At 59.9% G+C, this 53,754-nt stretch carries 57 protein-coding genes and 1 pseudogene; 8 read left to right on the top strand and 50 right to left on the bottom strand.

Annotated features, from left to right (window positions below; genetic code table 11):
• Nucleotides 1-186: 186 nt before the first annotated feature.
• The 3 genes from ACP7CJ_RS27335 to zwf are packed head-to-tail and all read right to left on the bottom strand — an operon-like array spanning nucleotide 187 to nucleotide 3,036.
• Nucleotides 187-852, bottom strand: coding sequence for a bifunctional 4-hydroxy-2-oxoglutarate aldolase/2-dehydro-3-deoxy-phosphogluconate aldolase (locus ACP7CJ_RS27335; RefSeq protein WP_253398378.1), 666 nt, complete (start codon nucleotides 850-852; stop codon nucleotides 187-189).
• Between the two features lie 17 nt (nucleotides 853-869).
• The gene (gene pgl, locus ACP7CJ_RS27330; RefSeq protein ID WP_426102859.1) at nucleotides 870-1,583 is read right to left on the bottom strand and encodes a 6-phosphogluconolactonase; all 714 of its coding nucleotides are present in this window, start codon (nucleotides 1,581-1,583) and stop codon (nucleotides 870-872) included.
• Nucleotides 1,570-3,036, bottom strand: coding sequence for a glucose-6-phosphate dehydrogenase (gene zwf, locus ACP7CJ_RS27325; protein WP_247403276.1), 1,467 nt, complete (start codon nucleotides 3,034-3,036; stop codon nucleotides 1,570-1,572). Before zwf ends, pgl begins: the two co-directional genes overlap by 14 nt.
• Before the next feature lie 219 nt (nucleotides 3,037-3,255).
• Here zwf and ACP7CJ_RS27320 point away from each other — a divergent pair, with 219 nt between their 5' ends.
• Entirely contained in the window at nucleotides 3,256-4,116 is an 861-nt protein-coding gene (locus ACP7CJ_RS27320) for a MurR/RpiR family transcriptional regulator (RefSeq protein ID WP_253400433.1), read from the top strand.
• A 69-nt stretch (nucleotides 4,117-4,185) separates the two neighbouring features.
• On the opposite strand, the gene ACP7CJ_RS27315 is transcribed toward ACP7CJ_RS27320, so the two are convergent.
• The 10 genes from ACP7CJ_RS27315 to ACP7CJ_RS27270 form a co-directional block, all read right to left on the bottom strand.
• Nucleotides 4,186-5,031 carry a D-hexose-6-phosphate mutarotase gene (locus tag ACP7CJ_RS27315; protein WP_426102861.1) on the bottom strand — a complete coding sequence of 282 codons (846 nt, stop codon included), beginning with the start codon at nucleotides 5,029-5,031 and terminating at the stop codon, nucleotides 4,186-4,188.
• Nucleotides 5,032-5,134: 103 nt separating this feature from the next.
• A complete protein-coding gene (locus ACP7CJ_RS27310) occupies nucleotides 5,135-6,481 on the bottom strand; it encodes a carbohydrate porin (RefSeq protein WP_276194570.1) in 1,347 nt (448 codons plus the stop codon).
• A gap of 84 nt (nucleotides 6,482-6,565) precedes the next feature.
• Nucleotides 6,566-7,726, bottom strand: coding sequence for an ABC transporter ATP-binding protein (locus ACP7CJ_RS27305; protein WP_426102863.1), 1,161 nt, complete (start codon nucleotides 7,724-7,726; stop codon nucleotides 6,566-6,568).
• 2 nt (nucleotides 7,727-7,728) lie between these two features.
• Complete coding sequence (locus tag ACP7CJ_RS27300; protein ID WP_046382285.1) at nucleotides 7,729-8,574, bottom strand: carbohydrate ABC transporter permease; 846 nt, start codon at nucleotides 8,572-8,574, stop codon at nucleotides 7,729-7,731.
• Complete coding sequence (locus ACP7CJ_RS27295) at nucleotides 8,567-9,475, bottom strand: carbohydrate ABC transporter permease (protein WP_003175732.1); 909 nt, start codon at nucleotides 9,473-9,475, stop codon at nucleotides 8,567-8,569. The genes ACP7CJ_RS27300 and ACP7CJ_RS27295 overlap by 8 nt, the downstream gene beginning before the upstream one ends.
• 77 nt (nucleotides 9,476-9,552) lie before the next feature.
• A complete protein-coding gene (locus ACP7CJ_RS27290; RefSeq protein ID WP_276194573.1) occupies nucleotides 9,553-10,839 on the bottom strand; it encodes an ABC transporter substrate-binding protein in 1,287 nt (428 codons plus the stop codon).
• A gap of 104 nt (nucleotides 10,840-10,943) precedes the next feature.
• The gene (locus ACP7CJ_RS27285; protein ID WP_276194574.1) at nucleotides 10,944-12,203 is read right to left on the bottom strand and encodes an AGE family epimerase/isomerase; all 1,260 of its coding nucleotides are present in this window, start codon (nucleotides 12,201-12,203) and stop codon (nucleotides 10,944-10,946) included.
• A gap of 113 nt (nucleotides 12,204-12,316) precedes the next feature.
• Nucleotides 12,317-13,162, bottom strand: coding sequence for an ATPase (locus ACP7CJ_RS27280; RefSeq protein ID WP_276194575.1), 846 nt, complete (start codon nucleotides 13,160-13,162; stop codon nucleotides 12,317-12,319).
• A 126-nt stretch (nucleotides 13,163-13,288) separates the two neighbouring features.
• The gene (locus ACP7CJ_RS27275) at nucleotides 13,289-14,287 is read right to left on the bottom strand and encodes an NAD-dependent epimerase/dehydratase family protein (RefSeq protein ID WP_276194577.1); all 999 of its coding nucleotides are present in this window, start codon (nucleotides 14,285-14,287) and stop codon (nucleotides 13,289-13,291) included.
• Nucleotides 14,288-14,339: 52 nt separating this feature from the next.
• Nucleotides 14,340-15,233: a LysR family transcriptional regulator ArgP gene (locus tag ACP7CJ_RS27270; protein ID WP_426102865.1), complete on the bottom strand. Its 894-nt coding sequence runs from the start codon at nucleotides 15,231-15,233 to the stop codon at nucleotides 14,340-14,342.
• A gap of 100 nt (nucleotides 15,234-15,333) precedes the next feature.
• On the opposite strand from ACP7CJ_RS27270, the gene ACP7CJ_RS27265 reads away from it, so the two are divergent.
• The 4 genes from ACP7CJ_RS27265 to ACP7CJ_RS27250 all read left to right on the top strand — a co-directional run bounded on the left by ACP7CJ_RS27265 (nucleotide 15,334) and on the right by ACP7CJ_RS27250 (nucleotide 20,788).
• A complete protein-coding gene (locus ACP7CJ_RS27265; RefSeq protein ID WP_276194579.1) occupies nucleotides 15,334-15,933 on the top strand; it encodes a LysE/ArgO family amino acid transporter in 600 nt (199 codons plus the stop codon).
• 178 nt (nucleotides 15,934-16,111) lie between these two features.
• Nucleotides 16,112-16,708, top strand: a complete 597-nt coding sequence (locus tag ACP7CJ_RS27260; RefSeq protein WP_003212997.1) for a superoxide dismutase — start codon at nucleotides 16,112-16,114, stop codon at nucleotides 16,706-16,708.
• A gap of 557 nt (nucleotides 16,709-17,265) precedes the next feature.
• On the top strand, nucleotides 17,266-19,317 hold the full coding sequence (locus ACP7CJ_RS27255) for a putative bifunctional diguanylate cyclase/phosphodiesterase (RefSeq protein WP_276194582.1): 2,052 nt from the start codon (nucleotides 17,266-17,268) through the stop codon (nucleotides 19,315-19,317).
• Nucleotides 19,318-19,444: 127 nt separating this feature from the next.
• Nucleotides 19,445-20,788 carry an imelysin family protein gene (locus tag ACP7CJ_RS27250; RefSeq protein WP_276194583.1) on the top strand — a complete coding sequence of 448 codons (1,344 nt, stop codon included), beginning with the start codon at nucleotides 19,445-19,447 and terminating at the stop codon, nucleotides 20,786-20,788.
• A gap of 77 nt (nucleotides 20,789-20,865) precedes the next feature.
• Here ACP7CJ_RS27250 and ACP7CJ_RS27245 read toward each other — a convergent pair whose 3' ends face one another.
• Nucleotides 20,866-21,162, bottom strand: a complete 297-nt coding sequence (locus ACP7CJ_RS27245) for a hypothetical protein (protein WP_426102867.1) — start codon at nucleotides 21,160-21,162, stop codon at nucleotides 20,866-20,868.
• Nucleotides 21,155-25,087, bottom strand: coding sequence for a dermonecrotic toxin domain-containing protein (locus ACP7CJ_RS27240; RefSeq protein ID WP_426102869.1), 3,933 nt, complete (start codon nucleotides 25,085-25,087; stop codon nucleotides 21,155-21,157). The genes ACP7CJ_RS27245 and ACP7CJ_RS27240 overlap by 8 nt, the downstream gene beginning before the upstream one ends.
• 169 nt (nucleotides 25,088-25,256) lie before the next feature.
• Between ACP7CJ_RS27240 and ACP7CJ_RS27235 the strand changes: the two genes are divergently transcribed.
• Nucleotides 25,257-26,711 carry a TrkH family potassium uptake protein gene (locus ACP7CJ_RS27235; RefSeq protein WP_276194586.1) on the top strand — a complete coding sequence of 485 codons (1,455 nt, stop codon included), beginning with the start codon at nucleotides 25,257-25,259 and terminating at the stop codon, nucleotides 26,709-26,711.
• On the opposite strand, the gene ACP7CJ_RS27230 is transcribed toward ACP7CJ_RS27235, so the two are convergent.
• The 14 genes from ACP7CJ_RS27230 to ACP7CJ_RS27165 form a co-directional block, all read right to left on the bottom strand.
• The gene (locus tag ACP7CJ_RS27230) at nucleotides 26,668-27,726 is read right to left on the bottom strand and encodes an AraC family transcriptional regulator (protein ID WP_253398413.1); all 1,059 of its coding nucleotides are present in this window, start codon (nucleotides 27,724-27,726) and stop codon (nucleotides 26,668-26,670) included. The genes ACP7CJ_RS27235 and ACP7CJ_RS27230 overlap by 44 nt on opposite strands.
• Before the next feature lie 208 nt (nucleotides 27,727-27,934).
• Nucleotides 27,935-28,450, bottom strand: coding sequence for a DUF2514 family protein (locus ACP7CJ_RS27225; RefSeq protein WP_426102871.1), 516 nt, complete (start codon nucleotides 28,448-28,450; stop codon nucleotides 27,935-27,937).
• Nucleotides 28,447-28,980 (bottom strand): glycoside hydrolase family 19 protein, encoded by a 534-nt coding sequence (locus ACP7CJ_RS27220; RefSeq protein ID WP_426102873.1) that lies wholly within the window; start codon nucleotides 28,978-28,980, stop codon nucleotides 28,447-28,449. The genes ACP7CJ_RS27225 and ACP7CJ_RS27220 overlap by 4 nt, the downstream gene beginning before the upstream one ends.
• Nucleotides 28,981-29,037: 57 nt before the next feature.
• Complete coding sequence (locus ACP7CJ_RS27215; protein ID WP_426102875.1) at nucleotides 29,038-29,778, bottom strand: SGNH/GDSL hydrolase family protein; 741 nt, start codon at nucleotides 29,776-29,778, stop codon at nucleotides 29,038-29,040.
• 50 nt (nucleotides 29,779-29,828) lie between these two features.
• On the bottom strand, nucleotides 29,829-31,073 hold the full coding sequence (locus ACP7CJ_RS27210; protein WP_426102877.1) for a hypothetical protein: 1,245 nt from the start codon (nucleotides 31,071-31,073) through the stop codon (nucleotides 29,829-29,831).
• Nucleotides 31,074-31,090: 17 nt separating this feature from the next.
• Nucleotides 31,091-31,249 (bottom strand): hypothetical protein, encoded by a 159-nt coding sequence (locus ACP7CJ_RS27205; RefSeq protein WP_426102879.1) that lies wholly within the window; start codon nucleotides 31,247-31,249, stop codon nucleotides 31,091-31,093.
• An 8-nt stretch (nucleotides 31,250-31,257) separates the two neighbouring features.
• Entirely contained in the window at nucleotides 31,258-32,973 is a 1,716-nt protein-coding gene (locus ACP7CJ_RS27200) for a hypothetical protein (protein WP_426102881.1), read from the bottom strand.
• 53 nt (nucleotides 32,974-33,026) lie between these two features.
• Nucleotides 33,027-33,683: a hypothetical protein gene (locus ACP7CJ_RS27195; RefSeq protein WP_426102883.1), complete on the bottom strand. Its 657-nt coding sequence runs from the start codon at nucleotides 33,681-33,683 to the stop codon at nucleotides 33,027-33,029.
• The gene (locus ACP7CJ_RS27190; protein WP_426102885.1) at nucleotides 33,684-34,811 is read right to left on the bottom strand and encodes a baseplate J/gp47 family protein; all 1,128 of its coding nucleotides are present in this window, start codon (nucleotides 34,809-34,811) and stop codon (nucleotides 33,684-33,686) included.
• A 1-nt stretch (nucleotide 34,812) separates the two neighbouring features.
• Nucleotides 34,813-35,178, bottom strand: a complete 366-nt coding sequence (locus ACP7CJ_RS27185) for a phage tail protein (protein WP_426102887.1) — start codon at nucleotides 35,176-35,178, stop codon at nucleotides 34,813-34,815.
• Complete coding sequence (locus tag ACP7CJ_RS27180) at nucleotides 35,175-35,756, bottom strand: phage baseplate assembly protein V (protein WP_426102889.1); 582 nt, start codon at nucleotides 35,754-35,756, stop codon at nucleotides 35,175-35,177. The genes ACP7CJ_RS27185 and ACP7CJ_RS27180 overlap by 4 nt, the downstream gene beginning before the upstream one ends.
• Nucleotides 35,753-36,859, bottom strand: coding sequence for a rhs element Vgr protein (locus tag ACP7CJ_RS27175; protein ID WP_426102891.1), 1,107 nt, complete (start codon nucleotides 36,857-36,859; stop codon nucleotides 35,753-35,755). The genes ACP7CJ_RS27180 and ACP7CJ_RS27175 overlap by 4 nt, the downstream gene beginning before the upstream one ends.
• Nucleotides 36,860-37,846: a hypothetical protein gene (locus ACP7CJ_RS27170; protein WP_426102893.1), complete on the bottom strand. Its 987-nt coding sequence runs from the start codon at nucleotides 37,844-37,846 to the stop codon at nucleotides 36,860-36,862.
• Nucleotides 37,847-37,849: 3 nt separating this feature from the next.
• Nucleotides 37,850-39,865: a hypothetical protein gene (locus tag ACP7CJ_RS27165; RefSeq protein ID WP_426102895.1), complete on the bottom strand. Its 2,016-nt coding sequence runs from the start codon at nucleotides 39,863-39,865 to the stop codon at nucleotides 37,850-37,852.
• A 139-nt stretch (nucleotides 39,866-40,004) separates the two neighbouring features.
• On the opposite strand from ACP7CJ_RS27165, the gene ACP7CJ_RS27160 reads away from it, so the two are divergent.
• Nucleotides 40,005-40,142: a hypothetical protein gene (locus tag ACP7CJ_RS27160; RefSeq protein WP_426102897.1), complete on the top strand. Its 138-nt coding sequence runs from the start codon at nucleotides 40,005-40,007 to the stop codon at nucleotides 40,140-40,142.
• A gap of 4 nt (nucleotides 40,143-40,146) precedes the next feature.
• Complete coding sequence (locus tag ACP7CJ_RS27155) at nucleotides 40,147-40,563, top strand: hypothetical protein (RefSeq protein WP_426102899.1); 417 nt, start codon at nucleotides 40,147-40,149, stop codon at nucleotides 40,561-40,563.
• Nucleotides 40,564-40,569: 6 nt separating this feature from the next.
• Here the strand turns inward: ACP7CJ_RS27155 and ACP7CJ_RS27150 are convergent, their stop codons facing one another.
• From ACP7CJ_RS27150 to ACP7CJ_RS27050, 21 genes and pseudogenes are all read right to left on the bottom strand, one after another.
• Nucleotides 40,570-41,055 (bottom strand): hypothetical protein, encoded by a 486-nt coding sequence (locus ACP7CJ_RS27150; protein ID WP_426102901.1) that lies wholly within the window; start codon nucleotides 41,053-41,055, stop codon nucleotides 40,570-40,572.
• Between the two features lie 3 nt (nucleotides 41,056-41,058).
• Nucleotides 41,059-41,205, bottom strand: coding sequence for a hypothetical protein (locus ACP7CJ_RS27145; RefSeq protein ID WP_156791915.1), 147 nt, complete (start codon nucleotides 41,203-41,205; stop codon nucleotides 41,059-41,061).
• A gap of 35 nt (nucleotides 41,206-41,240) precedes the next feature.
• Nucleotides 41,241-41,648, bottom strand: coding sequence for a hypothetical protein (locus tag ACP7CJ_RS27140; protein ID WP_426102903.1), 408 nt, complete (start codon nucleotides 41,646-41,648; stop codon nucleotides 41,241-41,243).
• Nucleotides 41,649-41,741: 93 nt separating this feature from the next.
• A complete protein-coding gene (locus ACP7CJ_RS27135; protein WP_426102905.1) occupies nucleotides 41,742-42,173 on the bottom strand; it encodes a hypothetical protein in 432 nt (143 codons plus the stop codon).
• A gap of 53 nt (nucleotides 42,174-42,226) precedes the next feature.
• Nucleotides 42,227-43,780: a phage tail protein gene (locus ACP7CJ_RS27130; protein WP_426102907.1), complete on the bottom strand. Its 1,554-nt coding sequence runs from the start codon at nucleotides 43,778-43,780 to the stop codon at nucleotides 42,227-42,229.
• Between the two features lie 60 nt (nucleotides 43,781-43,840).
• Nucleotides 43,841-44,047, bottom strand: a complete 207-nt coding sequence (locus ACP7CJ_RS27125; RefSeq protein ID WP_426102909.1) for a hypothetical protein — start codon at nucleotides 44,045-44,047, stop codon at nucleotides 43,841-43,843.
• A 9-nt stretch (nucleotides 44,048-44,056) separates the two neighbouring features.
• On the bottom strand, nucleotides 44,057-44,878 hold the full coding sequence (locus ACP7CJ_RS27120; protein WP_426102911.1) for a hypothetical protein: 822 nt from the start codon (nucleotides 44,876-44,878) through the stop codon (nucleotides 44,057-44,059).
• Complete coding sequence (locus tag ACP7CJ_RS27115) at nucleotides 44,878-45,075, bottom strand: hypothetical protein (RefSeq protein ID WP_126589698.1); 198 nt, start codon at nucleotides 45,073-45,075, stop codon at nucleotides 44,878-44,880. The genes ACP7CJ_RS27120 and ACP7CJ_RS27115 overlap by 1 nt, the downstream gene beginning before the upstream one ends.
• Nucleotides 45,076-45,077: 2 nt before the next feature.
• On the bottom strand, nucleotides 45,078-45,716 hold the full coding sequence (locus ACP7CJ_RS27110; protein WP_426102913.1) for a hypothetical protein: 639 nt from the start codon (nucleotides 45,714-45,716) through the stop codon (nucleotides 45,078-45,080).
• 1 nt (nucleotide 45,717) lies between these two features.
• On the bottom strand, nucleotides 45,718-46,098 hold the full coding sequence (locus ACP7CJ_RS27105; RefSeq protein WP_426102915.1) for a hypothetical protein: 381 nt from the start codon (nucleotides 46,096-46,098) through the stop codon (nucleotides 45,718-45,720).
• A gap of 3 nt (nucleotides 46,099-46,101) precedes the next feature.
• On the bottom strand, nucleotides 46,102-46,287 hold the full coding sequence (locus ACP7CJ_RS27100; protein WP_426102917.1) for a hypothetical protein: 186 nt from the start codon (nucleotides 46,285-46,287) through the stop codon (nucleotides 46,102-46,104).
• Nucleotides 46,288-46,329: 42 nt separating this feature from the next.
• Nucleotides 46,330-47,679, bottom strand: a complete 1,350-nt coding sequence (locus ACP7CJ_RS27095) for a DUF4043 domain-containing protein (RefSeq protein WP_426102919.1) — start codon at nucleotides 47,677-47,679, stop codon at nucleotides 46,330-46,332.
• Between the two features lie 68 nt (nucleotides 47,680-47,747).
• Nucleotides 47,748-48,263, bottom strand: coding sequence for a hypothetical protein (locus tag ACP7CJ_RS27090; RefSeq protein WP_426102921.1), 516 nt, complete (start codon nucleotides 48,261-48,263; stop codon nucleotides 47,748-47,750).
• Between the two features lie 79 nt (nucleotides 48,264-48,342).
• The gene (locus ACP7CJ_RS27085; protein WP_426102923.1) at nucleotides 48,343-49,815 is read right to left on the bottom strand and encodes a phage portal protein; all 1,473 of its coding nucleotides are present in this window, start codon (nucleotides 49,813-49,815) and stop codon (nucleotides 48,343-48,345) included.
• Nucleotide 49,816: 1 nt separating this feature from the next.
• Complete coding sequence (locus ACP7CJ_RS27080; RefSeq protein WP_426102925.1) at nucleotides 49,817-51,100, bottom strand: terminase large subunit domain-containing protein; 1,284 nt, start codon at nucleotides 51,098-51,100, stop codon at nucleotides 49,817-49,819.
• Nucleotides 51,090-51,371, bottom strand: a complete 282-nt coding sequence (locus ACP7CJ_RS27075) for a hypothetical protein (RefSeq protein ID WP_426102932.1) — start codon at nucleotides 51,369-51,371, stop codon at nucleotides 51,090-51,092. The genes ACP7CJ_RS27080 and ACP7CJ_RS27075 overlap by 11 nt, the downstream gene beginning before the upstream one ends.
• A 147-nt stretch (nucleotides 51,372-51,518) precedes the next feature.
• Nucleotides 51,519-51,611: pseudogene (locus ACP7CJ_RS27070) on the bottom strand (HGGxSTG domain-containing protein); the annotation flags it as partial.
• A 78-nt stretch (nucleotides 51,612-51,689) separates the two neighbouring features.
• Complete coding sequence (locus ACP7CJ_RS27065) at nucleotides 51,690-51,977, bottom strand: hypothetical protein (RefSeq protein ID WP_426102927.1); 288 nt, start codon at nucleotides 51,975-51,977, stop codon at nucleotides 51,690-51,692.
• Nucleotides 51,964-52,188 carry a hypothetical protein gene (locus ACP7CJ_RS27060; RefSeq protein ID WP_426102929.1) on the bottom strand — a complete coding sequence of 75 codons (225 nt, stop codon included), beginning with the start codon at nucleotides 52,186-52,188 and terminating at the stop codon, nucleotides 51,964-51,966. Before ACP7CJ_RS27060 ends, ACP7CJ_RS27065 begins: the two co-directional genes overlap by 14 nt.
• A complete protein-coding gene (locus tag ACP7CJ_RS27055) occupies nucleotides 52,185-52,499 on the bottom strand; it encodes a phage holin, lambda family (RefSeq protein WP_046486925.1) in 315 nt (104 codons plus the stop codon). The genes ACP7CJ_RS27060 and ACP7CJ_RS27055 overlap by 4 nt, the downstream gene beginning before the upstream one ends.
• 491 nt (nucleotides 52,500-52,990) lie before the next feature.
• The gene (locus ACP7CJ_RS27050; protein ID WP_426102931.1) at nucleotides 52,991-53,572 is read right to left on the bottom strand and encodes a hypothetical protein; all 582 of its coding nucleotides are present in this window, start codon (nucleotides 53,570-53,572) and stop codon (nucleotides 52,991-52,993) included.
• Nucleotides 53,573-53,754 lie beyond the last annotated feature (182 nt).

Genomic DNA, 53,754 nt, shown 5'->3' with positions numbered 1-53,754 from the left:
TAATATCTCGCATAAGAACGCCGGTTTGTTAGATGTGTTTGCTCGCACGAACATCATCAACCAAATCGGCGTTCTTGTTTCTGTGTTTCCCGAGATTCCGTGAAGAACCAAAAAAAAGCGGCACACCGACCAAGCGCACCGCAAAAAATGCCGTTAAGCACAGCAACAACGATTCGATAAATCAGTTCAGTCCAGCAGTGCCAGCGCCTCAGCGGTGACTTCCTGGATACGTGCCCAGTCGCCGTTCTTGACCCACTCGGGGTCGAGCATCCAGCTACCGCCCACGCACATCACGTTTTTCAACGCCATGTAGCTCTTGATATTAGCCGGGCTAACGCCGCCGGTCGGGCAGAATTTCACTTCGCCAAACGGGCCGCCCAGGGCTTTGATGGCTGCGACGCCACCGCTGACTTCCGCCGGGAACAGCTTGAAGCGGCGATAACCCAGGCCATAGCCTTCCATGATGCCGGAGGCGTTGCTGATACCCGGCAGCAGCGGGATCGGGCTGTGTACCGAGGCTTCAAGCAGGTCGCGGGTAATGCCGGGGGTGACAATAAATTGCGAGCCGGCAACGGTGGCCGCTTCGAGCATATGGCGATCGAGCACGGTGCCAGCGCCGGTACACAACTCCGGACGCTGCTCGCGCAGGACCTGAATGGCCTTGAGGCCGAACTCGGAACGCAGGGTCACTTCCAACGCGGTCAAACCACCGGCTGCCAGGGCGTCGGCCAGCGGCAAGATGTCCTGTTCGCGGGCGATGGTGATCACTGGCAGTATCCGCGCCTTGGCGCAGAGACTGTCGATCAGGGCAACTTTATCCGCCATGGACACGGTCGATTGAGGGCTTTTCATCGCGGCTGATCCTTGGCTCATGGGCACCAGTAAATCTCTAATGTAGGTTGCAAAAACGCGCGAATCGGCATGGCAGCAACGTCGTCACTGGCCAGCGCGGCGCTCAAGGTGGTCAATTTCGAACTGCCGGAGATCGACAGTACGGTGTAATTCGCCGTGGCCAGCAGCGCGCGACTCATGGTCAGGCGCTGGCGCGGCACGGTCGGCGCCAGCATCGGCCAGCAACGGCGGGTACCGTCGGCCTGCAGGGCCTCGCTCAGGTTCGGGCTGTTGGGAAACAGCGACGCGGTGTGGCCGTCGTCGCCCATCCCCAGTACCAGCACATCAATAGCCGGCAGTTCGGCCAGCAGGCGATCGGCCTGCTCGGCGGCGTCTTCAAGATTGGCAGCGGCGCTGTACAGGCTGAGGAATTTGGCCTTGGCTGCCGGACCTTGCAACAGGTATTTCTTCAACAGGCCGGCATTGCTGTCGGCGTGTTCCACCGGCACCCAGCGCTCGTCGGCCAGGCTGATGGTGACCTTGGACCAGTCCAGGCCCTGCTTGGCCAGGTTCTGGAAAAACGCCACGGGGCTGCGGCCACCGGACACCACCAGGGTCGCTTCGCCACGAGCACTGATGGCCGCGCGCAGTTGCTCGGCCACGTCATTGGCCAGGCCATCCGCCAGCAACGCAGGCGAACGGTACTCATGGGCAGTGACGCCCTGAGGCAGTTTCAATTCAGATATCGCCATACCACGACCTCCCATCCCGCGTGATCAGTGCAATGGAGCTCATCGGCCCCCAGGAACCCGCCGCATACGGCTTGGGCGCATCACCGGATTTTTTCCACCCGGCGATCAACTGGTCACACCACTTCCACGCGGCTTCGATTTCATCTTTGCGAACAAACAGGTTCTGATTGCCGCGCATCACTTCCAGCAACAACCGCTCGTAGGCATCGGGAATCCGTGCGCTGCGATAAGTGTCGGAAAAATTCAGTTGCAGTGGCCCGCTGCGCAGTTGCATGCCCTTGTCCAGGCCCTGCTCCTTGGTCATCACGCGCAAGGAAATACCTTCGTCCGGTTGCAGGCGGATGATCAGTTTGTTGCTGATCTGCAGGCGCTGCTCGGGGGCGAAGATGTAGTGGGACGGTTCCTTGAAGTGGATGACGATCTGCGACAATTTTTGCGGCATGCGCTTGCCGGTGCGCAGGTAGAACGGCACGCCGGCCCAGCGCCAGTTGCGGATATCGGCACGCAGGGCGACGAAGGTTTCGGTATCGCTCTGAGTGTTGGAATTCTCTTCTTCCAGGTAACCCGGCACCGGCTTGCCGGCGCTGTAGCCGGCGATGTACTGGCCGCGTACCACTTGGGTGGTCAGGCCATCCGGGCTGATCGGCGCCAGGGCCTTGAGCACCTTGACCTTCTCGTCACGGATGCTGTCGGCGGACAGGTCGGCCGGCGGGTCCATGGCGATCAGGCAAAGCAGTTGCAGCAGGTGATTCTGGATCATGTCCCGCAGTTGCCCGGCCTTGTCGAAGTAACCCCAGCGGCCTTCGATGCCGACCTGCTCGGCCACGGTGATTTCCACGTGGGAAATGTAGTTCTGGTTCCACTGGGTCTCGAACAGGCTGTTGGCGAAACGCAGGGCGATCAGGTTCTGGACGGTTTCTTTGCCCAGGTAATGGTCGATGCGGTACGTGCGGTTTTCCGGAAAAAACTGCGCGACGGCGTCGTTGACCTTGCGCGAAGATTCCAGGTCCGAGCCGATGGGTTTTTCCAGCACCACGCGGGTATTGTCCGCCAGGCCGACCTTGGACAGGTTTTCGCAGATCGCCCCGTACACCGCCGCAGGCGTGGCGAAGTAGGCAATCAGGCGTTGCGCGGTGCCGGCTTTTTCAGCCAGGACCACGTAGTCATCCGCATTCATGAAATCGACGTGAACATACGTCAGGCGCGCCAGGAAACGCTGGGCGATAGCCTCGTCCAGTTCCTTGCCGACGTAGTTGCGCAGTTCTGTTTCAATATGCGCCAGGTGCTGTTGCTCGGAACCGGCTTCACGGGCCAGGGCCAGGATGCGCGTGTCGTCGTGCAAGAGCCCGGCGCCATCGAGTTGATAGAGGGCAGGAAATAACTTGCGCAGCGCCAGATCACCCAACGCGCCAAACAGGGCAAAGGTGCAGGGTTCTACGGTTATCGAAGGCATGATGTTTGTTCTTTTATCAAGTTAAGCTACAAATACCTTTTTTCAAGGCATCACTCAAGGAAAAATGTAGTAATAACCACAACATTTTCCCGAAATACGCATTCCGAGTGGTGGTGTTCAGCTACCCTCAGTAGGATAGGCCACCGCAAAGAGCCACTCGTCGATTGATGACCGCCCTTTATTTGCATCGTCGCCCCAAGGAAAGACTGTATGGACCGCGTGCGAAATCTTCTGGAACAGATCCGGAACCGCCTCGAAGAATTGAACAAAGCTGAGAAAAAAGTCGCCGAGGTCATCCTGCTCAACCCACAGCAGGCGACCCGCTTCTCGATCGCAGCCCTCGCCCAAGCCGCCTCGGTCAGTGAACCGACGGTCAACCGTTTCTGCCGCTCGTTTGGTGTCAGCGGTTACCCTGAACTTAAATTGCAGCTGGCGCAAAGCCTGGCCAGCGGTGCGGCGTATGTCAGTCGCGCAGTGGAGGCCGATGATAACCCCGAGGCCTACACCCAGAAGATCTTCGGCAGCGCCATTGCCTCTTTGGACAGCGCCTGCCAGGCCCTCGACCCGAACCTGATCAGCAAGGCCGTGGACCTGTTGATCCAGGCGCGCCAGATCCACTTCTTCGGCCTCGGCGCGTCGGCACCGGTGGCCATGGATGCGTTGCACAAGTTTTTCCGCTTCAACCTGTCGGTGACTGCCCATGCCGACGTGCTGATGCAACGCATGATTGCCTCGGTGGCCCACACCGGCGAGCTGTTCGTGATCATCTCCTACACTGGGCGTACCCGCGAACTGGTGGAAGTGGCGCGTATCGCCCGGGAAAACGGCGCATCGGTGCTGGGCGTGACCGCCGAGAACTCACCGCTGGCCAAGGTCAGCACCGTGAGCCTGAACATTCCGCTGCCGGAAGACACCGACATCTATATGCCGATGACCTCGCGGATCATCCAGCTGACGGTGCTGGATGTACTGGCAACCGGCATGACGTTGCGCCGTGGCGTGGATTTCCAGCCGCATCTGCGCAAGATCAAAGAGAGCTTGAATGACAGCCGGTATCCGGTTGGAGATGAGTTCAACTGAGGCAGACAATGCCTCCAGCAGTCCCGGCCTCTTCGCGAGCAAGCCCGCGAAGACGGTATAGCAACAGCGCTAAACCCCAGCCCGGGCCTGCAAACTCAAATGCGCCCTCTCCCCCGGCGCCAGACTGGCCCCGGCCATTGCCGACTCCACGCACACAAACCCCGACGCCTCATTAAAACTGACGCCCAACAGCGGCCGACTGCCCGGGTGCCACACCACGGTGTCGGCGCTGTCACCGGTGTCGATGCACAACTCGCGCTGCCAGGCGTGGTCCTTGAGCTGTAACTCGCCCTCATGCTGGAACACCCGCTGACACCCGCCCTCCACGCGCAGTTCGCCTTCCTGCTGGCAAGCCTGGCGATTGAGCTGGTCATACCCTTGCACGCCGTCAAGCCCAGACAGCGCTATCTCACCGACGTTGCCAATACGCCAGTAAGCGTGCAATGCATGGCTCAGTTGGCATGGCAGCTCATCCTGATGCTCGGTACTCAAGCGCAGTTCCAGGGTTTCGCCCAGGTGCGCGTGCAAGTCCACCTGCCAGTCGCACAACTGCAACTGCCAGTGCAGGCGCACGCCGTTGTCGTCGGTGCTGCTGTCGAGCAGTTTCCAGTCGATCAGCCGCGCCCAACCATGGGACGGCCACGCATTTTCGCTGGGATGCCGGCCATACCACGGCCAGCACACCGGCACGCCGCCACGAATAGCGCCGACTTGCGGCCACTTGGCCGCGCACCACAACCAGGGTTTCTGCCCACGAGGCTGAAAATGCAGCAATTGCGCGCCCTGCCGGCTGAATACCGCCTGGCAGAGCGGATGGTCGATCACCAACACGTCACGCACCTGGAAGCGCTCCCAGGCGAATACCGGACGCTCGCGCAGGGATTTGAAAAAGCGTTGCAGTGGATGCTCATGCATGTGACACGGTCCTGAATATCTTCACAGTGCAACCCAAAAAAAAGCGGATAGCCATGGCTATCCGCAAAATGCGCACAGAGAGGAAGAGCTTATCGCAACAGCGTTAGAACACCGACTGAATTTTCAGACCGGCTACCAAGGCGTTGTCGACTTTATCCACGCCGCCCGGGTGGACAACGTATTGCAGGTTGGGACGCACGGTCAGCCAGTTGGTGACGTGGAAACCGTAGTTGATTTCGTAGTTGTACTCGGTGCTGCGCAGCGGCGCGTACAGCGGGTTGTCGTAGTCGCTCACGCCATTGGCGATGTTGAGCAGTTCGGCGTTTTTCTTCACGTCATCGTTAACGTGCAGACGAGCGGCACCAATCCCCACATCGTCTTTTGGACGCGCGTCGAAAGGCCCTTTGTACACCAACATAATCGACTGGTAGTTATCGACGGTGTTGGTGTCCTTGTCGTGGAACGTGGCGTTGGCCGCAATGTTCAGGCCGCGGGAAGCGTCGCCGTTGTGGGTAGTGAGTTGCTGCTGCGCAACGAACCAGTAGCCTTTTTTGCTGCTGTGGGTGCGGTAAGCTTTGCCAGTGGTGGCCGCATCGTTACCGTCGACGTCTTCACGTACATCGGCAGCATCGGCGGCGCTTTTGTAGTAACCCACACGGTATTCGCCCGGCAGGTTATTGACCTTCGGCGACCAGACCAATTCCACCGGGATCACGGTGCCCTTGGTGCCACTGCCGCTGAGTTTGAAACCGTTACCGTGCTCCAACTGCGACGGGTTCTGGTTGTACGCACCGATCTGCGCATACAGCTCAGGCGTGATGTTGTACTTCACGCGGATAGCGGCCTGGGCGACCGGCCAGTTGTACCAGGAGCTGACGTAGTTACCGACTTGGGAGCCGCAGAACGACAGGTTCTGGAAGTCGCACGGGAAGGTGTTGAAGTCTTCGCCTTCACCGAAGTAACCGAGCTTCACGTCCAGCTTGTTGTCGAACATCTGGTGCTGAATCCAGAACTGGGTCAGACGCACCATGTGGCCACGGCCGTACACTTCTTGAGACGAGCTCAAGGTGCCGGCACGCGGATCACCGACACGGTCGTTGGAGATGTTCTGGCCATTACGGTTGGTCAACTGGATCTTCGCCTGGGTGTTATCCCAGCCCCACAGTTTTTGCAGGTCCAGTGCCACGCCCAGACCGAACTGGTCAGCGTAACGCGCCGTTTTGTCGTGGTTGTAGCCGCCGCTCAGGTTGCCACCGACTTCCCCAACGTAGTCAGCCTTGATGTCGATACCTTGCTCGATCAGCTTGGTCCGCTCGCCGCCCCAATCGCCGGTCATCCACTTGGAATCGGCGCTGAACGCATCGGCCGCCATCGCATTGGCGGACAAGACCAGGGCTGCCGCTGCTGACAGTTGGCAGATCAGCCGAGTGTTGTTGTGTTGCTTTTTCATCCCTACATCCTCGTCTTTATTGTTATTAAACTGTTTTTATCTAACGCGGTTCACTTTTTCTTTCAAAAACAACAGCTTATATTTTCATCGACCCTTGAACTGAGCCACGTTGTCGGCACGGTCCTGGGTGGGCAAAGACGCGGCAGTGCCCAGGCGCTCGCCGGTGTTGGCGTCGAACAGCAGCACCTTGGCCGGATCGAATTGCAGGGTCAGGGTCTCGCCCACCTGCGGTGCCAGATCGGGCGCCAGGCGGCAGCAGACCTTGGTGTCATTGAGCTGCACGAACACCAGGGTGTCCGGGCCGGTCGGCTCGGTGACCTGGACTTTGGCACGAATGCTCGACGAACCGTTGCCCTCACCCGTCGCCAGCACGATTTGCTCCGGGCGCAGGCCGAGGATCACGTCACGGTCTTCCAGGCCGGCATTGCTCATGCTCAGCGGCAGCTCGCAACGGGCCTGGCCGCTGTCGAGCAGGGCCACCAGGCGACCATCCTTGCGTTGCAGGCGCAGGGGGATGAAGTTCATCGGCGGCGAACCGATAAAACTCGCCACAAACAGGTTGGCCGGGTCGTTGTAGATCTCTTTCGGCGTGCCGAACTGCTGGATGATGCCGTCCTTCATCACCGCCACTTTGTCACCCAGGGTCATCGCTTCGATCTGGTCGTGGGTGACGTAGACGGTGGTGGTTTTCAGACGCTGGTGCATCAGTTTCATTTCGGTACGCATCTCGACGCGCAGCTTGGCATCGAGGTTGGACAGCGGTTCGTCGAACAGGTAGATCTTCGGCCGACGCGCCAGGGCGCGGCCCATGGCCACCCGTTGTTGCTGACCGCCGGAGAGTTGGCCCGGTTTGCGGTTGAGCAAGTGTTCGATCTGCAACAGCTTGGCCACCCGCGCCACTTCGGCGTCGATATCGGCTTGAGGCATCTTGCGAATCTTCAGGCCGAACTCGATGTTTTCACGCACGCTCATGGTCGGGTACAGCGCGTAGGACTGGAACACCATGGCGATGTCGCGATCCTTGGGGCTCATGCCGCTGACGTCCTGGTCGCCGATCATGATCGCGCCACCGGTGATGGTCTCAAGGCCCGCGATGCAGTTCATCAGCGTGGACTTGCCGCACCCCGACGGGCCGACCAGGATCAGGAACTCGCCTTCCTTGATCGACAGTTCGATGTTCTTCAAGGTGTCGGGCAGGCCGGCGCCATAGGTCTTGTTTACATTGCGAAGTTCAAGCGTAGCCATGATTACCCCTTGACCGCGCCGGCCGTGAGGCCGCGCACGAAATACTTGCCTGCGATCACATAGACCAGCAGGGTCGGCAGCCCGGCGATCATCGCCGCCGCCATATCCACGTTATATTCCTTGGCCCCGGTGCTGGTGTTGACCAGGTTGTTCAGCGCCACCGTGATGGGCTGCGAGTCGCCGCTGGAGAACACCACGCCGAACAGGAAGTCGTTCCAGATCTGGGTGAACTGCCAGATCAGGCAGACCATGATGATCGGCGTCGACATCGGCAGGATGATCAGGCGGAAGATGGTGAAGAAACCTGCACCGTCCAGGCGCGCCGCCTTGATCAGCGCATCCGGAATGCTCACGTAGTAGTTACGGAAAAACAGCGTAGTGAACGCCAGGCCGTAGACCACATGGATAAACACCAGGCCGGTGGTGGTGCTCGCCAGGCCCATTTTGCCCAGCGTGAACGAGGCCGGCAGCAACACGGTCTGGAACGGCAGGAAGCAGCCGAACAACAGCAAACCGAAGAACAGTTGCGAACCACGGAAGCGCCAGAACGACAGCACATAGCCGTTCAACGCACCGATGGCGGTGGAAATCAGCACGGCCGGCACGGTGATCTTGATCGAGTTCCAGAAGTAGCCATCCACCGTTGCCCAGGCCTTGACCCAGCCGATGCCGGTGACCACGGTCGGCCAGCTCAACAGGTTGCCGGTGCTGATGTCTTCCGGGGTCTTGAAGCTGGTGAGCAACATCACCACCAGCGGCACCAGGTACAGCAGCACCGCGAGGATCAGCACCGCGTAGATTGCGATGCGGCTCAGGCTGATGGCAGGTTTTGCGGCAAGACTAGTCATTACGCTTGGTCCTCAGCTCGGAGTACAGGTACGGCACGATGATCGCGAGGATCGCACCGAGCATCAGGATTGCACTGGCCGAGCCCATGCCCATCTGGCCACGGCTGAAAGTGAACGAGTACATGAACATCGCCGGCAGGTCGGACGAGTAGCCAGGACCTCCAGCGGTCATCGCCGCCACCAGGTCGAAGCTCTTGATCGCGATGTGCGCCAGGATCATCACCGCACTGAAGAACACCGGACGCAGGCTTGGCAGCACCACGCTCCAGTAGATGCGCGGCAGGCTCGCGCCGTCGATCTGCGCGGCACGAATGATCGATTGATCCACACCCCGCAGGCCGGCCAGGAACATCGCCATGATGAAGCCGGAGGCTTGCCACACGGCAGCAATCACCAAGCAATAGACCACGCGATCCGGGTCGATCAGCCAGTCGAGACGGAAGCCTTCCCAGCCCCAGTCCCGCAGAAGTTTGTCCAGGCCCATGCCTGGGTTTAGCAGCCATTTCCAGGCCGTACCGGTGACGATCATCGAGAGCGCCATCGGGTACAGGTAAATGGTGCGGATAAAGCCTTCGCGGCGGATTTTCTGGTCGAGGAAAATCGCCAGCGTCACGCCGATCACCAAGGTGATACCGATGAACATCCCGCCGAACAGCGCCAGGTTCTTGCTCGCCACCCACCAGCGGTCGTTGTCGAACAACCGCTCGTACTGCGCAAGGCCCGCCCATTTGTAGCTGGGCAGGAACGTCGACGTGGTGAACGACAGCACGAACGTCCACAGGATGTAGCCGTAGAAGCCCACCAACACGATGAACATGCTCGGCGCCAGCACCAGTTTGGGTAGCCAGCGCTGCAGTGCATCGAACGGCGAGGCTTTGCTGAACACAGCAACAGAACTCATGGGGAAATCCAATACAAGGGAAAAGGACTACAGGAACATGCCGGGCGGGGGCCAGGGCTCCCCCACCCGGTCAACCGTTACTTGGCAGACTTGATCGCAGCGCCAAGTTTCTTGGCGGTATCGGCCGGGTCGGCTTTCGGGTCGTTGATGTAGTTGGTCACGACATCAAAGAACGCGCCTTGCACGGCCAGAGTGGTGGCCATGTTGTGCGCCATGCTTGGCTGCAGGCCGCCGGTCTTGGCGTCGGCCAGGAAGTCTTTGGCCGCAGTCTGGGCGCAGGAGTCGAAACCGTAGGATTCCATTTTGTTCAGCATGTCGTTACGCACAGGGATCGAACCCTTGTTGATGCTGAACACCTTCTGGAAGTTCTCACCCAGCACGACTTTGGCGATGTCCTGCTGACCGGCCGCAGTGCCTTTGTCTTTCTGCTTGAACACCGCCAGGGAGTCGATGTTGTAGGTGAAGGCTTTTTCAGTGCCCGGGAAGGCTACGCACTCGTAGTCTTTGCCGGCGACTTTCTTCGCGGCGGTCCACTCGGACTTGGCCCAGTCACCCATGATCTGCATGCCAGCCTTGCCGTTGATGACTTTGCCGGCTTCGAGGTTCCAGTCCTGGCCTTTGCCATCGACGTCCATGTAGGTCGCGACTTTCTTCAGCTCGGTCAGCGCCTTGACCATTTGCGGACCGGTCAACGCGCCGTTGTCCAGGTCAACCATGGCTTTCTTGTAGCCATCGGCACCCATCACCGAGAGAACGACCGCTTCGAACACCGTGCTGTCCTGCCACGGCTGGCCACCGTGGGCGAGCGCAATGAAGCCGGCGGCCTTCAGTTTGTCTCCGGCGGCGTAGAATTCTTCGAGGGTGGTTGGGTTCTTGGTGATACCGGCTTTCTTGAAGACTTGCGGGTTGATCCACAGCCAGTTCACGCGGTGGATGTTGACCGGTACGGCGACGTAGTCACCTTCGTACTTCACGGTGTCGGAGACTTTCTTATCGAGCAGGGAGTCCCATTTTTCTTCTTTGGCGACGTCTTTGAGGACGTCGGTGTCGAGCAGGCCGGTTGACGCCCATTCCTGGATGTCCGGGCCTTTGATCTGGGCTACGCCGGGTGGGTTGCCGGCAACCGCGCGGCTTTTCAGCACGGTCATGGCCGTGGCGCCACCGCCACCTGCGACAGCACCGTCTTTCCAGGTGAAGCCGTCTTTTTCAACTTGGGCCTTCAGGACATCTACAGCCGCTTTTTCACCGCCCGAGGTCCACCAATGCACAACTTCAACCGTGCCTTTCGAGTCGGCGGCAAATGCACTGAGGGGAAACAACGAGGCAATGGAAATAGCGACGGCGAGGCGATTAATCGCGTTCATCTGAGTACCTTTTCTTGTTGTTATGCATGCAAGTCTAGAGCTTGCGCTGCACGGAGTTTAAACAGGGATTTTTCAAGCGCAGGTAACAAAGGGACGCACAAATGTCACAACTCGGTGACATAGCACCCGCGACCCAATGCACTGGCCATGCTGGGCGCCAAGGGTAGCGTCGGCAGCAAGACCGCTTGCCAGGCGTGGTACAGGTCCGGTTTGCCGCCCCAGATCTTGCTGCTGGGTTGGTTCTGTGGGCTGAGTTCGTGATGCCAACTGCCGTGGATACGGTCGATGAAATGGGCGTCGCAAAACTCCCAGAAACGCCGATACCAGGTTTCGTAATGTGGATCGAAGGTGCGTTTTAACAGGGCCTGCGCGGCGGCGCTGGCTTCGGCGTGGGTCCAGTGCAGGCGTTCACGCACCACTGGGCGCTGGTTCCAGTCCAGGGTGTAAACGATGCCGGGGGCGCCATCCACGGCCCAGGCGTAGTCACAGGCGCTGGCGAACAGGCCCTTGGCGTCGGTCACCAGCCAGTCCGGCGTGGCCAGCCCGGCTTGCAGGCGTGCAGCCTCCAGGTGCAACACCAACCGCGCCCACTCGAAACCGTGGCCTGGGGTGATGCCATAGGGGCGGAAGCCGTCGGCGGGGTTGTCTTCGTTGTAACCGAACAAGGGTGTCCACTGGGTGTCGAAATGCTCGATCACCATGAACCGGTTGCTGGCAGCGTGGGTGTGGATCACGCGCTCGACGATGCGCAGCGCGCGGTCCAGCCAGCGTGTGTCAGCGGTGACATCGGCCAGAGCCAGGAACGCTTCCGTCGCGTGCATGTTGCTGTTGGCGCCGCGATAGGCTTCGAGACCGCTCCAGTCTTGGGCAAAGGATTCGAGCATGACGCCCTCCTCCTCGCTCCAGAAAAACTGCTCGATCATCTGGATGGCCTGGTTCAACAGGGCTTGTGCGCCGGGTGCGCCAGCAACCACTGCAGAGCTGGCGGCCAGGGCGACAAAGGCGTGCAGGTAGGCAGCCTTGCCGGTATTGCCATCCACGGCGTGGGGCGCGGCGAACCAGCCACCGTGCGTGTTATCGCGTAGCGGGCCGCTGAGGGCGGCAACCCCGTGCTCGACCAGCTCGGCATACCCCGGCAGCCCCATCGCGTGGGCCATGGCGAAGCTATGGGTCATGCGCGCGGTGTTCATGGTTTCGGCAACCGCATTAGCCGGCAACTGGCCTTTATCGTCGAGGTTGCCGAAACCGTCGGCCAGGCGCGAGGCCTTGGCGAATGACAGCAGGCGCTGGCCTTCGCTGGCGAGCCAGGCATGATGGGCGGGTGCGTTCAGCCAACTGCCGGCAGGCTGTGGTTGGGTAGTCATGGCAGGCCCTTATTATTTTTGGCGGGATGACCGGAGTCTAAACAAGGGCGTCATGAGGGCATGTAACGAAGGACAAGGAAAATGTCACCAGATGGTGACATTCCCCAAGACCTTTACTGGCCGATGGGCGAGGCTGCGGCCGGCGAATTGAGGCGCTGGTTCAGGTTCTGCACCTGACTCTGCAAGGTGGTGATATTGCGGGTGGTCTGAATGCGGAACACGTCGAACTCTTTATTGGTCGGCGCGTCGCTATTGGCCGGCTGGTTGTCCTGCGCGCTCTTTAGCACCACCATGTCTTGTTCAAGACGGGCGATGGCGGCGCTCGGGCTGCCCTGTTTCTTCAAGGCAGCCACGTCAGCGACCAGATCCCTGATCTCGCTATCGCGCTTGGCGGCCTCCCCTTGCGCCGCCTTGAGGCCGGCCACAGCGTCGGTCAACGCTTGCACCTGGCCTTGCAACTTGGCGTTGGCGTTGGACAGGTCGGTGGTGCCGGCGGTCATTTGGGCCAGGCGCTTGTCCAGCTCGGTGGCCTGGCCGGCCACGCCGACTTGCTGCTTGCCCTGCTCCAGCAACTGGGTTTCCAGCTGCCTGATCTGCAGTTTCAGCGCTTCGCTGCCGTTGTTCACACTGGCTTCACTGGCGACGAACTTGCCGGAAATATCCTGCAGGCGCCCTGCCGCTTCTTCGCTGATGCGTGCAAAACTTTCCTGGGTGGCAACCAGTTGCTGGCCCATCAGGGAAATCTGCTGGAAGCTCCACCAGGCCAGGCCGGCAAAGGCGATCAGCAGCGCGCCGACCAAGGCCCACAGCGGGCCGGTACTGGCGCTTTTGACCTTGACCACGGGGGTGTTCCGCGAGCGCACGGAGGTGGCGGCGGTCGGCACGAAATCATCATCGTCCAAGGTGTCGGCCCGCAGGCTGGGAACATTGTCGAAATCGTCGTTGGCATCGTTGCGCATGAATCAACCCTGAATCGTGAAATGGCTACCTGGAAAGCCGGGCGACGGGAGTATAAACCGCTGTCGCGCCGCACTGATCGACCCGGAACGCTGAATTCGGTTCCCGATGTGTTGCCGCTTGTGAGCTTACTTCAGCCCCGGTTCCTGAGCCTTCCACCAGTGGCAGAACTCGTCGAGCGCCGTCCACAGGCTGACCTTGGGCTCATAGTCGAGATAATGCCTCGCGCGACTGATGTCGAGGGTGAAATCTTTGTTCATCACCTGCATGCCCAGACGCGATAACGCCGGTTCCGGGCGCCCGGGCCACATCGCGCAGAATGCTTCGTTCAACGCCGCGACGCTGTAGGACAAACCGTAGGACCGATACCGCGTGACCTGAGGCAAATCCATCTGGCGCATCACGTAGTTCACCACATCCCACACCGGCACCGGGGTGCCGTTACTGATGTTGTAGGCTTTGCCCAACGCCGAACCGGTGGCGAGCAAACTGCTGAGCAGCGCTTCATTAAGGTTGTGTACGCTGGTGAAATCGACCTTGTTCAGGCCGTCTCCGACGATGGCCAGGCGGTTCTTGCGCTGCATTTTCAGCAGGCGCGGGAAGATGCCCATGTCACCAGCGCCCGTGACAAAACGCGGACGCAGGGCCAGGACTTCGAGACCGAATTCCTGGGCACCGAAGACCTTTTGCTCGGCCAGGTACTTGGTGGCGGCATAGGGATGCTTGAAGCGCTTGGGCACTTGGTCCTCGGTCAGCCCAAGGTGGTCGCGCCCATCGAAGTAGATCGACGGCGACGACAAGTGAACCAGGCGCCCAACCCGTTGTTTGAGGCAGGCTTCGACGACGTTTTCGGTCACCAGCACATTGCCCTGATGGAAGTCCTGAGCGCGCGCCCACAGCCCGACGGCGCCGGCGCAATGCACCACGGCTTCGACGTCGCGGCACAGCTCGCGCACCAGGTCGGCATCATTCAAATCACCCTGGATAAACTCGGCACCGCGCCGTACCAGGTGCTCCACACCTTCGGCGCGCCGCCCGTTAACCCGCACGTCCAGGCCCTGCTCCAGGGCGAAACGCGCAAAGCGCCCGCCGATGAAGCCGCTTGCGCCGGTGACCAGAATCTTCATGTGTTACTCCGTGTTCTTTCGTTTTTCATCGCTGTTGCCTTGACGCCCGCCATCAGTCCAACGGCACCAACCATTGACCACAGGCCTGAGCCAGATGGTCAGTCAACAAACCCAACAGTTGCCCGCCACTGCGCCAATGATGCCAGTACAGCGGCACATCGATGGGCTTATCTGGCAATAACTCGACCAATATGCCCCTTTGCAATTGGTCGCTGACCTGCAGTTCAGGCACCAGGCCCCAACCGAGCCCGGCTTCCGCCAAGCGGATAAACCCTTCGGACGAGGGGCACAAATGGTGCTCGAAACCGCCGTCCACCCCGAGCGCGGCCAGGTAGCGGTGTTGCAGGAAATCGTCCGGGCCAAATACCAAGGCCGGCGTGCGCGCCAGTTGATCGGCGCGCACACCGCTGGGGAAGTGCCGCGCGATAAACGCCGGGCTCGCCAGCGCCCGATAGCGCATCGCGCCCAGCAACAGGCTGCGCGCACCGGCCACCGGGCGTTCACTGGCGCAGATACAGGCCGCCACTTCACCGGCACGCATGCGCTTGAGGCCGACGGTCTGGTCTTCTACCACCAGGTCCAGCAGCAAATGCTGCTCGGCGCAAAAGTCGCTGACGGCCTCGGCCCACCACGTGGCGAGGCTGTCGGCATTCAATGCGATACGCAGGCGTTCGGGCATGCCTTTTTCATCCAGCGCCGGCACCTGGCTTTGCAAGTCGCGCTCCAGCAGCCGTACCTGTTGCACATGGTTGAGCAGACGCCGGCCGATATCGGTGGGCGTCGGCGGTGTGGCCCGCACCAGCACCGGCTGGCCGATCCGAGCCTCCAGCAGCTTGATACGCTGGGAGATCGCCGATTGCGACACCCCCAGCACCTGGGCGCCGCGCTCGAAGCCGGCTTGTTCCACCACCGCTGCCAGGGCGGAGAGCAATTTATAGTCGAACATCAGTTTCTCTAATGGGCGATCAGCAATATTTGTTTTTCTTATACAGTCATGCCAGGGAAGATAGCCAGCATCGTTTCGGCCTGAGCAAGGATCTTCAACTATGTGGCAAAGCTATATGAACGGCCTGCTGGTCGCCTTGGGGCTGATCATGGCCATCGGCACGCAGAATGCCTTTGTGCTGGCGCAAAGCCTGCGTCGTGAACACCACCTGCCGGTGGCGGCCCTGTGTGTCGTCTGCGACGCGCTGCTGGTGGCCGCCGGGGTATTCGGACTGGCGACGGTACTGGCGCAAAGCCCGATTCTGCTGGGGATTGCCCGCTGGGGCGGCGCCGCGTTCCTGCTGTGGTACGGCGCGTGCGCGCTGCGGCGGGCCTGTTCGAAACAGAGCCTGGACCAGGGCGACACCCACAAGGTGCGCTCATTGCGCGCCGTGTTGCTCAGCGCGTTGGCGGTCACGCTGCTCAACCCCCACGTTTACTTGGATACGGTGCTGCTGATTGGCTCGCTGGGCGCCCAACAGACCGAACCCGGCGCCTACGTAGCCGGCGCGGCCAGCGCTTCGTTCCTGTGGTTCGCCACGCTGGCGCTGGGCGCCGCCTGGCTGGCCCCGTGGCTCGCACGTCCGACGACATGGCGTCTACTCGACCTTTTGGTGGCGGCGATGATGTTCAGCGTGGCCTATCAATTGATCAGCGCGTAATGAATATTCCAAAACGCTCTGGAACCTCTATCCCACACAGTTGTTGCGTGGTTTTGCCACACCCCCGGTGCTATGATCCGGACCCTGCGCCGCAAAGAGTACAAACTCCCCGGCGCTTGTTTGGCCGCCCGTGATCGGCCTTGCGCTCACCGCAACTGACCTGATTAGGAGAATCATCATGGCTTTCGAATTGCCGCCGCTGCCCTACGCACACGATGCCCTGCAGCCGCACATTTCCAAGGAAACCTTGGAATACCACCACGACAAGCATCACAACACCTATGTCGTGAACCTGAACAACCTGGTGCCTGGCACCGAGTTCGAAGGCAAGACCCTGGAAGAAATCGTCAAATCTTCTTCGGGCGGTATCTTCAACAACGCCGCTCAGGTCTGGAACCACACCTTCTACTGGAACTGCCTGGCGCCAAACGCCGGCGGTCAACCGACCGGCGCGCTGGCTGAAGCCATCAACGCTGCGTTCGGTTCGTTCGACAAGTTCAAGGAAGAATTCACCAAGACGTCCGTCGGCACCTTCGGTTCCGGTTGGGGCTGGCTGGTGAAAAAGGCTGACGGTTCCCTGGCCCTGGCCAGCACCATCGGCGCCGGCAACCCGCTGACCAGCGGCGACACCCCGCTGCTGACCTGCGACGTCTGGGAACACGCTTACTACATCGACTACCGCAACGTGCGTCCAAAGTATGTGGAAGCGTTCTGGAACCTGGTCAACTGGAAGTTCGTGGCTGAGCAGTTCGAAGGCAAGACCTTCACTGCCTAAGCAACGCTTGCAGTAAAAAGAGCCCGGCGATTGCCGGGCTTTTTTGTGTGCGTTCGACGGCGGCGCCAGCCGGGCATGACGGAACCAACTACTCGGAAATTGCCACCCAGGCAGTGAGAGGAATGTCCCTTTCATTCAATGTCGGAGAATTAACTTATGATCGCAGGCGCAGCAGGATTAGGAGCAGCAGCCTCAGCACTCGCCCCGGTGTTACTGCCGTTGGCAGAGCAAGCCGCCAGTATGGCCATGGGTGTCGCAAAAGACCTTCTAAGTAACGCAACGAGTGCTGGCGCAAACGCAACGAATCAACAGCAGCAAATCAAATTCTGATTGAGAAGACATCCCCCCCTCCCTGACGGGTGCGCGTAAAAGGTGGCGGAACAAAACCGGTCCGCCATCACCTGAATTCCTCCCCGCCTGACAGCCCCACCTGCAACAGACTGGCCAACCATGACGTCATAGAGCATGGCCGCGCAATGTTCCTTTGACTGCCATCACCAGATTGCCAATACTCATGGCATATTGAAGGCCACCCGCATGAGACAAGGAATGCCCCTTTGAAGCTGGAACTCAAAAACAGCTTGTCGGTGAAGTTGCTACGGGTTGTGCTGCTCTCGGCATTGATCGTGGGCGTGGCGCTGAGCGTGGCGCAGATCGTTTTCGATGCCTACAAGACGCGCCAGGCCGTGGCCGATGATGCCCAGCGCATCCTCGACATGTTCCGCGACCCCTCGACCCAGGCCGTCTACAGCCTGGACCGCGAGATGGGCATGCAGGTGATCGAAGGCCTGTTTCAGGACGGCGCGGTGCGCATGGCCTCCATCGGCCATCCCAACGAAACCATGCTCGCGCAAAGAAGCCGCGCCTTGCAGCAATCCTCCAGCCGCTGGTTGACCGACCTGATTCTCGGCCAGGAACGCACGTTCACCACCGCCCTGGTCGGCAAAGGCCCCTATAGCGAGTATTACGGCGACCTGAGCATCACCCTCGACACGGCCACCTACGGCAAGAGTTTTATTGTCAGCTCGGTGATCATCTTTATTTCCGGCGTGCTGCGCGCATTGGCCATGGGCCTGGTGCTGTACCTGGTGTATCACTGGCTGCTGACCAAGCCGCTGTCGCGGATTATCGAGCACCTGACGTCGATCAACCCCGACCGCCCCAGCGAGCACAAGATCCCCCAGATCAAGGGCCACGAGCGCAATGAGCTGGGGCTGTGGATCAACACAGCCAACCAGTTGCTCGAATCCATCGAACGCAACACCCATCTGCGCCACAAAGCTGAATCCAGCCTGCTGCGCATGGCCCAGTACGATTTTCTCACCGGCCTGCCGAACCGCCAGAAACTGCAGGAGCAACTGGACAAGATCCTGATCGACGCCGGCCGCCGGCAACGTCGCGTGGCAGTGTTGTGCGTGGGCCTGGATGACTTCAAAAGCGTCAACGAGCAGTTCACCTACCAGGCCGGTGACAAACTGCTGCTGGCCCTGGCTGATCGCCTGCGCGCCCACAGTGGCCGCCTCGGCGCCCTCGCCCGCCTCGGCGGCGACCAGTTCGCCCTGGTGCAGGCCGATATCGACCAGCCCTACGAAGCCGCCGAGCTGGCGCAAAGCATCCTCGATGACCTGGAAGCGGAGTTTGCCCTCGACAGTGAGCAGATTCGCCTGCGCGCCACCATCGGCATTACCTTGTTCCCGGAAGACGGCGACAGCACCGAAAAACTGCTGCAAAAAGCCGAACAGACCATGACGCTGGCCAAGAGCCGCTCGCGCAACCGTTACCAGTTCTATATCGCCAGCGTCGACAGCGAAATGCGCCGACGCCGCGAACTGGAAAAAGACCTACGCGACGCCTTGAGCCGCAACCAGTTTTACCTGGTGTACCAGCCGCAGATCAGCTACCGCGACCACCGCGTGGTCGGCGTCGAGGCGCTGATTCGTTGGCAGCACCCGGAACACGGCCTGGTACCGCCGGACTTGTTTATCCCCCTGGCGGAGCAGAACGGCACCATCATTGCGATTGGTGAATGGGTGCTCGACCAGGCCTGCCGCCAATTGCGCGAATGGCATGACCAGGGCTTCACCGACTTGCGCATGGCCGTCAACCTGTCCACCGTGCAACTGCACCACACCGAATTGCCGCGGGTGGTGAATAACCTGATGCAGATCTATCGCTTGCCGCCGCGCAGCCTGGAACTGGAAGTGACAGAAACCGGCCTGATGGAAGACATCAGCACCGCCGCGCAACACCTGCTGAGCCTGCGCCGCTCCGGGGCGCTGATCGCCATCGATGACTTCGGCACCGGCTATTCATCGCTGAGCTATCTGAAAAGCCTGCCGCTGGACAAGATCAAGATCGACAAGAGCTTCGTGCAGGACCTACTCGATGATGACGACGACGCCACCATCGTGCGGGCGATTATCCAATTGGGTAAAAGCCTGGGCATGCAGGTGATCGCCGAAGGTGTGGAAACCGCAGAACAGGAGGCTTACATCATCTCCGAGGGATGCCACGAGGGTCAGGGCTACCACTACAGCAAACCGTTGCAGGCTCGGGAATTGGCGGCGTATTTGAAGCAGGCCGAGCGCAATAACGCGGCGATTCTCTGAAACGATAAAACGAGACTTCATATTTACCGCGCATTACCCCTTTACACAGAATGCAAATCCTTCGCATTATGTTGCAGTTTTGCGCGCGCCCACGCGCCCCATCAACAACCGAAGCAGGATGTTCACCATGATTCGTATGCCCCTGGCCACCGCCAGTCTGTTGGCCATTGCCATTTCTCTCGCCGGTTGCGGCGAAGGTAAAGACAAGGCCGCCGCGCCCCAGGCGCCGACCCCGGCCACCAGCACTGCCGCGCCAGCGGCTGCCACTTCCGCCGGTCAGGTCGACGAAGCCGCCGCGAAGGCCGTGGTCGCGCATTACGCTGACATGGTGTTTGCGGTGTACAGCGATGCCGAATCCACGGCGAAAACCCTGCAAACTGCGGTCGACACCTTCCTCGCCAATCCGAACGACGAGACCCTCAAAGCCGCCCGCACCGCCTGGGTCGCCGCCCGCGTGCCGTACCTGCAGAGCGAAGTGTTCCGCTTCGGCAACACCATCATCGACGACTGGGAAGGCCAAGTGAACGCCTGGCCCCTGGACGAAGGCCTGATCGACTACACCGACAAATCCTACGAGCACGCCTTGGGTAACCCAGGCGCCACGGCCAACATCATCGCCAACACCGAGATCCAGGTCGGCGAAGACAAGGTCGATGTCAAGGACATCACCCCGGAAAAACTCGCCAGCCTCAATGAGCTGGGCGGGTCCGAAGCCAACGTCGCCACCGGCTACCACGCCATCGAGTTCCTGCTGTGGGGCCAGGACCTGAACGGCACCGGCCCGGGCGCCGGCAACCGTCCTGCGTCGGACTACCTGACCGGTGACGGTGCAACCGGCGGCCACAACGAGCGCCGCCGCACGTATCTGCGCGCCGTGACCCAATTGCTGGTCAGCGACCTGGAAGAAATGGTCGGCAACTGGAAGCCCAACGTCGAAGACAACTACCGCGCCACCCTGGAGGCCGAACCGGCCACCGATGGCCTGCGCAAAATGCTGTTCGGCATGGGCAGCCTGTCCCTCGGCGAATTGGCCGGTGAGCGCATGAAGGTTTCCCTGGAAGCCAACTCGCCGGAAGACGAGCAGGATTGCTTCAGCGACAACACCCATAACTCGCACTTCTACGACGCCAAGGGCATCCGCAACGTCTACCTGGGCGAATACACCCGCGCTGACGGCAGCAAAATGACCGGCGCCAGCCTGTCGTCCCTGGTGGCCAAGGCCGACCCGGCTGCCGACGCCGCGTTGAAAGCGGACCTGGCGGCGACCGAAGCGAAGCTCCAGGTCATGGTTGACCACGCCAACAAGGGTGAGCACTACGACCAGTTGATCGCCGCGGGTAACGACGCGGGCAACCAGATCGTGCGCGATGCCATCGCCGCACTGGTCAAGCAGACCGGCTCGATCGAAGCGGCTGCGGGGAAGCTGGGGATCAGCGACCTGAACCCGGATAACGCTGATCACGAGTTCTGATCACGGCTGACACCTAAGCGCCATTAAGAATGCCCCGACCTGCTCGGGGCATTTTTTTACATCGGCAGTCGAAGGCATCACACCCGAATGATAAAAATCTGCGGTGACGCGGCGGGCGCCGTCAATTGAATGCCGCCCATCAGCGGCACCAGGTTATGACTGACCTCAGCCTGCGTGACCAGTCTGCGCGTCGGCTCATCCATCAAGCTCTTGTAGGGCGCAACCTGGACATCTGTGGCGATTCGATCCCCGACCACGCGGCGCAGTCTCAGCCAGTACAGCCTGACATCGCCAGGGCGCCTGAACAGCAACTCTCCGGGAAAGTCATAACCGCCCAGTACGCCGTAGCGACAGCGGGTTACCACCTCACTCATCAAGGTTCTCAAGCGGCCGTCGGCGCCAGGCGGGAGCGCGTTGAACAGCGGCACTGCAACGGGCTCCGGACGAAAGTCCAGACGGCGATAATGCCCCGGCGCGTTCGGTAGCTGCCAACTGCCGTCGCTGAGTGTGCGGGCGGGTGGAAGTAACGAAAACGGATCGGCCAGTCGCGCTTGCGCCGTGGGCAGCCATAACTGCCAGTCCCGCAAGGTGCGTATCAGCGAACGCTGGCCCAATTGGGTCAGCCCCCCCCGGGTTGGCCCGATTGAACAGGATCTGGGCAAGCTCCACCTGGCAGCGGGTGGTCAACAGCGCAAACGCCTCGCGGACATAGACCGTGATCGGCTTTTTCAAGGCCACGCCACTGGCAATGACCCACAGCCCGTCACTGCTGGCAAACCTCGCCTGCCGGGGCTGATTGTAGATGCCGGAGCGCACCAGGTTTTCCAAGTCCATGAAGTACCTGGCCGGTTGCGCAGGATCACGAATGAAGACTTTATTGGGCATCGCGGCGTCCCTGGGCAAAATTGCGAAATAGCGCCGATCCATCTCGATGTACTCCTGGCCCAGCCACTGCGGATCGCCTGCAACCCGCCGATAGATGCCCCGTGTCGCATCCACCACCTCAAGCTCGGCCGGGTCGAGGGTTCTGCCCCATTCGATGAATTGTTCGTTTGGGGCACGCACGGTCGTCACCTCAGGAGCCGGGGCAAGGGCGCGTGACGGCGGCGGTGGCGGTTCGACAGGCGATGGCCGCCGTGTAATCACAGCCGGCACGTCCGGTAGATCGATCCCGTCCAGACGCCACTGAAAGCGCAGGACCGGCACGTTCAGATAGGGCTCAAAGGCCGCCGTGGAGAGCCTCAGTCGCAGGTTTTCGACCAGGGCCAGTCGATATTCGATTTCACGCCCCGCCGGGAAGTTGAACGACTCAAACACTCGCCTGGCCTGGACGTCATCCAGGCGCGGGTAGAGATCCCTGAGGGCGCGCTCCGGCGCGTTGCCGCCCTTGAGTCCGCCTACCGGATGGGAACCGATTTCCCACTGCCCCGACGCATTTTGCCGAAGCGGCGAGTAGTGATATTGCGTCAGCTTGCGCGCATCCCTGAGGCGCCAGGCGGCTTTGTCGCCGTCGTCGATGATCGAATACCAATGCCCGCCGTCATTGAGGAAGTAGCGCTGGGCACCTGCGGCGTTCGAGGCGGTGTGATGCACGCCCTTACCTTCCCATCCGGCCAACGGCACCACGCCCTCGGGCTTTTTCCCCAGCGCCAGCTCCGCCGGCAACACGCGGGGCCTGGCGCTCACCGCCGGGGCGCGGGCCCCGACCGCGCCGTCCACCAGCGCACCGACCAACTCACCCATCGACCGCACGAAATACTGCGCGGCACCGGCGCGGTCGCCAAGATCCAGCGCCTCGACGGCGTTGAACACCGAGAACAGGCTGCGCGCCAAGCCGATCGGTAACATGATCTTGACCGGCAGCACCATGGACAGGACGTCGAAGGCCACCGTGGCCACGTTCAGGCCGGTTTCGACATTGACTTGCTGGGTGCTCTTCGATTGCGCCCCGGCGTCGTTGATCGCGAAGTTCGCTTCGACCTCATAAGCATCCTCGAAGATATTGTTGGCAATCCGGCTCATGCTCACCATCGACACGTCGCCGCGCCCCCGGAGCACCGCCCGGACCTGAGGCTCAAACACCCGCTCCACGCGCGCCAGCAAGTAGTCGCGCCAACTGCTGTTCATGATGAAGTCACTGATCAAACGGTCTTTGGCGTACTCATGGAAAACGCGACCGTCCGGCGCCTGAGGGGTGTACACCACGATCGAGCCGACCCCGACCGCAGCCGTGCCGAACAGCAATACCCCGCGCACGCGCTGACCGCGCAGTTTCAAGTGCTGCACAAGAATCCGGTGCCCTTCGACGTACTCGCGCCGATCACTGTCGACGGGAGCGTCGAGCGCCGCCCGCACCCAATTGAACCCTCGGGCCAGGCGGTCCGGCAGAAAATCGCCGTTGATCTTGGCCTCGATGGCGTCGAGTCGCAGTTGCCGCAGCATGACCTGGCCATAGGTGTGTTTCAGCGCCAGAGCACTCGGCGATGTGATGAGACGGTCCTTCAGAAAGCTCTCATAACCTTGTCCGACGTTGACCGTGCGCACCAGATCCTTGACCTGTTGCAGGGTCAGCCCGTCGTAGACTGGGGCAGGCTCTAGATCTTCAGGGAGCAAGGCCTCGTCAGGCTTTTTGCGGGTGTTTTCACTGAGCCTGGAAAAGTGCGTGAAGTTAAAGTCCAGCCCGCCGACATTCTCCAGAGACAGCGCGGTCAGCGTGCGGCTTCGAGGCTGAAACAACGGCGTACCGGGCTCGCGGGGCGCGGGAGCAGGCGCGCCCGGGACGACAATCGTCGCAGGAATGTAGGGCTCTTTGGTATGGACGAGGACATCGTCTGGGTCAATGTCCAGCGCATAGTCCGCTTTGAGGCGGATGCGCAACTGTGCATTGGCGTAGGCCAGCAAGGCTGATTTATCGCCGAATTGCGCCAGCGACGGTAATCCCTCGGCATCCGGCAGGCTCGACAACAGGTCCCAGTAGTCCGCTATCGCGACCCGCCATGCGTCTTTATCGTCGGGGGACGCATCATGGAGAAACGTCCTGATGTGCGCCTGCCCGCGCTTGATTTCACGGCCCAACAACACCCCGCGCGCACTGAAGAAACGGCCAGGGTCTGTCACCCGGTCCAACACCTGCGGTAACTCAGTCATCTCGGCGTGTTCACCCAGCGACTGGTAGCGGGTAAGGGTTGAAGTGAAGTTATCCAACAGCAACCTGCATTGCGACTCGACACTCTCGTCGAACGGCGAATCGAGCTGTTCGTGGTAGACCACCTGCCCCGCGTTCTTCATCTGCCGATGCCGCGCCAAGCCTTGCGCCTGGTCCGCCGCAGCCAGTCCATCGAGCACGGCGGCAAATTCGACGGGGTGGTTCAAGCGCCGGTGCAGCTCCCGATCCAGGCTGGCCAGGGAATCAAATGCCTCAAGGCCGTAGTCCGGTAGAAACAGCAACACCGTGCCGACGTTCATGCTCGGCTCGACAGGCCGCACCCGGACCGGTTTGACCGCCCCCTGCGCCCTCACCACGGCGTGTTCCGGGTCCCGGGACGTCAGCATAAAAGCCCCGCGCAAGGTCAGATCCGCAGCGCCGATTGCCCCCTTGAGGGCAACCCCATAGACACACGGCCGGTCAGTGCGCAGTGCCTGTCGTGCCTGGGCGTCCGGGTGACGCAGCACCAGGTCGAACAGGTCCTGGTCGGCGGGGCTGAGCAAGCGGTCAGACGCGAGCAGCGCCACTTCGGTTTTCAACAGTTCGATACGGGTTTGCACCCACCATTGTTTCTGCGTGCGCGCATCGGTCAGGCTGCGCGCGCGCGTCCAGTAGGCTTGCACAAAGGCCCTGTAATCAGTGCCCAGCCCACCGGCCAGGCGGTCGAGGAACTTATCCAGCCCGGCCGGGGTGATGCCGCTCAAGGGCAACAGGGCTTCGCCAGTCGCCGGTAGCCGGAACAGGGTCGCCATGCGACTCGCATATGTCGATGGCTGGTTAGCCACGATACGTTGCACCACAGCATCGAACAGCGTGGGCAGCAACTCGGCATCGGTGGAAGGCTGCGCCTCTGACGTCGTGGGAGGGATGGTTGCCTCGGGCAGTCGGATGAAGCCGTGACGCACATCGAGGCTGGGCGTCAAGGTCGGGAACGCTTGCTCGAACGCATGCTGCACACATGAATGGAACGTCGGTGGCGACTGAAACTGCTCAGCGAGCTGGCGATTGAGCGCCATTAACTGTTCGCGCAACGCGACCTGTAGCGGTGTGTCTTTGACAGTCAGCGGTGCAGGTAAGAATGAATCAGACGGCATGGTGGCCTCTCGAATAGGAAACGTAGCGGCCCATCGTGCCTGCGCCCCCCTTCAGCCATGCGCTACATAGCTACGCGCCGACGCACACGCCGTCGATCGGCGGCCACGGTTTACATGCCCTGCACCCCAGGTAGAATGGCGCCTTTCCCCTGTCACCCGAGCAGACTTCATGGCGTTGCCGACCCTTCGCATCATTGGTTTCATCATCGGCATCTTCCTGATCACCCTCGCGATCGCCATGGTCGTGCCGATGGCCATCCTGGTGCTCTTCGAACGCACCAGCGACCTGCCGTCGTTCCTGTGGGCCAGCCTGATTACCTTTATCGCCGGCCTGGCCCTGGTGATTCCGGGTCGCCCGGAACATATCCACCTGCGCCCCCGGGACATGTACCTGCTGACGGTGAGCAGTTGGGTGGTGGTGTGCATCTTCGCCGCGCTGCCGTTTTTCCTGACCCAGAACATCAGCTACACCGACTCGTTTTTTGAAAGCATGTCTGGCATCACCGCCACCGGTTCCACGGTGTTGAGCGGGCTGGACAGCATGTCGCCGGGTATTCTGATATGGCGTTCGCTGCTGCACTGGCTCGGCGGTATCGGCTTTATCGGCATGGCGGTGGCGATCCTGCCCCTGCTGCGTATTGGTGGCATGCGCCTGTTCCAGACCGAGTCCTCGGATCGTTCGGAAAAGGTCATGCCGCGCTCGCACATGGTGGCGCGGCTGATCGTGGCGGCGTATGTGGGCATCACCATCCTCGGCAGCCTGGCGTTCTGGTGGGCCGGGATGGGCTTGTTCGATGCGATCAACCATGCGATGTCGGCGATTTCCACCGGTGGGTTTTCCACGTCCGATGAGTCCCTGGCGCACTGGAAACAACCGGCGGTGCATTGGGTGGCGGTGGTGGTGATGATCCTCGGCAGCCTGCCGTTCACCCTGTATGTCGCCACCTTGCGTGGCAACCGTCGGGCGTTGATCAAGGATCAGCAGGTGCAGGGTTTGCTCGCGTTGCTGGTGGTGACCTGGCTGGTACTCGGCACCTGGTATTGGTGGACCACCAACCTGCATTGGCTGGATGCGCTGCGCCATGTGGCGCTGAACGTGACGTCGGTGGTGACGACGACCGGTTTTGCACTTGGGGACTACAGCCTGTGGGGCAACTTCTCACTGATGCTGTTTTTCTACCTGGGCTTTATCGGCGGTTGCTCGGGTTCAACGGCCGGCGGGATCAAGATCTTCCGCTTCCAGGTCGCCTATATCCTGCTCAAGGCCAACTTGAACCAACTGATTCACCCGCGCGCGGTGATCAAGCAGAAGTACAACGGCCACCGCCTCGACGAAGAGATCGTGCGCTCGATCCTGACGTTCTCGTTTTTCTTCGCCATCACCATCAGCATGATCGCCCTGGCCTTGTCGCTGCTCGGCCTGGACTGGATGACCGCGCTGACCGGCGCCGCCAGCACGGTCTCCGGTGTCGGCCCGGGCCTGGGCGAAACCATCGGCCCGGCCGGCAACTTCGCCAGCCTGCCGGATGCGGCCAAGTGGATTCTGTCGCTGGGCATGCTGCTGGGCCGGCTGGAAATCATTACAGTCTTTGTTCTGTGCATCCCGGCGTTCTGGCGTCACTGACCGTCGACACCTCCAGCAACCGCGCGCGGTACTCGCCGGGCGTGGCATCGAACCAGCGGCGGAAGGCGCGGAAGAAGTTGCTCGGGTCGGCAAAGCCCAACAGGTAGGCGATCTCCAGCAGGCTCATGCCCGGCTGCGCCAGGTATTGCTCGGCCAGTTCGCGACGGGTGTCGTCCAGCAGCGTCTGGAAACTGGTGCCCTCTTCCTGCAGACGCCGCTGCAAGGTGCGCTGAGACAGGTGCAGGGTCTGGGCCACCACTTCACGCTTGGGTTCGCCTTGGGGCAACAGGCGGCACAGCACCTGCCGCGCCTTGTGCGTCACACGGTTTTCGGAGAAGCGCGCCAGGTATTCACCGGCAAACCGATCGTGCAGCAGCGCCATCGCCTCGTTGGCCGTGGGCAGCGGCGCATCCATATCGGCGCGCTCGAAAATCAGTGCGTCATACACCGCATTGAATTCCAACGGCGCATGAAACGCATGTTTGTAGGGCGCGAGGTCGACGGGTTGCTCACCTTGCAGCAGCACCTTACGCGGATGCAGGGTACGCCCGGTCAACCAACCACACAGCGCCAGCGCACAGGCCAGCGAGGCTTCGGCGCTCTGTCGGGTGGGCGGCAGGTGATCGCCATGCACCGTCAGAATCAGCGCATAGCCTTCGGGTAATAGTCGGAAACTCAGGTCAGCGCTTTCGGCGATGATCCGCTGGTAGCGCACCAGCCGCATAAAACCTTCCGCCAATGTGTTGCTGGACATCAGCGCATAACCGGCCACATGAAACGATGCCGGGCGCACCACTTTGCCCATGTTCAGGCCAATCGCGGGGTTGCCCGACAGTTCCACGGCGCGCTGCCAGAGCCGAGTCATGGAGTCTTGCGGAAAACGGGCATCGGGGTCGTCGAGGGCGGCATAGTCCAGGCCCAGTTGTTTGAACAACACCTGGCAATCCAGACCGTCCATTTCCAGTGACTTGACTATCCCCATCACCCAGCTTGCAGAAGTTGTTCGTTCGCTCATGGCGTCTTCTTAATAAAGCAGGCTGAAACAGCAGCCAGAAAGCCAAGGATACTAACCTGTAGAGGTTAATTCAGAGCCCGCTAATAGCAAGCCCTCCAGCCAGATCATTTTGGCTGGATGGGGTCTCATAGGGCCTGTTGGGGTCCGCAATGCCAACATTATGACAGCTTGTCATTTCTCACGGCGTCCTGCCGAATGAACACAATCCCTATTCCATAAGACCATCATAAGCCCTTTCGCACGTCAATCCACGGCCATGGCTTTGGTCAGCAAATCCTGCCAGGTCGCCCGCTCGCTGGTCAGCGCGCTTGAACACGTCGGCAAGCACCAGGACGGCACGGGTAGCTGCCTGGCTTGCGGCGGCAGTACAGGAATGGCCGCCGGCTTGACTGGCTGCGAGTCGAGCGGCAAGGGCGTCGGCCGCCCCGCGCAGGCCGTCAGCAGAAGCGCGAGCAGCGGAAGCATCAGCCGTAGCCTGATCGATCGTGCGTTGACCATCTTGTACCGCCTTGTTGATTGACTGTTGATAGGCCTGTTCGCGCGTCCGGGTGGCGGCCTCATTTTCGGCTTTGGCCTGGGCGTCTCTGGCGTCGCGTGCATTCCATTGTGACTGCCATGTCTCGTTTGTGATGCTCACTCCGTGGTGATAGGCGCCGAACAGGGCGCCAGCCACCAGCAGCAGCGCGACTATATAAGGAAGGATCTTCAGCCAGATCGTGCTCATGCCAGTACCTTCAATGCCTTGTCGTATAGCGCCTGGCGGTCGGCCAGACCATTCAGCCCCCCGTTGATGCGTCGGGTGATCTTTGTCAGGTCGCCAGCATCGGCCAGGGTATTCAGCCCATTGGCCGACCAGAACCACGCCGCCGACATCGCGGCATATTGCGGCTGCTCCAGCAGCTCAGGCTGATTGATCAGGTCCAGGCCCAAGGCTTCGCCGCACGCGGCGTAGTTGGTCCGGCCGGTGATCTGGATCAGGCCACGGCCACGGTACTTTGAGCCGTCACCCACGACGGTATTGCCAAGGTCGGCGCGCCCTTCATAGCCGGCCTGCTGCGCCGTGGGCCCCCACAACTCTTTCAGCCAGCGGAACTGGCCCGACTCGTGCCCGACCTGGGCGATGAATGCAGCGGCGCGCGGCGTGCCGACAATGCCGTAACGGTTCATGGCCGTGTTCAGGACAGGAACAAAAACGCCGGCTTGGCGGCCGGCGTTCGGGAGGATCTGCAGCAACTGCTGCTCGGTGATAGGCATGCTTTTCTCCAGGCGAAAAAAACCCGGCGCAGTGGCCGGGCTCGGTATTTGGTTTACTTACTGCTCAACTGCCTTGTACAGCCTGAACAGTCGTGCAGCGTACATCGAGTGCCCTAGGTCGTTTGGATGCCACCTGACACCCTCTGAGGCGCCCCAGCCATGCGCCTCGGGGATTGCTGCCATATCCCTGATCGACAGATACTCAAGCGTTTCCTCAATTGCCACGCCGTACATCTCGCGGTCAACTGCGGCACTCCCGTCACTGTATTCGCCTTTCGCGTTCAGTGGCGCAAGTGACCACGGGCCTACCGCGATCACTTTTGGCTTGCTCGACATGGCCCGAACCTGGCGGACGAGTGCCGCATACTGACGGTGAAACAAGGCTGGATCGGTCGTCGCATCATCATGCTCGCCCAGTTGCAACACCACAAGATCGGGCTTCGTGTCAGCGACCATAGGCAGGCCGGCAACGCGATCAGCAACAGAGCCGCTGCCGCCATAGGTGTGGTAGCACTTGACCACCTCCTGGCTGCGGTCCTTGGCGATCATCGACACCAACTGGTTTGAATAGTCCGTATTGGCGTTGGATGCACCCATACCCGATGTGTGGGACCAGCCCAGGTCTCGGATAGTGTCATCGTTGAAAGCGTGACGGGTGATGCTGTCGCCAATGAACAAAACCCGATACGTCTTGCCGGAGGGCGCCTGGCATTTAACGTGCTGGTCTAGCTGTGATTTCTGGTCAGCCCCAGCGTTAACTGCAAAAAGCAAAAACACACACAAAACAAATGATCGCATGAAGCCTCCAGTATCCATTCTGGAAGCATATCGCAAGCACTCGCTTGGCGCTATGTGATAACCGCCCAGCTCAATCCATCTGAAATCAAATGGCCTGATAATCCTTTACCGGTGTAGATTTTCCCGTAGATAGATAGAGAGGTAAAGTTGTCGTCGATAGTGAACGCTATTTTCTTCCTTGCGTTTGTCGTTGTAATCGAATAAATCGTTGTTGCTTTGGTATTTCTGAATACAATTAAGTCTCTAACTATATCCACGCCGATAGTAGCAAGTCCGCTGCACTCGACGATATATGGAGAAAGTATCCCGTTTACCGGGCCATAATAAGTGACTTGATCACTGACGACTGGATCAGAGCAATTCACTCCAAACACAATGTGATTTGGACAGTTTGAGAAAAAACCGGCAGTCACTCTTGGTCTTGCAGCATCATCAAACCTAATCCCAAAAACTGGAGCGTAAGAATACTCACCGCCGCCTATTGTCACTTGGTAGTTATCTATGGGCGTAAATCCAGAAACCGGGTGGTAAAACCCGACATGCACCTGGCAATTCCCAACATTTGTATGCGTGCAATCGATATACGTATTCTGTGTGCCATTTACAGAATTGCTGTTGTCCAGACTGAAACAGTCCCGACTGTAAACAGTAGTGCCCTGCCAGCATCCATCAGACCTGCAATTCTCAAGCCTTGTTCTCGTGGCCCGACTGTAAATATTTTTCCCGTTGATGTTGTCTGAGGCAACGACATATGCCTGAACAGTTACGTCATATGCCATACAGCGCCTGAAAGTAACGTTCAGCATTTTCGTGACAAAACCATTTGGGCCGTCATGCGTTACGCAATCTTCAACAACGATGTTGCCACCGCTCATGCCTATGTTGTCGCTTCCATTCTGCTCAAGAAGAAAGCCATGATCATTGCCTCTTGCGGTTATATTTTTCAGGAGGCCGCGTTCTGTTTTGTCGTTTACTCCATAAACGGCATTTCCCACCGCAAATCCATCGACTGAAAAATTGCCGGCAACCCAATCTTCCGAACCAGTTACGGAGACGGAGCCAATAACGAGCGTTCCAGAGGCGTCCCATACCTTCGTGGTGCGATCCATTGGCGGGTTGCCATAACCCACCACAGAGCCACCGCTAGGGACCTGGATGTTTGCCCGGATTTTCCCCTTCGGCAACTTCAGGTAGGGGTAGGAAATTTGGTAAGAGCTGATTTTTTGTGTTTCATCGACTGTCCCTGTCGTGTCGATGTCTGATGGCTCAAAATGAGAGTTGCCGAAGTAATCCATTTTAACTCCCCGCCTGATCAATCAAACGTTAACGGCTCATAGGGGTCGGGTGTATTTCCGGCCGCCAGCCACTCTTGGTACTCGTCCCAGAATCTTGATTCTTTGGGAATAGTTAAGTGCTCTGACGGCTTAAGAATAACATCAGGATCGGGAGAAAGTTGGTAAGTGGCAGCCATGATTAACCTCAGATAAAGTCTGCATCAAGGGTGTAGATTACGAACAGGTATTTCGAATAACCAATTGCCGGAGAGGTCGCCGTCTGTACGAGTGCTGAAGGTGTTGCGAACACAGACCCGATTGAAACGTTTACAGCAGAAGTGCTGAAGGTCGAAACTGCCGGGGTAGATATCATCCTTGGAAAAGAATACAGCGCATCCATAACCGGTTGGTTTGCCACCGCAGCGTTACCCACAATATTCCATTGAACCCCTGGCGCCTGGAAGTAGCGCGCACATATCAGCGATTCTTGGTCGTCGTTTGGAAGGTCGAATACCGTGGCAACGGAGCCTAATTCAAGTTGCGGCAAACTGAACGTACCACCGGCAAACTTAATGCGCGCGTTAGTTGCAGCCGGAAGCGTAACTGTTCCCCCGTTGGCAACCGCAGTTCCATTCACTGTAGCGGTGGCTGTCCCTGTCCATGTAAGTACGTAAACTCCGCCAGCAATGTTTTCGCCACGGATTGATTGCATGACCCCGCCAGCAGGCGCTGTTAAGGTCCGAATACCGCCCGAATCGCCAAAGGTAAGGTTTTGCCCAGAGGTAACCACATACCAGCGATCGATTGTGAACTGGTTCGCGGCAGTCGTTGCCGTTCCCGAAACATAGCCACGGACGTTGATCGAGCCGCGAGCGTTGATCAGAATGTTGCGCCGGCCCAGGCCGCCAGCCACGCCCACCCTTGCTGCCTGTACTGCGTGCTGACTTTGCGTGGCCGGAGCTACCTGCTCGGGGGCACCAGTGCAGAGCAGAAGGATATAGGCGCCACCGTACAGGTTGGTATTCCACTGAACCCAGGCATCACCGCCCGACAAGAGTTCGCCGCCCTGCAATGCGTTGTGCGCAGCGCCTACCAGCGGCACCACGCCAAAACCATCGTTGAACGTGGACGCGCCCGTGTTCGAAACGTTGACCTTGAAGCGAAGGACCTGGCCCTCGCTACGCCCAGTAATCGCTGGAGCGAAGTTGCAGGTATAGGCGTTGGCGCTGCCCGAGTCGATGGCGAATGAGGTGTTCCCGGTCTGAACCGATTGCAGTATCCCGGTCGGCAGAATTGGCGCACCGGAGTACTGCGAAATACTGGCAGAGGTGATTGTGGTCTGGCCGTATGCGACGGTAACCACGCGCACGCCAACATATCCAGAGTCTGGAGCGGGTGTAGTTTGACTGCCGGTAACGGCTGGCGCCCCAGCTTTCAGGGAAACTACTACTGAGCCTTTGCGGGAGGTGTTTTGCGTCAGCCCATTGTTACCCATACCGCTATAAGGCAGCGCTGGGTTAGCGCTGTTGTAGTACGGCAGCAGCACTGGGGCAGAATCGGTTTCCTGAAAGGAGACCTGAATCAGATAGTTGATGGATTGTCCGCTAGTGCTTGGCGCAGAGCATGAAAGTGTCACCGCATCGAGCAGGATGCCCTGCTTTGTGATCAGGTGATATGGATCGGCCGGCAGCGAAGAGAACGCCGAGTTGTCGATGATGTTGGAGCTGTAGACTTCGCCAGGGCCACAGACAACTTGCAGGGATGCTGGGCCAGTCGGCGTAACTACGAAACCGTTTACAACGGTACTGGTGCCGAGCACTGCAGCAGAAAGCTTTGCCAGACCGATCATCGAGTCTTTGGCCATTTGCAAAAGGGTTGTTTCAGGCAGGATTTGGCCCGGATATACGATCTGTCTGTCCATGGAATCCCCAATAAAAAACCCGCTCATGGCGGGCTATAGATGAATGAGTGGTGTTAGTTCGTGATGCGAAACCAGATCGAGGAACCGTACATCTTCGTGGCTTCAATCGCGGCAATGATGTCTGCGTCGGAAACGCTGGGGAGAAGCTGAGTGCTGGGCAGCAGCGCGCTTGTCTGCGATAGGCCAAACCCGTTCGTTGCGATACCTGGCCAGCTCGCCGCGCCGTTGCCGGCTGGCCTGTATACAGTGACAAATGCCTGATATGGGCAGCTAACCGAGCCAAGCGGCCCAGCAACGCCAAGACCAAGAGTAAGCCCCAGGCATCCGCAGTCGTCTGGCTTGGCGGGCTCGATAATCAATGGCTGCCGGCCGGTCAGATCGAAAAGAACCTGGCGCATTCCTCTGCGCGAAGCGCGCTCCCTGAAAATGTTTATCAGGACACGGTTTAGATAGCTCGCATCCGTCTGCGCCGACAGTCTTTGAAGGTTGCTGCCGAAAAAATCCAGGCCTATCAGGTCGAGCCAGCCATCTGTTGCTGTTTTGATACGAGTCTGCGATTGCGCATACAGGTAGAGGGTGAACGCCCATGAAAGCGTCTGCGCATACCCCCACAACAACGCATCCCTGATGGGGTTGTTGTCGCCGAACCATCCGGCCGGCAACAGGCTTTTAAGCCTGCTGAACATGTCTGTCTGGTCGCCAACACTCATTTAAGCCACCGTCACTGTGCCTGGTCGGATGACCTGTTTATTGGTTGCGCCGAGGTCGGTAGTGCCACCGTTGAGCAGCACTCCTGAGACGTTCGTGATACCGGGGCTGACCCCGTAGGCGATGCTTGCAAGCTGGGTGTATGGCAGGATCTGCCCCAGCGCCAGTCCGGCGATGTAGGCCTGAATGGCTGTGGTCACCTGAGCAACCATTGCGCTGTGCGTGACGGTCGAGTTAGTGGTAATAGTCAGGCCGACGTTGGCGGTCACCAGCGTAGGGCCAAACACCGCGTAGCGCGTGGTGAAACCTCGAACCGATTCAATGGCCGCGCCAGCAGATGCCAGAAAGGCACCAGAAGGCGCCCCGCTGCCATCATCCACAACAGCATAGAAGTAGCCATACAGCGTGTTGCCGCTGTAGCCCTGGTTCTCGGTCAGCGTGTATGAGACGCCCTGCTGTATCGACGACAGGGCGTACATAATGGCGGCCTTTGTGGCTTTTGACAGGGACTGAACCCACAAAACAAACCTGGCGCGAAACGCCGGGTCAAGCTCTTGGTCGACGCCATTCGTGAATACAGCCGAGTTGCTAACCGTATCCACGCCACTGATGCTTCCGACGATTACCGTCACGGTGCCGATCAGTGCATTCCCTGCGGCGCCGGCTGTGCTGGCCATCACTGGCACGGTCGCCGAGGCGGTGCCGGCTGGGATCAGGTAGCCGCCAAGCGTTGCGTTATACAGAGCGTTCGTAGTGTCGATCGTCACCGCATACTGCTGAGACCCATCGGTAGAGCCAACCAGCGCGCCTATAGGGATCAGGGCTGAGTTGGTTGCCGTGAATCTCGAATAGGTCACGCTGCCGGTTGCGAAGCTAGCCGATAGCCGATAGAAGCCGAAGTCCGCCATCCAGCTATCAAGGTCAGTGCCGGACGATGTCGACGCCCTGGTCGTTGCCAGCAGCGTGACGATGAGTTGCTGAAGCCATTGCAGGACGCTGGCGTTGCTTTCGGTGATGGCGCGCAGCAGAGAGCCGATCGTGAAGTCCACAAGACCCGCAGCACGGCCTTGAATCGCCGTAACCTGATCGCGCACCAGCGTGGTGAAGTCTTTGATATTGAGCGATGCCATATCAGCGATTTACCTCAAACGAGAGCGTCACCGGCTCGCCCGTGGCGGAATCGGTGTAGCTAATATTGGCGGATAGGGTGTCGTTCTGTGACGAGACCGATATGACGGGTGCAGGCTTCTTGGAAACGCAATCCTCGAGCAGGATCTGCCCGCGTGTCAGGGCGATGATCTCGGGGATGTTGGTGAGCGCACCAACGTATCGGCCCAGGCCGGCGCCGTATTCTGTGTGGAACAGGTAGTCGCCTGGGTTGGTGATCAGTCGGCGCAGAATCCTTTGCTTGCCTCTTTCCAGACCCTCGACCGGTGACAAGCTGCCAGTCGGGGACAGCGAAAGGTCGCCTCCGACGTAATGGTTTAGGTCTTTCATGGCACAGGTACTCCTGATGTGCCCGACCCGCTCTGCACGCCACTTGTTCTGTGGAGTTTCAGGCTGATCGCGTCGGCCTTGACGTCGCCGCCAGAGACAACAACGCCGGTGGAGTCGGTCACGGTGAGGGTGTGATCCATCGTGACCGGGCCGCCCGTGAAGTGGTGGGCCGGGGCGTCATAGCTGATGGACACGGCGGAATGCAGCGTGACGGTGCCGTCTGACTTGAATTTGAGCAGAGACCCGGACTGGTGAACAATCCATATTTCACCAGGCGGTACCGGCATCGGCAGATTCAGCGAGTTGGTGTGTCGCGCCGTGACCTTGCCGAGGTTCGGGTCGGATGAGTCGAACGAAACCGTCACCTCGTCGCCGAGCTGCGGGCCGATCTGCACGCCCCAGCCGTTGCCGACGCCGGGGCAGTCCAGCTTGATCCAGTTTGTCTCGCGGCCTTCGGGCTGGATGGCGACTTTCACCACGCCATTGTCTTTGTCGTAGCCAGTGATGGTCCCGGTGCGCGGCCCGGTGCCGTCATCACTCAGGCGCTGCCTGGCCGCATTAATGAGGCTGTCAATCATGGCTGCACCAGTGAGTTGGGGTTATGGTTCTTGGCGGTCAGGCTCATCGTGTAGCCGGCGTCAAAGCTCATCGAGCGGCGCACCGCGTCGACGTAATAGAGCTGGTCAAACCCGGAGCCCGTACCCTCCTGGCGCACGATGGTGTTCGGCATGAGCAGGTTGTCGCCCGGCATCGAGCAGGACATACGCATTTCGTGATCGGTGATCTGCTTGTGGATCTTCTGTGCCAGCAGAATCGCCTGGGCCTTGTCCAGGCCGTTGCGCTTGATCTCGTAGACCTGGCGCTTCGACGTGGATTGCCCGGGCGAAATACCCTTGGCTGAGTTGTTCGGGTACGTCGCAGCGACAGTCTTCCCGTCCTTGTAGGAGATGACCTGGACTGTCACGCCCAGGGCCAGGGTCAGGTCGCGCTCGAAGGTGATGTCATCGGCCGTATTCGACTGCGGGTAGTGGTAGGCATCCGGCTGAACCCAGCGGATCACGTACTGGTCAGTGGTCTGCGGGTCAAGCGCTGGCTCGTAGTGCAGTTCATTGCCGGAAACATAGACCTGGAACCCATCAAGACCAGCGAAGTAGGCCAGCGCATCCCACTCGGTGCGCTCGTCAGTGACGTGCGCGTGATCCCATTTGGTGATACCGCCGACCTGTGTTTTGGTTGCGGTGACGACCGGCGTGAGGCCGCGCCGGGTAGCAAGCAACGTGGCCACCTGACTGGTGGTCATGTTGGCGAATTTCTCATTGGTCTTGTGATCGATGAAGCGACTGGTGTAGTCCCGGCCGCTGATCGATACCTCAAACTTCGCCGGATGGATGGACAGGTGATCCACTGCGCCGACGATCAGCTCCTTCCAGTCCTGTGTGCCCTGATTGATCAGGCCGGACCAGATCGAAACATCAATCGAGGTCTGCGAGCCCCACCAATTCATGGTGTTGTACGGCGCTGGCAAATCACTCATCACCAGCACGGCCGAGAAGGTGTCGGCTGAGTAGAAGGCGTTGCTGTCGACATCGAACGAGTAGAACGGCACATGAACGCCGTTCAGCAGCAGGCGGCCGACCACCTGCCGGACGAGCTGCTCCGTCTCCTTGGTATTCAGGTCCACTTATTCACCTACTGGGATTTTGATGGTCTGGATGCCGTCGAGCCGCGGGTCGGTGATGCTGTTCGCCGCCGCAATCTCGGTCCATCTGGACTGGTCGCCATAGGCGTCGGCTGCGACTCTTTGCAGGCTGCTGTTGCTGGTGGTTACGCTCGACGTGCCGTTGGCCAGCGGCCCGGACAGGACGTTCTTCTGCATTCGGTCCAGCACGCTCTGCATCTGATAGAGCGGCGCGAGCTGGGTCAGCGCGGCACCCTGGCGCAGCACGTTGTTGGCTGCTTGCGCGACCGGGTTGCCGGGAATCAGGCCGCCGAGGGTCGTGATGTCGTTCACCGATGCTCCAACCTGCGCGATCACAGACTGGACAACCGCCTGGGCGGCAACCAGCGGCCGGATCACCGTTTGTACGGTGTCGATTGTCGCGTTGGCGAACCCCTGGACCTGCGACACCGCGCTCTTCACTGTATCGATGGCGCTTGAGACCGAGCTTGAGTTGATGATGCTGGCCAGGCCGAGCGATTCGCCGACGTCGCTGTTGATCAGGTTGTCGAGCGTGCCGGCCAAGGCGTTTTCGGTGACTGGCGTGTCGAGGCTCGACACAACAACCAACTCAATGGTGTATGGGCGGCGATAAACATGCTCAAACCTTGGCGTAAACGATTGGATGACCACGCTGTAGTAGTAGCCGTCCATGCTGAATGTCAGGGGGGCCCCGACATCACGCATGGTTTCAAGCTCGCTAACGCGATCGCCAGCCGTCGCCCCAATAATCCACCCAGACCATGAGAGGTTGTCGTAATCGACGCCCAAGACGTCTACTTTGCGCTTCCCCCCCACCATCTTGTGGATCACCAGTTGCTGCTTGCCGGCTCCAGGAGAAACCGACTCTGGAACCTCAAGTCCAGTGAACTCAAAATCACCCAATATCAACCTTGTGGCGAACGGGTCCCCGCCTGGGGCGAAGTTGTCCAGGAAGGTTGTGAGACTCATCGGTTATCCCCTTGGTAGTGCTGTGCTTGGGGTTCCAGGCATCAACATGCTGCGAGTTGGGTCGAAGCCCTGGGTGCCGGTGCGCGGCTTGATTGCAGACTTGGTCATGCGGTCGACTACCACCTCAGCCACGCGCTTGCCGTCCATGTTCATCTGCACAATGATTGGGTCCTTGCTGTAATCCTTTGCTGGGACTGGGGCGACAAGCTGGGCGGCCCCTGGCACGGTTTTTCTGTACTCGTCAGCGAACGTGGTCTTCGATATCTGCATCGACGCCGGCAGGATGGTGTTGGCGCCAGCAATCAGCGTGTTGAAGATCGTCTGCCAGCCAGTCAGGAACACCAGCGCGAAGGACTTGAACGCCCCGCCGATGTCGCCATGAAAGAGCTGGATGAAGCCGGTCTTCATATCGCTCCACATCATCTTCAGCGCCCCGCTGATCTCCGACCAGTTGTTCCAAAGCAGGAAGGCGGCTGCGGCGATTGCCGTGACGACCAAGCCGATCGGGTTCAGCAGCAGCGCGCGCCCCAGGAACAGGATCGCCTTGCCCACATTCATGGTGAACATGACCAGATACGTCCCCATCCTGGCGAGCCACGGAATGAGCGGGGCAAGACCGCCAGTACCGACAAATATCAGTGCTTTGGCCAGCAGCCAAAACCCGCGCCCGGCGGCGATGGTCATATTGATCAGTCCGCCGGTGATCAGGAATGCCGACAGCCCCATGAAAGCGTATGTCAGCGCCCTGACCTTGCCAGGGTTGGCGTCAATCCAGACCGTCAGGTTCTTGATGGCGACGTTCAGTCCGTCCACTGCCTTGATGGCCAGCGGGAGGATCACGTCGCCGAGCTTGAGTTGCAGGTCGAGCCACTTCTTGTCCAGCTCAATTTTCTTGCCTGTAAGGCTGTTTTTTGCGTTTTCATAAAGCTGATCGATGCCGGCGGCGCCAGCATTGAGCTTCATGTTTTTCTCGATACTGGCCTGTTGCGTATACATCGTTGAAAAAAACTGACCGGCCGTGCGGTTACTGAAGATGGCCCCTATTTCGTTGAGGACGTCTTGGTTTTTGGTGATGCCTTTCGCCTTAAACGACGGAAGTAGGACGTCCTGCATCCACTGGAACGGAGCTTGAATGAATTGATCCTGCCCCATAAGGGCTCCAGGCTTAACCTGTTTTATATTCCCGATTTTGTCGTACTCGACCTTCTTGGAATCGAGAAGACCGATGCGCATCAACTCGGTAGCTGCTCGTTGCGTGGTTCTGCCTTGTACCAAGTTTTGGTAGGCCGACATGTAGCCGGTACCTGACCGAGAGCCACCCATTTCCTGAATCAGCGGCTCCATGTTGTAATAAAAGTTTTCGTCCTTCATGCCTTTGGCTGCAACGCCGCCGGTTTTAATGAAGTTCAGGTATTCGTTTGCCCCTACGCGCCCACCAGTCGCCGTCAGCACCTGCTGGACCATGTTGGCTTGCTTCGTGAATGCCTGCTCGCTGGCCAGGCCACCGCGCATCTCAATGACCTTCAGCATGTCCATGAAGGCTTTATCCTTCATGCCGCCGCCTTCATCGCCGTACAGCGCGGCGTTGGCGAACTTCATCTTGGCCAGGAGCGGCGTCACCATCTGCGCTTCGTGGAAGTCGCCGAATACCGTCTGAGCGTCACGCAGCAGGCCGAGGTTTTCGCGGATGCTGGTGCCGTAGGTGTTCATGCCGCTGGCGAACTTCACGGCGTCAGCGGTGACTTTGTCACCCAGGCCGAGGGAGCGAAAGCGCTCCGTCTCGTTTTGGAATTTCTTTGCTTCTTCGAGCGGCCCCTTGAGCATCGAGGCCAGGCCCAGGCCGCCAGCGAACATCGCGGCGCCAATCGCGCCCTGCTTGCCGATCGAGGCCAGCTTTGCATTCAGCTTGTCGACGTCACCACCGGTAGAGGCCAGGCTCTTGCTTATCATGGCCATGCCAGCGCTGACGTGGTTGATCAACGACAGCTTGACAGCGACGGAATACGCCTCAAATGCCATAATGAGCTTTCCTTTTGTGGTGTTGGATCACATGGCAAATAATCAGCGCACGTATGAGTGGGTGAATGGCCGAATCCATGAAGTGCAGAGGTCTCGCCAGCAGATATATCTCGCTGATATGAGGGAGCCCAGGCCATTCATGAAAGTTGAGCGCGGGCAGCGTCTCGGCATCCAGACGGGCCTGCTCGTGTTCACACTCAGCAGCCTGGTGATGATCTTTGCTGGCGGCGCACTGGCGGTTGTCGCTGTCGTCCTCTACTCAGTCCTTTTCGGGTGACCAAATGAAGAAACTGATCGTCGCGGCAGGAATCCTTGCAGCCATCAGCGGGTGCGATAAAGTCGACAAGAGCATCTGCTGGAGCCCGGAGACCAAGACATCGGTAGATGCGCTGGTGGCCGCCCAGGGCAATGACATAAAGACGCTGATCCAGTCCTACTTCGACACGAGGAATATTCGGGTCTTTTTTGGATCGGTAGATGTCAACATGAAGCAGACCGACTTCTCTCTAGAGAAGGTCGATAGCGAGACAGGATATGCAGATTGCTCGTTTGCTCTGGCTGTTGAAGCGAAATACAACGCCGGAGCCGTGCTGAATGGGGTCGGACGCGTCAGATTCTCGTCAAGGGTCGGCGAGCATGGGCGCTACATCGCGCTATCTAAGTCGGACATCCCGCCAGTTATATCCAGCATGAAGTAAGGCGCTCTACAGCTTATCGTCATACCCCAGCGATGCGTGGATCGCCTGTCCGCCGATCAGCCCTGCTACCGTCGCGGCGCCCAGCGTGCGCCGGATGAACTCTTTGTTTGTCAGCAGTGCCGGCCCCATCACTGGGCGCGCCGGCATTTTTGGCGTACCGAACTCGTGATAGACCATCTTCGGGTCGGTTGAGCCGATGACGGCTTCCAAGATGCCTGTGGTGTGCGTAACGCTTCCCTGCATTTCGCCGCTGGCGAGCAGCGGGGAGTCGGCCGGGTAGCCCATCTTCGCCTTGTGCTCTTCGGTAGACTCGGCCAGCTCAGCCCAGGCGGGGAAAGGACCAATACCTGCCTGGTAATGGCCGATCTCAGCTTTTGCGGTCTGCTCAACGCGCACGGCGCACTTCTCAAGTCCAGCGCGAAGGCTGGCAAGCAACGCCACCTCTTGCCCAGCCATATGCAGCGCCAGGCTGCCCAGGTCTTTGAACTCCATGGCTCAATCCTTCTTATCGAACTGCATAGTGTGCCAGTTGAAGACGCCGGCACCCTCAAAGTCCGAGAACAGGATGGAGAAGGCGAAGCGTTCGTAGTCTTCCAGTGGGCCGCATTCGAACAGGCGATCGAACGGAACCCCGTTTTTCACCAGCCAACAATCCCGGCGAAACTCGGGGTTCGTTGCTAGTTTTTTGCTGCGGCCTGCTCGGCGTTAAGCCCTTCCTTGAGTGCTTTGGCCTCGGCTTCAGCCTGGGAGGCCTCGTACTTCTCGGTGAAGTGAGCGTTGATGGCGTGCATGCCCTCTTCGCCCAGCTCCTGCAGCACGGCTTCGATCTGCTTGTTGGTCTGCGGCAGGCCGAAGCCGACGTCGTCGATGTAGACGACCATGGCGGCCGGCAGCGCGAAGCCAGACATGTAGGTCTGGTTGCCGGCGATTTCGCCGCCGACGGCCATCACGATCCGACCCTGTTCCAGCGGGCCCAGCTTGCGGAGCTGAATGGTGCGGCCCAGGCTGTCGTGAATCGTGGTGAACTTGGGTTTCTGGTCAACGTGGACCGGTGCTGCGGATTCGGTAACTTTTACGGTAGCCATGGGTAAAACCTCTGGTCAGTGAGTCGTCAAGGAGCATGGCGTGCGGGGTGACGAGTCCCGCGCCCTGCGAGCCGGGCTGCCATGCAAACAGGGTTAAGAAACCTTCAGGCGGCGCTGGGCGGTCCAGTTGAAATCCTGCTCAACGGTCTTGTCGCCAGCCTTATCGCCAGCCTTTGAAAGCTGAAGCTGGACAGAGGTGTACCGGTAAGTGGAAAAACTGCCGTTGGATTCCTGAATGGTCTCCGTGATAGTCGACGCGGCGCGCGTTACTCCGCCGAAGTAATCCGCCTCCCACTGAGCCTGGTAGTCATCAGCCGTCGAATCTCGACGCTCAATGCTGACTGTGCCCTTCCAGTTCTTGGGAAAGGGGGCCTCTTCAGTGACGCCATTCAGCGTGGTGACGCTGATGTTGCCGAGGACTGGCTCAGAGGTGAATTTTGTGACGGCGGGAAGGCGAAGCGGGCCATTGGACGTGTTGATATCAATCGACACGTCCTTGCCCATCGTAAAGCCGTTAATTGGCATAACCGATGCTCCAAAAAATGCCCGCAATGGCGGGCATGTGGCTTATTGGGCGCTTAGGCGCGCGGGGTGTTGGAAACGGTGACCGACACGGACTGACCGCCTTCCAGGTTGACCAGGAAGAAGCGGATAACAGACAGGTACTTGACCTGTACGTCGGCCGTTTCGTAGCCGAGCGCTACCTGTGCATCCGAGTTGTTTCCGGAATCGATCTGCACCGAAAATGCCGGACCGCCGTTGACGTCGCCGATCATCCCGGCGTCTTTCAAGCCCTGAAGCCAGGAAGACATGGTGTTCTTCGCTTCTCGGCGCTGATCAACTGTCTGCAACTTGCCGACTACGCTGCCGAAGTTGGCCGCGATGGTCAGGGCGAGGTAGTTGGTCATGCGGGTGTAGTTGTCACCGTTGGTGGCTGAGTTACTGGAGGTGTTCAGCCCTGATCTGCCGCCGAAGTAGCTGCCGCCCGGGCATGGGTTGGTGATGACGTCCAGGCGAGCCGTGTTGATCGCGCCGATTTCCGCACCGCTGTAGGCCTGGTTTGTCAGGTTGCGCTGGGTAGACACGATATTGCCGATTTGCTTGTTCAGGATGCTTAGGCTTGGGTTCAAAGCTGCAAGCTTGGCGGCTGCAAATGTTGCAGGGGCAAGCATGCGGTTCTGAGCGTTGAGCTGGTCTGCCCAGTAATCCCAGTCCCCAACCATCACTTTCATGCAATAGTTATCGACGCCAGCGGTCGTCAGGCTTGCCGATACGGTCGAGTACGAGGCGCCGGCCGGCCCCTGGGTGACCATATAGCAGCCTTCCTGCAAGCCATAGGTCGCCATGGTTGGCCACTGGGTTGGGTCGGTCACGTCAACCAGGTTGGCAACCTGAGCATTGCTGCTACGCAACGCATACATGCCTTTGCGGCCAGTACCCACCACGCCATCGACACCAACCAGAACGGAGTCCGTGATCGTGGTGTTGCCAGATGTGCCAGTAGTGAAGGCGACGGTCTGGGTGGTAGCGGGAGCAACTACGGACGCGCCTACAGTGGCGATCACCAACTGCGAAGCGCCGCGCATGCCAGACTGGCCGTTATTCACGGCGCTGACGATGTTCTGCCACAGCGCCAGACCAGTGCCGGTGATGTTGTCGAACACTTCAGGCGTCAATCCCGGCAGAGAAACGACGAGTTTCCAGCTTGAAGCGGCGGTGCCAGCAGAAAGGGTTGCGCTAAGCTGATTTCCGGTGATGCCGGTGTAATAAGCGGTCAGCGTCACGCCCGTGGCGACTGCGGTGTCCTTCAGGGTTGCGGTGGCGGCGGTGTCGGTACCGTCAGTGACGCGGACCGCCCGAATGTTTGCGGCGCCCACCTGAATGGACACCGAAATCGCAGTGCACAAGTCGTATTTGCGAACGCTTGGCGTACCGAATTTCTGGGTCAGGTCGCTTGCCGATCCGATCAAGACTGCGCTGTTGACCGGGCCCCAGTCAGCAACACCGACGATGCCGAGCACGTCGGTTGCAATGCCGTTGATGTAGCGAGTCTTTGGCGGAACGATCCCGACGTACAAATCCGGAGCCGTCAGCGCCGTTTGGTTCAAACTGCCTGCCTGGTAGATGGACATGGCTCTCTCCTAATGAAAAAGCCGCCTCAGTGGGCGGCTTTTTGTGTATGGGTTTGCCTGTTAGGCGTTGGCGACTTTCAGGACGTTACCGACGCACTCGCCAGCCAGTACGGCAGCGACTTCATCAGGATCAGTCAGCACTTGGCCTACGTGGTAGTCGGCAAAGGCGAACTTGACGGTGAGGCTGAACGGGGATGTCTTGGCCTTCGAGGCCGATGCAGGTGCTGAAGTGGCAACCGCGGTGCTATCTGGAATATCGGAGTCCATTTTTGGGCCTCAAGGGTTTCGAGTGGTTGCGGGTGCTCCAGCGGGCGTTGTCGAGATATTGTCCCCTGGGGCAATGATCTCGGCAGCCTGCATGGTCTGCGTTGTTGCGTAATCGATCATGTAGAACAGGTCGACCCGGTACAGGTCGGCCTTCTGGAGCTGGTCAGTCATCAGCGAGCCGTTTGACCGGATGACACCGAACGAGCCGTCGATGAACGAGATGCTGTTGCTGTCGGACAGGGCCGAGTCGAGCGGACTCACTACCGCGTCACGCGCCGCCGGGCTGTTGGCCCAGACGATGACCTGCACCGACTGCTCCTGGCGCTTCGTTTCCTTGTAGGCCGTGCCGAAGCCGCCGACCCTGGCAAGGACCGCATGAGCCCCTGTAAGCGTGATAGCCGGGCCAGAGCTAGTCGCGCCAGGGATCAGGTACGCAAGCGCAGTGGCTGCGCTCGTGAGCGTGTCCGATTGCTGCACGGCATAGACATAGCTGGTGCCGTTCAGGTTGATCATGATGTTCTGTGCGCTGATCGTTCCGGACAGGGTCACGGCCGCCCCGGCGACGGTCATGACCAGCGTGTGGACCGGCGCCGTCAGCGGAATCCATGATCTGCCCAGGTAGCGGGTAGTGCTGCGATCCTTGCCGTGCGGGTACACGCTGATGTGCGCAATCCCTGCGGCCAGGTCAGCCTCAAGCTGTTCGGGCACAGGCCAGCCTGGGTAAACCCGGATCGGGAACCCGGCAACGCTTGGCTGCCCGGTGCCGTTCGGGTAGACGATCGCCGCAATCTGGGCCGCGACCTGCTTCAGTACGTCAGTAAGGCTCGCCATTACGCCAACTCCCAGTCTTCAGCGGTGAAATCTTCGAAGCTGAAGGCATAGGGATAGCTTTCAGGGTCATGCCGGCGGTGAATAGTCAGGCCAAGGCCGCTGTAGCGAATGTAGGCCTCGCCATTCCACGACTTTCGGAACGCGCAGGCTGCCGGACTGGACTGAAGGTGATCGCGAAACGCGCTTCCTGTATCCATCGTCACACCTGCGCCTGCATTGCGGTGATGCGCCAACCCATATCGGTCAGTTCAGCGCTCGAAATCACGTATTTCCGGTCAAGCTCGCACCGGATCACATCACTGGTGCGCAGGACGATGCCAGGCCAGGCGGGCATAAGGATCAGCCACCACGGCGTTTTCACGTCCAGCGGCAGCTTGGCGTCGTTGGTCTCACCCTTCGTGCCCTGCAAGATGCTGGCGGGCCAGCCTTGCATGAGTGCGACCTCGGTCGCCCGAGTGCCGCCGGAGTACGCGCCAAGGCCAACGCTTTGATCCTGGTGATCGCGCAGCACGCTCACAACGCGATTCGTCTGCACGCAGTAGATCGGCAGCGTGTCCTGCATGGCGGCGATGAAGAATGTCCCCTGACGGCCGACGAGAAAGTCGCCAACCTCAAACGGGCGCGCGTCGAACAGCCCAAGCCAAGTGGCCTGGCCGTACTTGTTAGGCGCGGAGTAGCTGAAATTCGTGGTGAACGACGCAGGCAGCGTCTGCAAAGCGGTTGACGACAGCGGGTTACTGGCGCTCGTGGCGCGAAATTGCTGGTAGTCGAAACCGATACGCTTGGCTGCCTGCCCGTACCCTTTGTAAATCTTGGCCTGGAGCTTTGTGCCGTCCATGTCACACCACCAGCCTGATACCGCCGCCATCGCCCAGGCCGGGGCCTGGAGGAATGCCCATGAACTTGCACAGCTCGCGGCGGTAGTAGCTGAACAAGTCAGCGCGATCGCGCAGCTCGTTTTTGTTGTGCGTCCATACGGCGGCCTGATCCGTGTCCAGGTTCTCGCGCACGCCGGGGATGTCAGTCTCCAGCAGCGCCAGGTTGGCCACGTAGATCGTGCGGAATACCGCCTCTTCCTCTGGCAGCATGTTGTTCAGCTTGTACTCGAGCGTGCCGTAAGCAGTCGAGAACCGGTATCCGTTGGCCGGCAAAGCCTGCTGCCCGAACATGCCGTAACCGCAGTAGCGGCGCGCATCTACCTTTTCCGCGGTGGTGAGCATGATTCAGTCCTTCAGTGGCGCGTCGCGCTCAAGCAGAAGCTCGACGTCAGCAGGATCGATGACAACCTGGCCTTCCGACCAGAACCGGCCGTTGCCTTCCTCATCGTAGAAGCCGTAATAGCTGGCCAAGGTGACGGACTCGGGGTTGACGTCCGGCATGTCTTCGCCATCAAGTTTTTTGCGTGCCATGTGCATCTCCGAAGCCCCGACCGAAGCCGGGGCTATGAGGGGTTAGCCTGCGTGTTCGATCACGACCGAGCGCTTCAGGTACTGGGCGCCGGCGGTTGGGATGATCGAGCTGTTGGCAGTGGCGTCGGTCGGAACGGCAAAGCCGCCGATCCAGAACCACGACTGAGCAACGATCTGGCTCAGGCGGTCGAGTGGGCCGCGAGTAACCTGAACGACGCCTTCGGACATCTGCACTTCGGAGTTGATACCCCAGGTTTCGTGGGCCTTTTGAGCCATACCGGCAAAGTCACCTTCGACCAGCGAGCCGGGGGCGCACAGAATCGGACGACGTACAGCGGTGGCCAGCGCGCCACGGGCCTGGGTCAGCGCTTCAGTGGTAGGGATGAAGTTCACACCCGCCAACTGGAACACCTTGCCCTGACGCGCTTCCGGCGAGCCGTACTGACCTTGGTACATCAGCTTGAAGTCGCCGTCCGCGAACAGTTGGCGCATCGACACGTTGTCCAGGTACAGGTTGAACATCTCGTCCTGCATACCGGTGTTGTTGCGCAGCGCAGCAACCGCATCCTCGATGGTGCCGAGGGTCAGCAGGTCAGTGGTGGCCAGGGCGCTGGTGGCAGTGGTTGCACCAGCAGCCGAGCCGCCAGTCCATTTGCCGTTCGGGCGCACCAGGACAGGTGCGTTCAGGTGCGCCACGCCGTTCAGCGCAGTGCCGTCAGCCACGGTCACGTTGCCCGAGAAGGTCAAGGTGCCCGAGATACCCATCGGCGAGGTGGATACGTTCGAGCCGTCAACCGCTACGCCAGTCAGGGTGTAGACGTTGGAACCCACCAGCACGCCGGCAGTGTTGGTGCCGGATACCGAAACCATCTGGCCGTTGACCAGTACGGTCTGGAAGCCACGCACGTCATCGACCGCGATGGTCGCAGCAAGTGCGCCCAGGGTGGTGCGGACGCGGGTGTTGCCACCCAGGTAGGCGTTGAACAGCGCGTTCCGGGCAATCCGGTCAAGCGACTGGCGAGCCTGGACGCCGTTGGTCTTCGCGTTCTTCAGGAACTGGTTGGCGATACCGACCTGGCTGGTCACGACGTTGAGGTCGATGGTATCCGCGTACTGGTTGATGCCGAGCGTGTACTGCTCGATGGTGAACGCAGACGGGGTCAGGCCGTTGTCCAGGTTGGTGTTGCTCGCCGGGTTCAACGGCGTGGTGACCGGAGCCTTCAGACCGGTGCGGGTCTTGGTGACGGTCTCACCGACGTTGATGGCAACCGGCTCGCGGTCGGCCACGGCGCGATAGCCCAGGGCGGAAGTCAGGCCATCGTGGAACTCGCGCTCCAGAAAACCCTGTTGGATGATCGGCTGCAGAGCCGTCGGCATATTTTGAATGGGCATGATAGCTCCAGATGAATGAGGGTTAGGTCATTCCCCTGGGCGTCTTGCCCCGATAGGATGCGGCCGCGTTAACTTACGATTGCGGCCCGTGCTGCTGCGTACTCGTCTGCGGTCATGTCCTTGGCGGACTTGCCTGCGTCGGGAGTCTTTGGCGGCGTTGGATTGGGTGTGCTGCTGTTCGAACTGGTGCCGAACAGGTACGGCTTCGACTCCTTCAAGCTATTGAAGAGCGCTTCAGCGCCGTCCAACTTGCCATCAACCAGCTTGACCTTGTCGACGTCGAGCAACTTCAGTTGGTCCAGGTCTACGAGGCCCGCCTTGACTGCTTCGCCCTTCAGTTCGGCCAGCAGAACGCGCTTGTCGGCGTCTGCAGTGGCTTCCTTGAGGGCCTCGGTCTTGGCCAGGGCGGCGGCTTCTTCGACAGCGGTCTTGATGGCGGCTGCCTTCTCGACTTCAAAGCTGTCGTATTTCGTCTGAAGCTCGGTATTTTTCAGGCGCAAGCCCTTGTTTTCGGCGCGCAGTTCACGAACGTACTCAGCACTGAAGCTGCCTTTGTCATCCGGCTTCGGATCTTGGTCGGACATCTGTCGTCTCCAAACTTGAATAACCCGGCATCAGCCAGGCGAGGTTTTAGCGGAATCGTCCGCGTTTGCGTGTAGCTCGCTAATCGTCGCTTTTCTGGTCGGGCTTCTGCTCGGCCGGAACGGCGGCATTCGGTGGCGGCGGACTGGCATCGATCTTGCGGATCTCGTCTTCGGGGTCCTCAATGTCGTAGCTCTCGGCCAGCGACTTGACGGCAGTCTCTTGCGATAGCAGGCCGGCCAGGCGCAGTACGTCCAGCGTGGTCGCCTGGGTCTGCTTGTCGGCGTAGGTCGGCGCGTACCACTGCGGCCAGCGCAGTGAAACGTCCTCGCTATCATCCAGGGCGCCGATCTTGCGACCTTTGCGGTCGACCAGATTGAACTTGGCGGCGGCCTTGATAACCATGCCCAGCAGCTCTAGCATCGCGCCTTCGCCGTAGCTGATGCGCAGTTTGTCGGCCAACCAGATCAGGGACTGATTCATCAGCTCCATGGCCCGGCCAGACGTAGCAGCACTCAGCTTGTCGGCATTGCTGCGGTTGCCGTGGGCGGTCTCAAGGGCCAGCTCACGGGCAGCGCGCACGTAGTCGATCACTGCTGAGACGGCCGTGCCGTTGATCTCCAGCAGCTTGGCGTCACCATCGGCAGACGTAACGATTGCGCGACCAGCACCCACGACCATCGAGTTGTCGCTGAACGCCGGCTGCTTGATGTGCAGCGTAGGGTCTGACGAGTACCGAAGACCCCGGCCGCACTGGGAGAGCTGATAGTCGATCTCGATCTGGGTGTCGATGGCCTCGGAAGGCATCGTCGGCGCGCCGTCAATATCGTCACCGCCGGGCAGGTTCTTGACCCAGGCGATCGGCACGAAGCCGAGCTTGTGCGTGGTGGTCTTGGCCTTGTCGGCCTTGAATGCGTGGCCTTCCTTCTGGGCGCTCACGAGCAGCGGCAAGAACCATGTCTCGGCCTTGTCGTCCCACTCGCGCCGGAACCAGAAGTTTTGCTTCAAATCCTTGTCGGTGATGGTGTAACCCATGGCCTTGAGCGCATCACCCAGCACCTTGTACTGCTCAATAACCTTGAGCAGCGTGTCAGGGGCTTGCGGGTCCCATGCTGGCGTCAGGTAGGCCGTCGGCATCACCTGCCAGAACACGCGATCCTTGAGCACCCGCAGCAGGACGGCCACTGAGCCAACCGATCCGCGCGTTGCAGCGTCGATCAGCACCTCGTTGAGGCCGCTGTCCTTGATGATCAGCTCCAGGGCGTCACGGGTCGCCTCATTCTTGCAGTCCACCGACGGGAAGTGACCTTCGGAGAACAGCAGGCTTACCGAGTCGTCCACCACTGTGCGGCTCAGGTTGTACCGAACCGACGGGCGCCGCTTGTGCAGCGGGATGTACTCGCCTGTGCCCTCGTTCGCCTCCTGGGCGAAGTGGTACACCAATCCCTCGTACATCTTGCCGTCAATGACCCTCGTGAGCGCTTGCAGGGTGTGCGTGCGGTCTGGGTAGTCCTTGTCGCATGGGTAGGTGCTGCAGAGATACTGGAAGTCCATGCTATCGGCTCATGTGGGGCACGTGAGCGCCGTGGGTTGCGACTGGCTTGCAGACCGGGAACAGGAACGCAATCGGGTAGCCGGCTGCGTCACATGCGTGGTCATGGCCGGTTGTCTTGTCTGGCTCGCCGTGATCGTTGTAGGGCTGCTGTTCCAGGCACTCAGTGAGCGCTGGGCACTTGCTGGTGTTGACCTTTAGGCGGCGAACGCCGGTCCCGCTTAGGATCTGCGCGTTGACAGCGTTGACCCGGTCCTTGACCCGTGGGTTGACGCTGTTGGCGCGGACCGTGAAGCCGGCTTGCTGCAGGATGGACAGGTCGGATATCGACGCGCCCTTGCTGCTGGTGTTCTGTCCGCTGGCGTCAGGGTAGACCGTGACGTGGTGACCCTGGAGCAGGTAGCGCTCGCGAATCATGCGGGCCAGCTCAGGCGTGTCGCGCACCTTGACCATCTCGTCAGCAGCGTGCAGCGCACCGTCTCGCATGACGTAGATGATCCCGGCCATGTTGTTGACGTTGAAGTCGATGCCGACGTGGACCGGCTCGCCAGGCTGCACAGTGGTGTCGACGTGGTTCAGCACCCGGGAGAACTCCGGGTACACAGCGCCGGATGTCAGGTTGACGAACTCGCCCTCGAGGTAAGCCTCGATCAATTGCGGCGGGTAACTGGCACGCAGGCTGTCGATATAGTCGGGCGGCAGGAATGGATTGGTGCGCGTCGGTGCCTGGACAATCTCGTATCCTGGCTTGGCGTCACGCTTCCATGTCTCGTAAACGAAACGAAAGCCTTCCGGTGTGGTGTATACGCTCACCCGATTGAATGGGTTCTGGACGCCCTTGGGGCGCTGCCTGTTCCGCGCAATGATCTTGCGCCATGCGTCGGCAGCATGATCACGCTTGAGCGTGTCCAGTTCGTCCACATGAGCGCAGTACGACTCATAACCAACGATCCGGGCCGGGTTGTCCAGCGTCCGCAGCACAAAGTCGGCACAGCCGCCCGAGCTGCAGTAAATGATGTTCTCTTGCTTGTTGTACTTGTACCGAATGCCGTAGTCGGTGAGCTTCTCTTCGATCCGAGGCGCCAGGATCAGGCGCACCAGGTCGTAGGTCGGCTCATAGAGGGCAATCATGCCGGTCGATGCTTCGAAGCCGTCACGAATAGCGCAGTTGGCCAGGGTCTCAGTCTTCCCGGTGCCGAAGCCGCCGACGAACGCCGGATACTTGCAGGTTTTCAGGAAGAACTCAGACTGCGGCGCAGTCATCACCATCTCGATTTCACGCGCCATTGGTGACCACCCTTACCGCAATGCCAGTTACAGGGCCACCGCCAGACTTGCCGTGTTCGCGCTCTTTGTCGGCCAGCTCAAGGCCACGTAATGCGCGCTCTTGGCTCTGGGTCATCAAGTACGAACGACGAGCCTCCAACGATTCAATGCGAGCCGTCAGGCGATCAATCAGCCCGGCGTAGTCGCGGACCTTGAACTTCTCTTCGGTCTTGGCCTGGTACTCGCCGGCGCCTTCACGCTCAACACGAGCCTCTTGAGCCAGCGCGCGCATCAGCCTGATCCGAGTCAGACGCAATTCATCGTCGACCGACCCAAGCTCAATGCTCGGCAGAAGGTCGGCTTCCTCATCAGTTAGGAACTGGCTATAGATTGAGCCGGGCTTGGCAGCGTTCTTGCTCCCCTTGGGCGGGCCTGAACTCTTGCCACCGTGAAGTTTGCAGCGCGAGGAACCCGGAACAGCGTGTCGCTTACATGGTCCCCCTGAGCGCGTTTTAGCGCCGCATAGGGCCATGGGCTCATCTCATTCATGGGGTTAATTTCGCGAACGCCTCATTCAACGTCGCTCGAACGTCATTCAATGATCATTCGATTACAGAGCCTTCTTCGCCAGCGCTACAGCCTCATCCCAGAACACAGGGAGTTCATGGCCGAGGGCGGACAGGATGGTTTCGAGCTTGGCGATCAGGTCGGGCGCCGGGGCGGGGGCAGGCTCGCTTACCTGGGCAACAGGCGCTGCAACCTCAGGGACCACAACGACCGGAGCCGACGATGCAATGGCTTCTTGTGCTTCAACTGGCAATTCGGACATGACTGGAGCCTCTAAGAAGAGCTTCGCAATCCATGCGACGATTGATTTCAGGAAGTTAGGGGTTTTCATTCTTGTCACCGTCAGGCTGTGGCTGTGACAGCACACGGACAACAGCAACGCTGACCCCCAGCGCCATGTTGATGGCAGCGTAGATCAGCGGGTTGACTGCGCCCTGGAATACCGTCCAGCCGATAGCGCCTGCGTTCAGCACCGCCCCGGCCAGGGCCAGACGTACCGACCACAGCCGGTGCCAGCTTCCAGCGCTCTCAATCAGCTTCATATCTCATCTGCCTTGCGATCAGACCATCGCTTGCCGAGCTGCCGAACTTGGTCAACGCCCAGGATTCCAACGAACCCAGCAGCGAAGAATGACCAGCCAATGCTGAACCCGAATTCCTTTACGGTCAGTCCTACCACCATCACCATCAGCGCACCGAGAGTTGCCTCGATCAGCTTGCGTACCGTGCTGGTCTCCTTCCCGTCGTATTGGACGCGCAGGTAGATCAGCAGGAAGGTGAGAGCCATTGATAGGCCGTTATCCCGAAGCGCGGCGAGGACGAGCGCCCAGAAGGAAGGGTCTTTTTCGGGCATGATTTTCAATCCGAAGTCCTCCCTTCTGGGAGTAGGAGAATAAAAAAGACCGTCAGGTGGCGGCCAAACGCTGGGGAGCAGCGGCGAATAGATCAGCCCCGGCGGCACTCCCAGCTCAGAGCGAAGGGTGTGGCGGGGCCGAAAACAAGAAGGCCTCGATCAATGTCGAGGCCCTGAATAGGTGCGCGTGTCTTCCCACGCTGCCAGCCAAAGACCATCACGGCGTCGACACCCAAGTGCATCGATCTCGCTGTTCCTGTCTCGCGCCACCCTGAAAGCGTGTTGGGCTGCCGGTGTTTTTCCGTAGCGCTGCACTACCGGCTTATCAGCGTCCAGGCCTCCCGAGGGCTGCCCTGGCTGCAGTGAATTTTGAGCAATAAAAAACCCGGCGCGGTGGCCGGGTTTTCTTGGATCAGTGATTAAGTTGCCGAAGGCAAAATTATCAGGATGTCGCTAATATGCCACCAGCCGCACGGGAACGCAATAGGCCCTCATGCGGCCTCGCGCATTTCGTAAATTACCGCTGCCACAGGGCTCAGTGCGCGGCGGTCCAAATCCTCGCAGCACTCAAAGATCAGCTGCAGCACGCCACCCCAATCCCGCTCCCAGTTGCAAGACTCCAGGCGCACTTCGTAAACCTGCCACATCCAGGCCCTGAACTTCTCGGCGTTGGCCAGCGGGTCTTCGTTGGACGATTGCCCGCCCTGGTGCATGTGCTGGTACCGGCGTAGCACGCCCTTTACGACGAACTCCAGCTTCTCGCGCTTTGCCGCGGTCATGCGTGGAGAGCGGTTTTGCACCAGCAGGAACACGACCTCTTCCGCCGCCTCCCGGATGTCGTCGCTTTGCTCGGCGGCGTACATGAAGTCACCGAATACGCGGATCTGCGGGTGAAGACGAGCGATTGCCGACTGGATGTGCCCAGCCAGTGCCCCGTGCACTGCGTGGTTTGCCGTAGGGCCGCGCTCGGTGTTCTGCACCACCACGCCGAGCTGCACAACATCGGAGGCCTGGCCGGGGGCCGGATTGTACTTGCAGTCATGCCAAGCTTGGCGCGCTGAGTTGATTTTCATGCTGCCACCTCCGGCTTTCGGAATGCGACAGTTAGGATGAATAAGGTGGCCATGAAGCTCGAAGTTGCCAGAATGGTGTGCCCCGTGGCGATCATGGCGTACAGGCTGAACGCTGAACTCGGCAAGCTGAGCCAAAGCCTGGATCGCAACTGGGCGGCAACCTCATCCTTGATGCCGCCACA

Origin of the sequence: Pseudomonas sp. PSPC3-2 (genome assembly GCF_049897085.1) — a bacterium.
Classification (GTDB): Bacteria; Pseudomonadota; Gammaproteobacteria; order Pseudomonadales; family Pseudomonadaceae; genus Aquipseudomonas; species Aquipseudomonas paraveronii.
Note: the sequence above shows the minus strand (reverse complement) of the source record. Positions and strands in the feature narration are given on the sequence as shown.

What these genes read in the sequence shown, in the direction of transcription:
- ACP7CJ_RS27335 (WP_253398378.1), bottom strand. Translation starts at nt 852, where the DNA reads ATGAAAAGCCCTCAATCGACCGTGTCCATGGCGGATAAAGTTGCCCTG.
- pgl (WP_426102859.1), bottom strand. Translation starts at nt 1,583, where the DNA reads ATGGCGATATCTGAATTGAAACTGCCTCAGGGCGTCACTGCCCATGAG.
- zwf (WP_247403276.1), bottom strand. Translation starts at nt 3,036, where the DNA reads ATGCCTTCGATAACCGTAGAACCCTGCACCTTTGCCCTGTTTGGCGCG.
- ACP7CJ_RS27315 (WP_426102861.1), bottom strand. Translation starts at nt 5,031, where the DNA reads ATGCATGAGCATCCACTGCAACGCTTTTTCAAATCCCTGCGCGAGCGT.
- ACP7CJ_RS27310 (WP_276194570.1), bottom strand. Translation starts at nt 6,481, where the DNA reads ATGAAAAAGCAACACAACAACACTCGGCTGATCTGCCAACTGTCAGCA.
- ACP7CJ_RS27305 (WP_426102863.1), bottom strand. Translation starts at nt 7,726, where the DNA reads ATGGCTACGCTTGAACTTCGCAATGTAAACAAGACCTATGGCGCCGGC.
- ACP7CJ_RS27300 (WP_046382285.1), bottom strand. Translation starts at nt 8,574, where the DNA reads ATGACTAGTCTTGCCGCAAAACCTGCCATCAGCCTGAGCCGCATCGCA.
- ACP7CJ_RS27295 (WP_003175732.1), bottom strand. Translation starts at nt 9,475, where the DNA reads ATGAGTTCTGTTGCTGTGTTCAGCAAAGCCTCGCCGTTCGATGCACTG.
- ACP7CJ_RS27290 (WP_276194573.1), bottom strand. Translation starts at nt 10,839, where the DNA reads ATGAACGCGATTAATCGCCTCGCCGTCGCTATTTCCATTGCCTCGTTG.
- ACP7CJ_RS27285 (WP_276194574.1), bottom strand. Translation starts at nt 12,203, where the DNA reads ATGACTACCCAACCACAGCCTGCCGGCAGTTGGCTGAACGCACCCGCC.
- ACP7CJ_RS27280 (WP_276194575.1), bottom strand. Translation starts at nt 13,162, where the DNA reads ATGCGCAACGATGCCAACGACGATTTCGACAATGTTCCCAGCCTGCGG.
- ACP7CJ_RS27275 (WP_276194577.1), bottom strand. Translation starts at nt 14,287, where the DNA reads ATGAAGATTCTGGTCACCGGCGCAAGCGGCTTCATCGGCGGGCGCTTT.
- ACP7CJ_RS27270 (WP_426102865.1), bottom strand. Translation starts at nt 15,233, where the DNA reads ATGTTCGACTATAAATTGCTCTCCGCCCTGGCAGCGGTGGTGGAACAA.
- ACP7CJ_RS27265 (WP_276194579.1), top strand. Translation starts at nt 15,334, where the DNA reads ATGTGGCAAAGCTATATGAACGGCCTGCTGGTCGCCTTGGGGCTGATC.
- ACP7CJ_RS27260 (WP_003212997.1), top strand. Translation starts at nt 16,112, where the DNA reads ATGGCTTTCGAATTGCCGCCGCTGCCCTACGCACACGATGCCCTGCAG.
- ACP7CJ_RS27250 (WP_276194583.1), top strand. Translation starts at nt 19,445, where the DNA reads ATGATTCGTATGCCCCTGGCCACCGCCAGTCTGTTGGCCATTGCCATT.
- ACP7CJ_RS27245 (WP_426102867.1), bottom strand. Translation starts at nt 21,162, where the DNA reads ATGAGTGAGGTGGTAACCCGCTGTCGCTACGGCGTACTGGGCGGTTAT.
- ACP7CJ_RS27240 (WP_426102869.1), bottom strand. Translation starts at nt 25,087, where the DNA reads ATGCCGTCTGATTCATTCTTACCTGCACCGCTGACTGTCAAAGACACA.
- ACP7CJ_RS27235 (WP_276194586.1), top strand. Translation starts at nt 25,257, where the DNA reads ATGGCGTTGCCGACCCTTCGCATCATTGGTTTCATCATCGGCATCTTC.
- ACP7CJ_RS27230 (WP_253398413.1), bottom strand. Translation starts at nt 27,726, where the DNA reads ATGAGCGAACGAACAACTTCTGCAAGCTGGGTGATGGGGATAGTCAAG.
- ACP7CJ_RS27225 (WP_426102871.1), bottom strand. Translation starts at nt 28,450, where the DNA reads ATGAGCACGATCTGGCTGAAGATCCTTCCTTATATAGTCGCGCTGCTG.
- ACP7CJ_RS27220 (WP_426102873.1), bottom strand. Translation starts at nt 28,980, where the DNA reads ATGCCTATCACCGAGCAGCAGTTGCTGCAGATCCTCCCGAACGCCGGC.
- ACP7CJ_RS27215 (WP_426102875.1), bottom strand. Translation starts at nt 29,778, where the DNA reads ATGCGATCATTTGTTTTGTGTGTGTTTTTGCTTTTTGCAGTTAACGCT.
- ACP7CJ_RS27210 (WP_426102877.1), bottom strand. Translation starts at nt 31,073, where the DNA reads ATGGATTACTTCGGCAACTCTCATTTTGAGCCATCAGACATCGACACG.
- ACP7CJ_RS27205 (WP_426102879.1), bottom strand. Translation starts at nt 31,249, where the DNA reads ATGGCTGCCACTTACCAACTTTCTCCCGATCCTGATGTTATTCTTAAG.
- ACP7CJ_RS27200 (WP_426102881.1), bottom strand. Translation starts at nt 32,973, where the DNA reads ATGGACAGACAGATCGTATATCCGGGCCAAATCCTGCCTGAAACAACC.
- ACP7CJ_RS27195 (WP_426102883.1), bottom strand. Translation starts at nt 33,683, where the DNA reads ATGAGTGTTGGCGACCAGACAGACATGTTCAGCAGGCTTAAAAGCCTG.
- ACP7CJ_RS27190 (WP_426102885.1), bottom strand. Translation starts at nt 34,811, where the DNA reads ATGGCATCGCTCAATATCAAAGACTTCACCACGCTGGTGCGCGATCAG.
- ACP7CJ_RS27185 (WP_426102887.1), bottom strand. Translation starts at nt 35,178, where the DNA reads ATGAAAGACCTAAACCATTACGTCGGAGGCGACCTTTCGCTGTCCCCG.
- ACP7CJ_RS27180 (WP_426102889.1), bottom strand. Translation starts at nt 35,756, where the DNA reads ATGATTGACAGCCTCATTAATGCGGCCAGGCAGCGCCTGAGTGATGAC.
- ACP7CJ_RS27170 (WP_426102893.1), bottom strand. Translation starts at nt 37,846, where the DNA reads ATGAGTCTCACAACCTTCCTGGACAACTTCGCCCCAGGCGGGGACCCG.
- ACP7CJ_RS27165 (WP_426102895.1), bottom strand. Translation starts at nt 39,865, where the DNA reads ATGGCATTTGAGGCGTATTCCGTCGCTGTCAAGCTGTCGTTGATCAAC.
- ACP7CJ_RS27160 (WP_426102897.1), top strand. Translation starts at nt 40,005, where the DNA reads ATGAAAGTTGAGCGCGGGCAGCGTCTCGGCATCCAGACGGGCCTGCTC.
- ACP7CJ_RS27155 (WP_426102899.1), top strand. Translation starts at nt 40,147, where the DNA reads ATGAAGAAACTGATCGTCGCGGCAGGAATCCTTGCAGCCATCAGCGGG.
- ACP7CJ_RS27150 (WP_426102901.1), bottom strand. Translation starts at nt 41,055, where the DNA reads ATGGAGTTCAAAGACCTGGGCAGCCTGGCGCTGCATATGGCTGGGCAA.
- ACP7CJ_RS27140 (WP_426102903.1), bottom strand. Translation starts at nt 41,648, where the DNA reads ATGGCTACCGTAAAAGTTACCGAATCCGCAGCACCGGTCCACGTTGAC.
- ACP7CJ_RS27135 (WP_426102905.1), bottom strand. Translation starts at nt 42,173, where the DNA reads ATGCCAATTAACGGCTTTACGATGGGCAAGGACGTGTCGATTGATATC.
- ACP7CJ_RS27130 (WP_426102907.1), bottom strand. Translation starts at nt 43,780, where the DNA reads ATGTCCATCTACCAGGCAGGCAGTTTGAACCAAACGGCGCTGACGGCT.
- ACP7CJ_RS27125 (WP_426102909.1), bottom strand. Translation starts at nt 44,047, where the DNA reads ATGGACTCCGATATTCCAGATAGCACCGCGGTTGCCACTTCAGCACCT.
- ACP7CJ_RS27120 (WP_426102911.1), bottom strand. Translation starts at nt 44,878, where the DNA reads ATGGCGAGCCTTACTGACGTACTGAAGCAGGTCGCGGCCCAGATTGCG.
- ACP7CJ_RS27115 (WP_126589698.1), bottom strand. Translation starts at nt 45,075, where the DNA reads ATGGATACAGGAAGCGCGTTTCGCGATCACCTTCAGTCCAGTCCGGCA.
- ACP7CJ_RS27110 (WP_426102913.1), bottom strand. Translation starts at nt 45,716, where the DNA reads ATGGACGGCACAAAGCTCCAGGCCAAGATTTACAAAGGGTACGGGCAG.
- ACP7CJ_RS27105 (WP_426102915.1), bottom strand. Translation starts at nt 46,098, where the DNA reads ATGCTCACCACCGCGGAAAAGGTAGATGCGCGCCGCTACTGCGGTTAC.
- ACP7CJ_RS27100 (WP_426102917.1), bottom strand. Translation starts at nt 46,287, where the DNA reads ATGGCACGCAAAAAACTTGATGGCGAAGACATGCCGGACGTCAACCCC.
- ACP7CJ_RS27095 (WP_426102919.1), bottom strand. Translation starts at nt 47,679, where the DNA reads ATGCCCATTCAAAATATGCCGACGGCTCTGCAGCCGATCATCCAACAG.
- ACP7CJ_RS27090 (WP_426102921.1), bottom strand. Translation starts at nt 48,263, where the DNA reads ATGTCCGACCAAGATCCGAAGCCGGATGACAAAGGCAGCTTCAGTGCT.
- ACP7CJ_RS27085 (WP_426102923.1), bottom strand. Translation starts at nt 49,815, where the DNA reads ATGGACTTCCAGTATCTCTGCAGCACCTACCCATGCGACAAGGACTAC.
- ACP7CJ_RS27080 (WP_426102925.1), bottom strand. Translation starts at nt 51,100, where the DNA reads ATGGCGCGTGAAATCGAGATGGTGATGACTGCGCCGCAGTCTGAGTTC.
- ACP7CJ_RS27075 (WP_426102932.1), bottom strand. Translation starts at nt 51,371, where the DNA reads ATGCGCGCGCTGGCTCAAGAGGCTCGTGTTGAGCGTGAAGGCGCCGGC.
- ACP7CJ_RS27065 (WP_426102927.1), bottom strand. Translation starts at nt 51,977, where the DNA reads ATGAAAACCCCTAACTTCCTGAAATCAATCGTCGCATGGATTGCGAAG.
- ACP7CJ_RS27060 (WP_426102929.1), bottom strand. Translation starts at nt 52,188, where the DNA reads ATGAAGCTGATTGAGAGCGCTGGAAGCTGGCACCGGCTGTGGTCGGTA.
- ACP7CJ_RS27055 (WP_046486925.1), bottom strand. Translation starts at nt 52,499, where the DNA reads ATGCCCGAAAAAGACCCTTCCTTCTGGGCGCTCGTCCTCGCCGCGCTT.
- ACP7CJ_RS27050 (WP_426102931.1), bottom strand. Translation starts at nt 53,572, where the DNA reads ATGAAAATCAACTCAGCGCGCCAAGCTTGGCATGACTGCAAGTACAAT.